53 protein-coding genes and 1 riboswitch (2 of these 54 running past the window's edge) are annotated in these 56,775 nt (G+C 74.1%); of the genes, 26 read left to right on the top strand and 27 right to left on the bottom strand.

Annotated elements, in window-relative coordinates:
* A protein-coding gene (gene tal, locus IF23_RS0112635; protein WP_030282965.1) for a transaldolase crosses the window boundary here: on the bottom strand, positions 1–274 show its 5' portion. It extends 845 nt beyond the left edge of the window; 274 of the gene's 1,119 nt are visible here — the first part of the coding sequence; the start codon lies at positions 272–274; the stop codon falls past the left edge of the window.
* Positions 275–319: 45 nt separating this feature from the next.
* The gene (gene tkt, locus IF23_RS0112640; protein WP_030282967.1) at positions 320–2,407 is read right to left on the bottom strand and encodes a transketolase; all 2,088 of its coding nucleotides are present in this window, start codon (positions 2,405–2,407) and stop codon (positions 320–322) included.
* A 433-nt stretch (positions 2,408–2,840) separates the two neighbouring features.
* Between tkt and IF23_RS0112645 the strand changes: the two genes are divergently transcribed.
* Together IF23_RS0112645 and IF23_RS0112650 are read left to right on the top strand one after the other, a co-directional pair.
* The gene (locus IF23_RS0112645) at positions 2,841–3,797 is read left to right on the top strand and encodes a heme o synthase (protein ID WP_030282969.1); all 957 of its coding nucleotides are present in this window, start codon (positions 2,841–2,843) and stop codon (positions 3,795–3,797) included.
* A 118-nt stretch (positions 3,798–3,915) separates the two neighbouring features.
* On the top strand, positions 3,916–4,293 hold the full coding sequence (locus IF23_RS0112650) for a hypothetical protein (protein WP_030282971.1): 378 nt from the start codon (positions 3,916–3,918) through the stop codon (positions 4,291–4,293).
* Positions 4,294–4,387: 94 nt separating this feature from the next.
* Here IF23_RS0112650 and IF23_RS0112655 read toward each other — a convergent pair whose 3' ends face one another.
* From IF23_RS0112655 to IF23_RS0112665, 3 genes are all read right to left on the bottom strand, one after another.
* Positions 4,388–5,380 (bottom strand): COX15/CtaA family protein, encoded by a 993-nt coding sequence (locus IF23_RS0112655; RefSeq protein WP_037678059.1) that lies wholly within the window; start codon positions 5,378–5,380, stop codon positions 4,388–4,390.
* A gap of 133 nt (positions 5,381–5,513) precedes the next feature.
* Positions 5,514–6,284, bottom strand: a complete 771-nt coding sequence (locus IF23_RS0112660; protein ID WP_030282974.1) for an ABC transporter permease — start codon at positions 6,282–6,284, stop codon at positions 5,514–5,516.
* Complete coding sequence (locus IF23_RS0112665; RefSeq protein ID WP_030282976.1) at positions 6,281–7,249, bottom strand: ABC transporter ATP-binding protein; 969 nt, start codon at positions 7,247–7,249, stop codon at positions 6,281–6,283. Before IF23_RS0112665 ends, IF23_RS0112660 begins: the two co-directional genes overlap by 4 nt.
* A gap of 289 nt (positions 7,250–7,538) precedes the next feature.
* Between IF23_RS0112665 and IF23_RS0112670 the strand changes: the two genes are divergently transcribed.
* From IF23_RS0112670 to IF23_RS0112725, 12 genes are all read left to right on the top strand, one after another.
* Complete coding sequence (locus IF23_RS0112670; protein WP_030282978.1) at positions 7,539–8,375, top strand: helix-turn-helix transcriptional regulator; 837 nt, start codon at positions 7,539–7,541, stop codon at positions 8,373–8,375.
* On the top strand, positions 8,372–9,793 hold the full coding sequence (gene sufB, locus IF23_RS0112675) for a Fe-S cluster assembly protein SufB (protein ID WP_030282980.1): 1,422 nt from the start codon (positions 8,372–8,374) through the stop codon (positions 9,791–9,793). The genes IF23_RS0112670 and sufB overlap by 4 nt, the downstream gene beginning before the upstream one ends.
* An 86-nt stretch (positions 9,794–9,879) precedes the next feature.
* Positions 9,880–11,061 carry a Fe-S cluster assembly protein SufD gene (sufD, locus tag IF23_RS0112680; protein WP_030282982.1) on the top strand — a complete coding sequence of 394 codons (1,182 nt, stop codon included), beginning with the start codon at positions 9,880–9,882 and terminating at the stop codon, positions 11,059–11,061.
* On the top strand, positions 11,058–11,387 hold the full coding sequence (locus tag IF23_RS0112685) for a non-heme iron oxygenase ferredoxin subunit (protein WP_030282983.1): 330 nt from the start codon (positions 11,058–11,060) through the stop codon (positions 11,385–11,387). Before sufD ends, IF23_RS0112685 begins: the two co-directional genes overlap by 4 nt.
* 7 nt (positions 11,388–11,394) lie before the next feature.
* Positions 11,395–12,159 (top strand): Fe-S cluster assembly ATPase SufC, encoded by a 765-nt coding sequence (gene sufC / locus IF23_RS0112690; RefSeq protein ID WP_030282985.1) that lies wholly within the window; start codon positions 11,395–11,397, stop codon positions 12,157–12,159.
* Complete coding sequence (locus IF23_RS0112695) at positions 12,156–13,412, top strand: cysteine desulfurase (RefSeq protein ID WP_030282987.1); 1,257 nt, start codon at positions 12,156–12,158, stop codon at positions 13,410–13,412. Before sufC ends, IF23_RS0112695 begins: the two co-directional genes overlap by 4 nt.
* A 54-nt stretch (positions 13,413–13,466) precedes the next feature.
* The gene (sufU, locus tag IF23_RS0112700) at positions 13,467–13,925 is read left to right on the top strand and encodes a Fe-S cluster assembly sulfur transfer protein SufU (protein ID WP_030282989.1); all 459 of its coding nucleotides are present in this window, start codon (positions 13,467–13,469) and stop codon (positions 13,923–13,925) included.
* A complete protein-coding gene (locus IF23_RS0112705) occupies positions 13,922–14,263 on the top strand; it encodes a metal-sulfur cluster assembly factor (protein WP_030282991.1) in 342 nt (113 codons plus the stop codon). The genes sufU and IF23_RS0112705 overlap by 4 nt, the downstream gene beginning before the upstream one ends.
* 116 nt (positions 14,264–14,379) lie before the next feature.
* Positions 14,380–14,700, top strand: a complete 321-nt coding sequence (locus IF23_RS0112710; RefSeq protein WP_030282993.1) for a DMT family transporter — start codon at positions 14,380–14,382, stop codon at positions 14,698–14,700.
* The gene (locus IF23_RS0112715; RefSeq protein ID WP_030282995.1) at positions 14,700–15,239 is read left to right on the top strand and encodes a TetR/AcrR family transcriptional regulator; all 540 of its coding nucleotides are present in this window, start codon (positions 14,700–14,702) and stop codon (positions 15,237–15,239) included. Before IF23_RS0112710 ends, IF23_RS0112715 begins: the two co-directional genes overlap by 1 nt.
* 117 nt (positions 15,240–15,356) lie before the next feature.
* Positions 15,357–16,346: a 2,3,4,5-tetrahydropyridine-2,6-dicarboxylate N-succinyltransferase gene (dapD, locus tag IF23_RS0112720; RefSeq protein ID WP_030282996.1), complete on the top strand. Its 990-nt coding sequence runs from the start codon at positions 15,357–15,359 to the stop codon at positions 16,344–16,346.
* Positions 16,347–16,467: 121 nt separating this feature from the next.
* Positions 16,468–17,343, top strand: coding sequence for an EI24 domain-containing protein (locus IF23_RS0112725; RefSeq protein WP_030282998.1), 876 nt, complete (start codon positions 16,468–16,470; stop codon positions 17,341–17,343).
* 69 nt (positions 17,344–17,412) lie between these two features.
* Here IF23_RS0112725 and IF23_RS0112730 read toward each other — a convergent pair whose 3' ends face one another.
* Positions 17,413–19,260 carry an endonuclease/exonuclease/phosphatase family protein gene (locus IF23_RS0112730; RefSeq protein ID WP_030283000.1) on the bottom strand — a complete coding sequence of 616 codons (1,848 nt, stop codon included), beginning with the start codon at positions 19,258–19,260 and terminating at the stop codon, positions 17,413–17,415.
* A 219-nt stretch (positions 19,261–19,479) separates the two neighbouring features.
* Here IF23_RS0112730 and IF23_RS0112735 point away from each other — a divergent pair, with 219 nt between their 5' ends.
* Together IF23_RS0112735 and IF23_RS0112740 are read left to right on the top strand one after the other, a co-directional pair.
* A complete protein-coding gene (locus IF23_RS0112735; protein ID WP_030283002.1) occupies positions 19,480–20,964 on the top strand; it encodes a hypothetical protein in 1,485 nt (494 codons plus the stop codon).
* Between the two features lie 465 nt (positions 20,965–21,429).
* Positions 21,430–22,764 carry an alkaline phosphatase PhoX gene (locus IF23_RS0112740; RefSeq protein WP_030283004.1) on the top strand — a complete coding sequence of 445 codons (1,335 nt, stop codon included), beginning with the start codon at positions 21,430–21,432 and terminating at the stop codon, positions 22,762–22,764.
* Positions 22,765–22,833: 69 nt separating this feature from the next.
* On the opposite strand, the gene IF23_RS0112745 is transcribed toward IF23_RS0112740, so the two are convergent.
* From IF23_RS0112745 to IF23_RS0112755, 3 genes are all read right to left on the bottom strand, one after another.
* Positions 22,834–24,162, bottom strand: coding sequence for a TerD family protein (locus IF23_RS0112745; protein WP_030283006.1), 1,329 nt, complete (start codon positions 24,160–24,162; stop codon positions 22,834–22,836).
* A gap of 105 nt (positions 24,163–24,267) precedes the next feature.
* Positions 24,268–24,540 carry a GlsB/YeaQ/YmgE family stress response membrane protein gene (locus IF23_RS0112750; protein ID WP_030283008.1) on the bottom strand — a complete coding sequence of 91 codons (273 nt, stop codon included), beginning with the start codon at positions 24,538–24,540 and terminating at the stop codon, positions 24,268–24,270.
* A gap of 154 nt (positions 24,541–24,694) precedes the next feature.
* On the bottom strand, positions 24,695–25,504 hold the full coding sequence (locus IF23_RS0112755; RefSeq protein WP_030283009.1) for an NAD-dependent epimerase/dehydratase family protein: 810 nt from the start codon (positions 25,502–25,504) through the stop codon (positions 24,695–24,697).
* A 326-nt stretch (positions 25,505–25,830) separates the two neighbouring features.
* Here IF23_RS0112755 and IF23_RS0112765 point away from each other — a divergent pair, with 326 nt between their 5' ends.
* Entirely contained in the window at positions 25,831–26,805 is a 975-nt protein-coding gene (locus IF23_RS0112765; RefSeq protein ID WP_030283011.1) for a 5-dehydro-4-deoxyglucarate dehydratase, read from the top strand.
* Positions 26,805–28,013: a hypothetical protein gene (locus tag IF23_RS0112770; protein WP_030283013.1), complete on the top strand. Its 1,209-nt coding sequence runs from the start codon at positions 26,805–26,807 to the stop codon at positions 28,011–28,013. Before IF23_RS0112765 ends, IF23_RS0112770 begins: the two co-directional genes overlap by 1 nt.
* A 65-nt stretch (positions 28,014–28,078) precedes the next feature.
* Here IF23_RS0112770 and IF23_RS32035 read toward each other — a convergent pair whose 3' ends face one another.
* On the bottom strand, positions 28,079–28,699 hold the full coding sequence (locus tag IF23_RS32035) for a sortase family protein (protein WP_157848009.1): 621 nt from the start codon (positions 28,697–28,699) through the stop codon (positions 28,079–28,081).
* 387 nt (positions 28,700–29,086) lie between these two features.
* Entirely contained in the window at positions 29,087–29,857 is a 771-nt protein-coding gene (locus IF23_RS0112780) for an IclR family transcriptional regulator (RefSeq protein ID WP_030283017.1), read from the bottom strand.
* 120 nt (positions 29,858–29,977) lie between these two features.
* On the opposite strand from IF23_RS0112780, the gene IF23_RS0112785 reads away from it, so the two are divergent.
* From IF23_RS0112785 to IF23_RS0112805, 5 genes are all read left to right on the top strand, one after another.
* Positions 29,978–31,531, top strand: a complete 1,554-nt coding sequence (locus IF23_RS0112785; protein WP_078653943.1) for an aldehyde dehydrogenase (NADP(+)) — start codon at positions 29,978–29,980, stop codon at positions 31,529–31,531.
* 12 nt (positions 31,532–31,543) lie between these two features.
* On the top strand, positions 31,544–32,101 hold the full coding sequence (locus IF23_RS0112790) for a GNAT family N-acetyltransferase (RefSeq protein ID WP_245654973.1): 558 nt from the start codon (positions 31,544–31,546) through the stop codon (positions 32,099–32,101).
* A gap of 116 nt (positions 32,102–32,217) precedes the next feature.
* Positions 32,218–32,814 carry a GNAT family N-acetyltransferase gene (locus IF23_RS0112795; protein ID WP_030283022.1) on the top strand — a complete coding sequence of 199 codons (597 nt, stop codon included), beginning with the start codon at positions 32,218–32,220 and terminating at the stop codon, positions 32,812–32,814.
* A gap of 185 nt (positions 32,815–32,999) precedes the next feature.
* Positions 33,000–33,707 carry a DsbA family oxidoreductase gene (locus IF23_RS0112800; RefSeq protein ID WP_030283023.1) on the top strand — a complete coding sequence of 236 codons (708 nt, stop codon included), beginning with the start codon at positions 33,000–33,002 and terminating at the stop codon, positions 33,705–33,707.
* A gap of 112 nt (positions 33,708–33,819) precedes the next feature.
* Positions 33,820–34,887, top strand: coding sequence for an aminotransferase class V-fold PLP-dependent enzyme (locus IF23_RS0112805; RefSeq protein ID WP_107126927.1), 1,068 nt, complete (start codon positions 33,820–33,822; stop codon positions 34,885–34,887).
* 40 nt (positions 34,888–34,927) lie between these two features.
* On the opposite strand, the gene IF23_RS0112810 is transcribed toward IF23_RS0112805, so the two are convergent.
* The 5 genes from IF23_RS0112810 to ectA form a co-directional block, all read right to left on the bottom strand.
* Positions 34,928–36,247: an alpha/beta fold hydrolase gene (locus IF23_RS0112810; protein WP_030283027.1), complete on the bottom strand. Its 1,320-nt coding sequence runs from the start codon at positions 36,245–36,247 to the stop codon at positions 34,928–34,930.
* A gap of 170 nt (positions 36,248–36,417) precedes the next feature.
* Positions 36,418–37,317 (bottom strand): ectoine hydroxylase, encoded by a 900-nt coding sequence (thpD, locus tag IF23_RS0112815; protein ID WP_030283029.1) that lies wholly within the window; start codon positions 37,315–37,317, stop codon positions 36,418–36,420.
* Positions 37,318–37,398: 81 nt separating this feature from the next.
* Positions 37,399–37,815, bottom strand: a complete 417-nt coding sequence (locus tag IF23_RS0112820) for an ectoine synthase (protein ID WP_030283031.1) — start codon at positions 37,813–37,815, stop codon at positions 37,399–37,401.
* Positions 37,816–37,873: 58 nt separating this feature from the next.
* Positions 37,874–39,142 carry a diaminobutyrate--2-oxoglutarate transaminase gene (gene ectB, locus IF23_RS0112825; protein ID WP_030283033.1) on the bottom strand — a complete coding sequence of 423 codons (1,269 nt, stop codon included), beginning with the start codon at positions 39,140–39,142 and terminating at the stop codon, positions 37,874–37,876.
* A gap of 106 nt (positions 39,143–39,248) precedes the next feature.
* Complete coding sequence (gene ectA / locus IF23_RS0112830) at positions 39,249–39,812, bottom strand: diaminobutyrate acetyltransferase (RefSeq protein WP_211266157.1); 564 nt, start codon at positions 39,810–39,812, stop codon at positions 39,249–39,251.
* A gap of 454 nt (positions 39,813–40,266) precedes the next feature.
* On the opposite strand from ectA, the gene IF23_RS0112835 reads away from it, so the two are divergent.
* Entirely contained in the window at positions 40,267–41,367 is a 1,101-nt protein-coding gene (locus IF23_RS0112835) for an amidohydrolase family protein (RefSeq protein ID WP_030283037.1), read from the top strand.
* 119 nt (positions 41,368–41,486) lie between these two features.
* Here the strand turns inward: IF23_RS0112835 and IF23_RS0112840 are convergent, their stop codons facing one another.
* The gene (locus IF23_RS0112840) at positions 41,487–42,431 is read right to left on the bottom strand and encodes a bile acid:sodium symporter family protein (protein ID WP_030283039.1); all 945 of its coding nucleotides are present in this window, start codon (positions 42,429–42,431) and stop codon (positions 41,487–41,489) included.
* Positions 42,432–42,947: 516 nt separating this feature from the next.
* Between IF23_RS0112840 and IF23_RS0112845 the strand changes: the two genes are divergently transcribed.
* On the top strand, positions 42,948–44,072 hold the full coding sequence (locus tag IF23_RS0112845) for an SCO1860 family LAETG-anchored protein (protein ID WP_030283041.1): 1,125 nt from the start codon (positions 42,948–42,950) through the stop codon (positions 44,070–44,072).
* Between the two features lie 256 nt (positions 44,073–44,328).
* Here IF23_RS0112845 and cobC read toward each other — a convergent pair whose 3' ends face one another.
* Both cobC and IF23_RS34915 read right to left on the bottom strand, forming a co-directional pair.
* On the bottom strand, positions 44,329–45,429 hold the full coding sequence (gene cobC, locus IF23_RS0112850; RefSeq protein ID WP_051739540.1) for an Rv2231c family histidinol phosphate aminotransferase CobC: 1,101 nt from the start codon (positions 45,427–45,429) through the stop codon (positions 44,329–44,331).
* Positions 45,413–46,729, bottom strand: coding sequence for a cobalamin biosynthesis protein (locus IF23_RS34915; protein WP_078653945.1), 1,317 nt, complete (start codon positions 46,727–46,729; stop codon positions 45,413–45,415). Before IF23_RS34915 ends, cobC begins: the two co-directional genes overlap by 17 nt.
* Before the next feature lie 131 nt (positions 46,730–46,860).
* Between IF23_RS34915 and IF23_RS0112860 the strand changes: the two genes are divergently transcribed.
* A complete protein-coding gene (locus tag IF23_RS0112860) occupies positions 46,861–47,583 on the top strand; it encodes a ZIP family metal transporter (RefSeq protein ID WP_425423836.1) in 723 nt (240 codons plus the stop codon).
* Positions 47,584–47,603: 20 nt separating this feature from the next.
* Here IF23_RS0112860 and IF23_RS0112865 read toward each other — a convergent pair whose 3' ends face one another.
* From IF23_RS0112865 to IF23_RS0112900, 8 genes are all read right to left on the bottom strand, one after another.
* Positions 47,604–48,278 (bottom strand): VOC family protein, encoded by a 675-nt coding sequence (locus IF23_RS0112865; RefSeq protein ID WP_030283048.1) that lies wholly within the window; start codon positions 48,276–48,278, stop codon positions 47,604–47,606.
* Positions 48,275–49,645 (bottom strand): cobyrinic acid a,c-diamide synthase CobB, encoded by a 1,371-nt coding sequence (locus IF23_RS0112870; RefSeq protein ID WP_030283050.1) that lies wholly within the window; start codon positions 49,643–49,645, stop codon positions 48,275–48,277. Before IF23_RS0112870 ends, IF23_RS0112865 begins: the two co-directional genes overlap by 4 nt.
* Before the next feature lie 7 nt (positions 49,646–49,652).
* A complete protein-coding gene (gene cobO, locus IF23_RS0112875) occupies positions 49,653–50,249 on the bottom strand; it encodes a cob(I)yrinic acid a,c-diamide adenosyltransferase (protein WP_030283052.1) in 597 nt (198 codons plus the stop codon).
* Positions 50,250–52,400 carry a putative cobaltochelatase gene (locus IF23_RS0112880; RefSeq protein ID WP_030283053.1) on the bottom strand — a complete coding sequence of 717 codons (2,151 nt, stop codon included), beginning with the start codon at positions 52,398–52,400 and terminating at the stop codon, positions 50,250–50,252.
* A gap of 103 nt (positions 52,401–52,503) precedes the next feature.
* The gene (locus IF23_RS0112885) at positions 52,504–54,057 is read right to left on the bottom strand and encodes a cobyric acid synthase (protein ID WP_030283055.1); all 1,554 of its coding nucleotides are present in this window, start codon (positions 54,055–54,057) and stop codon (positions 52,504–52,506) included.
* Positions 54,054–55,052, bottom strand: coding sequence for a cobalamin biosynthesis protein (locus tag IF23_RS0112890; protein WP_030283057.1), 999 nt, complete (start codon positions 55,050–55,052; stop codon positions 54,054–54,056). The genes IF23_RS0112885 and IF23_RS0112890 overlap by 4 nt, the downstream gene beginning before the upstream one ends.
* A gap of 121 nt (positions 55,053–55,173) precedes the next feature.
* Positions 55,174–55,324, bottom strand: a riboswitch (cobalamin riboswitch).
* 183 nt (positions 55,325–55,507) lie between these two features.
* Positions 55,508–55,747 (bottom strand): hypothetical protein, encoded by a 240-nt coding sequence (locus IF23_RS0112895; RefSeq protein ID WP_030283059.1) that lies wholly within the window; start codon positions 55,745–55,747, stop codon positions 55,508–55,510.
* A 25-nt stretch (positions 55,748–55,772) separates the two neighbouring features.
* A protein-coding gene (locus IF23_RS0112900; protein ID WP_030283061.1) for an inorganic phosphate transporter crosses the window boundary here: on the bottom strand, positions 55,773–56,775 show its 3' portion. It continues 245 nt past the right edge of the window; 1,003 of the gene's 1,248 nt are visible here — the last part of the coding sequence; its start codon lies beyond the right edge, outside the window; the stop codon is at positions 55,773–55,775.

The raw sequence follows: 56,775 nt of genomic DNA on the forward strand, positions 1-56,775 counted from the left end.
GGATGTCGGCGGCGTCGCGGACGTCCGCCGTCGTGATCATGCGGATGGCTTCCTCGACGGTGACCTTGCGGGCGGCGAGGTCGGCGACCTGCCGGTCGTAGCCGTGGCCGTCCGAGATCGCCTTCTGGAAGATCGACGGGTTGGTGGTGACACCGACGACGTGCTGCTGGTCGATCAGCTCGGCGAGGTTGCCGGACGTGATGCGCTGGCGCGACAGGTCGTCCAGCCAGATCGCGACGCCTTCATCGGAGAGGCGCTTGAGTGCGTCTGTCATGGGGGATTGCATCTCCTACTAGTGCTACTGGTTCGTGTACCGGCGTCAGCGCGCGGTGGCTTCCAGCGATTCCCGGGCGGCGGCGGTCACCGCGTCGGCGGTGAAGCCGAACTCGCGGAAGAGGACCTTCGCGTCGGCCGAGGCGCCGAAGTGCTCCAGCGACACGATCCGCCCGGCGTCCCCGACGTAGCGGTGCCAGGTCAGACCCACGCCCGCCTCGACGGCGACCCGCGCCTTCACGGACGGCGGCAGCACGCTGTCGCGGTAGCTCCGCTCCTGCTCCTCGAACCACTCGACACAGGGCATCGACACGACCCGGGTGGGCACGCCCGCGGCCTGCAGCTGCTCGCGCGCCTCGACGGCGAGCTGTACCTCGGAACCGGTGCCGATCAGCACGACCTGCGGTTCGCCACCTTCGGCGTCGAAGAGGACGTAGCCGCCCTTGGCCGCGTCGTCGTTCGCCTCGTACGTCGGCACGCCCTGGCGGGTCAGCGCGAGGCCGTGCGGGGCGCCCACGCCGAACTCCTTCGTGTAGCGCTTCAGGATCTCGCGCCACGCGATGACGGTCTCGTTGGCGTCGGCCGGGCGCACGACGTTCAGGCCCGGGATGGCGCGCAGCGAGGCCAGGTGCTCGACCGGCTGGTGGGTCGGGCCGTCCTCGCCCAGACCGATGGAGTCGTGCGTCCACACGTACGTCACCGGCAGGTGCATCAGCGCGGAGAGCCGGACGGCGTTGCGCATGTAGTCGGAGAACACCAGGAAGGTGCCGCCGTAGATGCGGGTGTTGCCGTGCAGCGCGATGCCGTTCATCTCCGCGGCCATGGAGTGCTCGCGGATGCCGTAGTGGATCGTGCGGCCGTACGGGTCGGCGCCCGGCAGCGGGTTGCCCACCGGCAGGAACGACGAGGTCTTGTCGATGGTGGTGTTGTTGGACCCGGCGAGGTCGGCGGAGCCGCCCCACAGCTCGGGCAGCACCCCGCCCAGCGCGGCCAGCACCTTGCCGGAGGCGGCGCGGGTGGCGACGGCCTTACCGGTCTCGAACGCCGGGAGGTGCTCCTCCCAGCCGGTCGGCAGCTCTCCCGCGGCGATGCGGTCGAACTCGGCGGCGCGCTCCGGGTTGGCGGTGCGCCAGGCGGCGAACGCCTTGTCCCACTCGGCGCGGGCGTCCCGGCCGCGGTCCAGCGCCTCGCGGGTGTGGGCCAGGACCTCGGGGGTGACCTCGAAGGACTGCTCGGGGTCGAAGCCCAGCACGCGCTTGGTGGCGGCGACCTCGTCGGCGCCCAGCGCCGAACCGTGCGCGGCCTCGGTGTTCTGCGCGTTCGGGGCGGGCCAGGCGATGATCGAACGGGCCGCGATGAACGACGGGCGCCCGGTCTCGGCCTTGGCCGCCTCCAGCGCACGGGCCAGACCGATCGGGTCCAGGTCGCCGTTGGGCAGCTGCTCGACGCGCTGGACGTGCCAGCCGTACGCCTCGTACCGCTTGAGGGTGTCCTCGGAGACCGCGGTCTCGGTGTCGCCCTCGATCGAGATGTGGTTGTCGTCCCAGAGCAGGACGAGGTTGCCGAGCTTCTGGTGGCCCGCGAGGGAGGACGCCTCGGCGGAGATGCCCTCCTGGAGGCAGCCGTCACCGGCGACGACCCAGATGGTGTGGTCGAACGGGGAGGTGCCCGGGGCGGCCTCCGGGTCGAACAGACCGCGCTCGTAGCGGGCGGCCATCGCCATGCCCACGGCGTTGGCGACACCCTGGCCCAGCGGGCCGGTGGTGGTCTCGACGCCGGTGGTGTGGCCGTACTCCGGGTGGCCCGGGGTCTTGGAGCCCCAGGTGCGGAACGCCTTCAGGTCGTCCAGCTCCAGGCCGTACCCGGCGAGGAAGAGCTGGATGTAGAGGGTCAGGCTGGAGTGGCCGGCGGAGAGGACGAACCGGTCGCGGCCGGTCCAGTCCGCGTCGGCCGGGTCGTGCCGCATCAGCTTCTGGAAGAGAAGGTAGGCGGCCGGAGCCAGGCTCATGGCCGTACCAGGATGGCCGTTTCCGACCTTCTGCACGGAATCCATGGCCAGGACGCGGACGGTATCGACGGCCCGCTGGTCCAGTTCGGTCCACTCGATGTCTGTGGTGGTCGGCTTGGTGCTCACCCTGAGTCAGGGCTCCTCTCCACATGTCGAATGCCGCGGACGGTATGTCCGCCAGGCGGTGTCGAGCCTACCCCCGCCGGTGCGTCCGTCTTTTCGACGCGGAGTCGGCCGCGCCGCCCGGCGGAGTACGCGTCACCGCGGGCAACCGGCGCCGTATCTCCGGCAATCCGGACGCGGGGGACGCGCCCCCTGTTCCCCAGACTGACGGGAGGTGTTCGCCTTCGCCTCTTGTAAGAGGGGACGGGGGCCGCGGGGCGGGGCGTCCGGCGACGCCGTAGGGGAAGCCAACACGAGCGGACCCCGGCGAAGATCGCGGTATGGCCAACGTCTAAAGTGGCGTGGTACGCGCAAGCCTCGCGGCCGCCAGGGCCGGATGCGCTTGCTGGCCTTATCTCCGCGGCGGAAGCCGCTGATGTTACTTCCAGGGGTGTGCGTGACGGCCGTCCAATCCCGTCCTGCGGGGACGCTCTCTCAGAGCCCCGGGAGTCCGAACCCCGGCCACCGGCCGTTCGGTGCCCGCGTCAAGGCGTTCATCGCGCTCACCAAGCCGCGCGTCATCGAGCTGCTGCTGATGACGACGGTGCCGGTGATGTTCCTGGCCGCCGGTGGCGTCCCGGACCTGTGGCTGGTGCTGGCCACCTGTATCGGCGGCTACCTCTCGGCGGGCGGCGCGGCGGCGTACAACATGTACATCGACCGCGACATCGACGCGCTGATGGACCGCACCGCCCAGCGTCCGCTGGTGACGGGCATGGTCTCGCCGCGGGAGTGCCTGGTCTTCGCGACCGCGCTCTCCATCGGCTCGACCGCGTGGTTCTGGTACCTCGTCAATCCGCTGTCGGCGATGCTCTCGCTGGGCGCGATCCTCTTCTACGTCGTCGTCTACACGATGATCCTGAAGCGGCGCACCAGCCAGAACATCGTCTGGGGCGGTATCGCGGGCTGTATGCCGGTCTTCATCGGCTGGTCCTCGGTGACCAACTCGGTCTCCTGGGCCGCGGCCATCCTCTTCCTGGTGATCTTCTTCTGGACGCCGCCGCACTACTGGCCGCTGTCGATGAAGGTCAAGGACGACTACGAGCGCGTCGGCGTCCCGATGCTCCCGGCGGTCGCCGGGAACAAGGTCGTCGCCCGGCAGATCGTCACCTACAGCTGGGTGATGGTCGCGGTGTCGCTGCTGCTCCAGCCGCTGGGGTACACCGGCTGGTTCTACACCGTGGTCGCGCTGGCCTGCGGCGCGTTCTGGCTGCGGGAGGCGCACGGCCTCCAGGCCCGCGCCAAGGCGGGGATCACCGGGCCGAAGCTCAAGGAGATGCGGCTCTTCCACTGGTCGATCACGTATGTCTCGCTGCTCTTCGTCGCCGTCGCGGTGGACCCCTTCCTCCGCTGACCCGTAGGTCCTCGCTCCACGGCCCGTCCGGCACGCTCCGGGCGGGCCGTCGCGCTGCCCGGGGCCGGGCGGTGGGCGCCCCTCCCCAAGAGTCCTACCGGTGGGTAGCATCGGGGGCATGGCAGACACCAAGCAGGCGGACGAGCAGCCGGCGGCCGAAGAGCGGACCGACGCGCGGGTGGAGAAGCGGACCGGGCGGCACGCGGCGCGGCTCGCCAAGGAGATGCGGGCCTTCGCGGGCGCGCACGGCGGCAGCACCGAGGGGCAGCTCGCGCACATCGGCCGCGGCAAGATCCGCGTCGCCCTCGTGGGCGCCGACGGCGAGTGGGGCAACCTCGTCGCCGACTCCCGGGAGGAGGCCCGGCGGGGCGCCGAGCAGGCCGGTATCGCCCTCCAGGACGACTTCGACGGCGACCTCGCCGCCAAGGTCCGCACCGGCCGCTACGAGTGGACCCGGATGGCCGGTATCCAGGTCGGCGGCCCGGCCAACGGCTGACCCCGCCGCCGTCGTACGAAGGAGCCCACCGGGCGCGTGACCTGCACGCGCCCGGTGGGCTCCGTTCCGTACGGGGTGCCCCGAGGGGCGGCGGTCAGCCCGCGGCGGCCGGTTCGGCGGGCCGGACGGCCTCGGCGGGGCCGCTCGACTGCTCCGGCAGCTCCACGAGCGGACCGCGGTCGCGCATCGCCAGCACCACCCGCAGCGCCGCGATCCACACCAGCGTCGAGCCGAGCATGTGCAGCCCGACGACCAGCTCCGGCAGTCCGAAGAAGTACTGGATGTAGCCGATGACGCCCTGGAGGAGCAGGCAGAACACCAGGTCGCGGACGGCCCGGCGGGGCGCGGTGGGTGCCTTGACCGCGCGCAGCGTGAACCACAGGGCGATCGTCAGGCCGACGACGATGTAGACGAAGTCGACGTGCAGCTGGGTGACCTCGCGCCAGTCCAGCGGGATGCGGTGCACCTTCCGGGCGTCGCCCGCGTGCGGCCCGGTGCCGGTGACGAGGGTGCCGACCAGCGTCAGCGCGCCGGTCGCGCCCAGCAGCACCCACGCCAGCTGACGGACCGGCCGGGCGACCATGTCGCGGGGCGCGTCATCGCCCTCCCGGGCGCGCCACCAGGTCACCACGGCCACCGTGAGCAGCCCGGTGGTGAGCAGGAAGTGCGCGGCGACGATGTACGGGTTGAGGCCGGTCAGGACCGTGACGCCGCCGACGACGGCGTTGCCCATGACGATCCAGAACTGTGCCCAGCCGAGCCGGGTCAGCGACCGGCGGCGCGGCGAGCGGGCCCGGGCCGCGATGATGAACAGGCCGATCACCGCGCACAGCACATACGTCAGCATGCGGTTGCCGAACTCGATCAGACCGTTGATGCCCATCGCCGCCGTCGGCGTCAGGCTGTCCGGCGTGCAGCGCGGCCAGGTGGAGCAGCCGAGGCCGGACTGGGACAGCCGGACCGCGCCGCCCGTGACGACGATGATGACGGCCATCACGACGGTGGCCAGCGCGGCCCGCCGCACGAAGCGCGCGGACGGCTGGCAGCTGCGGGCGATCAGCTCTAGGGGGTTCAGCGTTTTCGGCACGGGGGACATCGTAGGCGCCGCCTTGTGCAAAGTTTCACGAGGGGTGCACAGCGCTCAAGACGGTGCGTAGTGCGCCGGAACGGCCCGCGCCCCGGCGTGCGCGGGGCACGGTCCGGGGCGCGGCGGCGGTCGGCTACTCCCAGCGGAAGAACCGCGCCGCCGCGCCCAGCCCGAGCACCGCCCAGACGGCGAGGGTGCCGAGGTCGCCCCAGGGGAGCGCGGCGCCGTGCTGGAGGACGGCGCGCAGCCCGTCGGAGAGCGCCGAGATCGGCAGCAGCCCGAGGACGGTCTGCGCCGCGTCCGGGAACTTCGTCAGCGGCACGATGACCCCGCCGCCCACCAGGAGCAGCAGGAAGACGAGGTTGGCGGCGGCCAGCGTCGCCTCGGCCCGCAGCGTGCCGGCCATCAGCAGCCCGAGCCCGGAGAACGCCGCCGTCCCCAGGACGAGCAGCGCGGCGACCGCGAGCGGGTTGCCCTGCGGCGACCAGCCCAGCGCCAGCGCCACCACGGTCAGCAGCGCGACCTGGAACACCTCGGTGACCAGCACCGCGCAGGTCTTCGCGGTCATCAGGCCCCAGCGCGGCAGCGGCGAGGCGGCGAGCCGCTTGAGGACGCCGTAGCGCCGCTCGAAGCCGGTGGCGATGGCCTGCCCGGTGAACGCCGTCGACATCACGGCGAGCGCCAGCACACCGGGCGCCAGGAAGTCGACGGCGCGGCCCGCGCCGGTGTCGATGATGTCGACGGCGGAGAAGAGCACCAGCAGCAGCGTCGGGATGACGACCGTCAGCAGCAGCTGCTCGCCGTTGCGCAGCAGCATCCGGGTCTCCAGCGCCGCCTGCGCACGGATCATCCGCCCCAGCGGAGCGGCCCCGGGCCGCGGGGTGAACGTACCTGTCGCGGTCATCCCCGCAGCTCCTTGCCGGTGAGGTCCAAAAAGACGTCCTCCAGGGTGTGGCGTTCGACGGCGATGGCGTCGGGCAGGACGCCGTTCTGGGCGCACCAGGAGGCGACGGTGGCCAGCATCTGGGGGTCGACGGTGCCGGTGACGCGGTAGCTGCCTGGGGACGGCTCGGTGGTGGTGCTGTCCTCGGGGAGCGCCTTGCGCAGCGAGGCCAGGTCGAGTCCGGGCCGCCCGGTGAAGCGCAGGGTGTTCTCCGCGCCGCCCCGGCACAGCTCGTCGGGGGTGCCCTGGGCGATGACCCGGCCGCCGTCGATGATCGCGACATCGTCGGCCAGCTGCTCGGCCTCGTCCATGAAGTGCGTGGTCAGCACCACGGAGACGCCGTCGGTCCGCAGCTCGCGGACGAGGTCCCAGGTGGCGTGGCGGGCCTGCGGGTCGAGTCCGGCGGTCGGCTCGTCCAGGAAGACCAGCTCGGGGCGGCCGACGACGGCCATCGCCAGCGCGAGCCGCTGCTGCTGGCCGCCGGAGAGCCGCCGGTAGGTGGTGCGCCCGCAGCTGCCCAGGCCCAGCCGCTCGATGAGCAGGGGCACGTCGACGGGGTCGGCGTGCAGGGAGGCGGTGTGCCGAAGCATCTCCTCGGCGCGGGCGCCGCTGTAGACGCCGCCGGACTGGAGCATCACGCCGATCCGGGGCCGCAGCCGCGCCGCGTCGGCGACCGGGTCCAGGCCCAGCACCCGGACGGTTCCGGCGTCCGGGCGGCGGTAGCCCTCACAGATCTCGACGGTGGTGGTCTTACCGGCGCCGTTGGGGCCGAGGAGGGCGGTGACGCCGCCGCGCGCGACGGTCAGGTCGAGGCCGTCCACCGCGGTCTTGGGGGACCGGGAGCCGTACCGCTTGACCAGGCCGGTGACCTCTACGGCGGGCGCGCTGCCGGGGGTCCGGGGGCTCCCCGGGGAGGTGCTGGGCATGCCCGGCAGTCTACGGAGCCTCCGGCGGGCGGCCGCCGCCGGGCCGGTTCCGCGGAGCGGGGGCCGGGGTGGGGGTGGCCGTCCCCGGGTGGGCCGGTCCGGTGAAGATTTTTTCCACGGATTTCCGGGCATCCGCGCGGTGATCGCGGTCCGCGTCCGACCCGCTCAACAGAGGGCTTCCGGGCCTCCCGGCACCCCTTCGTTTAGGTAACCCTAAGTGATCGAGGACACCGTTGGGTGGCCCTGTCGAGGGTTGTCGCGGCTCGCGGAATTACGCAACAATGGCGTTGTGAAAAACGCGAGCGAGGAGCGGAAGGGATCCCCGGCCGGTACGGCCGCCGGGGCGCGCCCGGTCGTCTCCGAGCAGCCCACCCGGGGTGGCGCCGCCCCGCAGGACGAGCAGCAGGGCACCCGCAACCGCGTGGCCCGCTCCATCCTCGATCACGGTCCGTCCACCGCCGCCGAGCTGGCGCTGCGCCTGGAGCTGACCCAGGCGGCCGTCCGCCGTCACCTGGACGCACTGGCCGCCGACGGCGTCGTCGAGCCCCGTGAGAAGCGGGTCTACGGCGCCCGGGGCCGCGGCCGCCCCGCCAAGGCGTTCGCCCTGACCGACTGCGGCCGGGACGCCTTCGACCAGTCCTACGACGAGCTGGCCGCCGACGCCCTGCGCTGGATCGCGGAGAGCGCCGGTGGCGGCGAGAAGGGCGAGGCGGCGGTCGCCGCGTTCGCCCGTGCCCGGCTGGCCGCACAGGCCGAGGGGTACCGCCGCGCCGTGGAGGCCGCCGGGCCCGAGGGGCGCACCCAGGCCCTGGCCGAGGCATTGACCGCGGACGGGTACGCTGCTACGGCGCGCAGCGCGCCCAATTCCCAGCTCGGTGAACAGCTCTGCCAGCACCACTGCCCGGTCGCCCATGTCGCCGAGCAGTTCCCGCAGCTGTGCGAGGCGGAGACCGAGGTCTTCTCCCGTCTGCTGGGGACCCATGTACAGCGGCTCGCCACCATCGCCCACGGCGACGGGGTGTGCACGACCTTCGTCCCGAAGGCGGGCGCGCACGGCACCACCGCGCCCGACACCACGAAGACCACCACAGCATCTGCAAGCACGGCCGGGAGGAACCCCGCATGACGCTCCCCACGGAGACTGCCCACCCCGAGCTCGACGGACTGGGCAAGTACGAATACGGCTGGGCCGACTCCGACGTGGCCGGAGCCTCCGCCAAGCGCGGTCTGTCCGAGGCCGTCGTCCGCGACATCTCGGCCAAGAAGAACGAGCCGGAGTGGATGCTCAAGCTCCGTCTCAAGGGTCTGAAGCTGTTCGGCAAGAAGCCCATGCCGAACTGGGGCTCCGACCTCTCGGGCATCGACTTCGACAACATCAAGTACTTCGTCCGCTCCACCGAGGAGCAGGCCGCCTCCTGGGAGGACCTGCCCGAGGACATCAAGAACACCTACGACAAGCTGGGCATCCCCGAGGCGGAGAAGCAGCGTCTGGTCGCCGGTGTCGCCGCGCAGTACGAGTCCGAGGTCGTCTACCACCAGATCCGTGAGGACCTGGAGGAGCAGGGCGTCATCTTCCTGGACACCGACACCGCGCTCAAGGAGCACCCGGAGCTCTTCCAGGAGTACTTCGGCACGGTCATCCCGGTCGGCGACAACAAGTTCGCGTCGCTGAACACCGCGGTCTGGTCCGGCGGCTCCTTCATCTACGTCCCCAAGGGTGTCCACGTCGACATCCCGCTCCAGGCCTACTTCCGGATCAACACCGAGAACATGGGCCAGTTCGAGCGGACGCTGATCATCGTCGACGAGGGTGCCTACGTGCACTACGTCGAGGGCTGCACCGCCCCGATCTACAAGTCCGACTCGCTGCACTCCGCGGTCGTCGAGATCATCGTGAAGAAGGGCGGCCGCTGCCGCTACACGACGATCCAGAACTGGTCGAACAACGTCTACAACCTCGTCACCAAGCGCGCCGTCGCCTACGAGGGCGCGACGATGGAGTGGATCGACGGCAACCTCGGCTCCAAGGTGACCATGAAGTACCCCGCGGTCTACCTCATGGGCGAGCACGCCAAGGGCGAGACGCTCTCCATCGCCTTCGCGGGTGAGGGCCAGCACCAGGACGCCGGTTCCAAGATGGTCCACATGGCGCCGAACACCTCCTCCAACATCGTCTCCAAGTCGGTGGCGCGCGGCGGCGGCCGCACCTCGTACCGCGGTCTGGTCGAGATCGGTGAGGGCGCGGCGGGCTCCAAGTCCAATGTGCTCTGCGACGCCCTGCTCGTCGACACCATCTCCCGCTCGGACACCTACCCCTACGTCGACGTCCGCGAGGACGACGTGTCGATGGGCCACGAGGCGACCGTCTCCAAGGTGAGCGAGGACCAGCTCTTCTACCTGATGGCCCGTGGCCTGACGGAGTTCGAGGCCATGGCGATGATCGTGCGCGGCTTCGTCGAGCCGATCGCCAAGGAGCTCCCGATGGAGTACGCGCTGGAGCTCAACCGGCTGATCGAGCTGCAGATGGAAGGCGCGGTCGGCTGACGGCCACGGAACACCCCTGACCGACGCGGCGGCCTTCCCCCGGGAAGGCCGAGTATCGCAACCAGAAAGCGAGCACGACGACAGCCATGGCTGAGGCTCAGAACATCCCGGCGGGTTCCACGACCACCGGTTCCATCGCGGTGGCCGCGGAGTCCACCGTCGCCACCCGCATGAGTGCGCCGCCCTCCTACGACGTGGCGGACTTCCCGGTGCCGCACGGCCGGGAGGAGGAGTGGCGGTTCACCCCCCTCGCCCGCCTGAAGGGCCTGCACGACGGCACCGCGGTCACCGAAGGCGGCGTCCTCGTCTCCGTCGAGACCCCGGCGGGCGCCACCCAGGAGACCGTGGACCGCGACGACCCGCGGGTCGGCAGGGCCGGTACCCCCGTGGACCGTGTCGCCGCGCAGGCGTACACCTCCTTCGAGAAGGCGTCCGTCGTCACCGTCCCCAAGGACACCCAGCTCACCGAGCCGATCCGGATCGATGTGCAGGGCCAGGGCGGCACCGCCTTCAAGCACCACGTCATCGAGCTGGGCGCGTTCGCCGAGGCGGTCGTCGTCATGGACCACACCGGTGACGCCACCTTCGCGGCCAACGTCGACTACCTCCTCGGTGACGGCGCGAAGCTGACCGTCGTCTCCGTGCAGGACTGGGCCGACACCGCCGTCCACGCCGGTCAGCACAACGCGCTGATCGGCCGCGACGCGAGCTTCAAGTCCGTCGTCGTCACCTTCGGCGGCGACCTCGTCCGGCTGCACCCGCGGGTCACCTACGCGGCGCCCGGCGGCGAGGCCGAGCTGTACGGCCTGTACTTCACCGAGGCCGGTCAGCACCACGAGCACCGCCTCATGGTCGACCACGACACCCCCAACTGCCGCTCGCACGTCACGTACAAGGGCGCCCTGCAGGGCGACGACGCGCACGCGGTGTGGATCGGCGACGTCCTCATCCAGGCCGCCGCCACCGGCACGGACACCTACGAGCTGAACCGCAACCTCGTCCTCACCGACGGCGCGCGGGTCGACTCGGTCCCCAACCTGGAGATCGAGACCGGCGAGATCGTCGGCGCCGGTCACGCCTCGGCGACCGGCCGCTTCGACGACGAGCAGCTCTTCTACCTGATGGCCCGTGGCATCCCGGCCGAGGAGGCCCGCCGCCTGGTCGTGCGCGGCTTCTTCGCCGAGCTGATCCAGCAGATCGGTCTGCCGGACGTCGAAGAGCGTCTGATGGCCAAGATCGAGGCCGAGCTGGAAGCGGCCGCGGCATGAGCTACGTACGTGTGGCGACGCTGGGCGAGCTGGCGGAGGACACCCCCAAGCGGGTGGAAATCGACGGCACGCCGGTCTCCCTCGTCCGTACCGAGGGCGAGGTGTTCGCGATCAACGACATCTGCTCGCACGCGAACGTCTCCCTGTCGGAGGGCGAGGTCGAGGACTGCTCGATCGAGTGCTGGCTGCACGGATCGAGCTTCGACCTGCGCACCGGCAAGCCGTCCGGCCTCCCCGCGACGCGCCCCGTCCCCGTTTACCCCGTCAAGATCGAAGGAGAGGGCCCGGAAGCCTCCGTGCTCGTCTCCGTCACCCAGGAGTCCTGAGTTCCCCATGGCAACGCTTGAGATCCACGACCTGCACGTCTCCGTCGAAGCCGAGAACGGCCCGCGCGAGATCCTGAAGGGCGTCGACCTGACCGTGAAGCAGGGCGAGACGCACGCCATCATGGGCCCCAACGGCTCCGGCAAGTCGACCCTCGCGTACTCCCTCGCCGGTCACCCCAAGTACACGATCACCGGCGGCACCGTCACCCTCGACGGCGAGGACGTCCTGGAGATGTCCGTCGACGAGCGCGCCCGCGCCGGTGTCTTCCTCGCCATGCAGTACCCGGTCGAGGTCCCCGGCGTCTCCGTCTCCAACTTCCTGCGCACCTCCGCCACCGCCGTCCGCGGCGAGGCCCCCAAGCTGCGGCTGTGGGTCAAGGAGGTCAAGGAGGCCATGGAGCGTCTCTCCATGGACCCGGCGTTCGCCGAGCGCAACGTCAACGAGGGCTTCTCCGGCGGCGAGAAGAAGCGCCACGAGATCCTCCAGCTGGAGCTGCTCAAGCCGAAGATCGCGATCCTCGACGAGACCGACTCCGGCCTCGACGTCGACGCGCTGCGCACCGTCTCCGAGGGCGTCAACCGCGTCCGCGAGTCCGGTGAGGTCGGCACCCTGCTGATCACCCACTACACGCGCATCCTGCGCTACATCAAGCCCGACCACGTCCACGTCTTCGCGGCCGGTCGCATCGTCGAATCCGGCGGCGCCGAGCTGGCCGACAAGCTGGAGGCCGAGGGCTACGAGGAGTACACGAAGGGCGGCGCGACCCTGTGACACGGATTCCGGGCCTCCTCGACACCGAGGCGATCCGCAAGGACTTCCCCCTCCTGGACCGCCAGGTCCACGAGGGCAAGAAGGTCGTGTATCTGGACAACGCGGCGACCTCGCAGAAGCCGCGCCAGGTGCTCGATGCGCTGAACGCCTACTACGAGCGCCACAACGCCAATGTTCACCGCGGTGTCCATGTCCTCGCCGAGGAGGCCACGGAGCTGTACGAAGGCGCCCGCGACAAGGTCGCCGCCTTCATCAACGCGCCGAGCCGCGACGAGGTGATCTTCACCAAGAACGCCTCCGAGTCGCTCAACCTCGTGGCCAACATGCTCGGTTGGGCCGATGAGCCGTACCGCGTGGACCACGAGACCGAGATCGTCATCACGGAGATGGAGCACCACTCCAACATCGTCCCGTGGCAGCTGCTCTCGCAGCGCACCGGCGCGAAGCTGAAGTGGTTCGGCCTCACCGACGACGGCCGGCTCGACCTCTCCAACATCGACGAGGTCATCACCGACCGCACCAAGGTCGTCTCCTTCACCCTGGTCTCCAACCTCCTGGGCACCATCAACCCGGTGGAGACGATCATCCGCCGGGCGCAGGAGGTCGGCGCGCTGGTCGTCATCGACGCCTCGCAGGCCGCCCCGCACATGGTGCTGGACGTCCAGGCCCTCCAGGCCGACTTCGTGGCCTTCACCGGCCACAAGATGTGCGGCCCGACCGGCATCGGCGTCCTCTGGGGCCGCCAGGAGCTGCTGGAGGACCTCCCGCCGTTCCTCGGCGGCGGCGAGATGATCGAGACCGTCTCGATGCACTCGTCGACGTACGCCCCCGCGCCGCACAAGTTCGAGGCGGGGACGCCCCCGATCGCGCAGGCCGTCGGCCTCGGCGCGGCCGTGGACTACCTCTCCGCGATCGGCATGGACAAGATCGCCGCGCATGAGCACGCGATCACCGAGTACGCCGTCAAGCGGCTGCTGGAGGTCCCGGACCTGCGCTTCATCGGTCCGTCCACGACCGAGGACCGCGGCGCGACGATCTCCTTCACGCTCGGCGACATCCATCCGCACGACGTCGGCCAGGTGCTCGACGAGCAGGGCATCGCGGTCCGGGTCGGCCACCACTGCGCGCGGCCGGTCTGCCTGCGGTACGGAATTCCTGCGACCACCCGTGCGTCGTTCTATCTGTACTCCACCCCGGCCGAGGTCGACGCCCTGGTCGAGGGCCTGGAGTACGTCCGCAATTTCTTCGGTTAGACAGACAGAGCGGTAGACCACGCACAGCGGATGAGGACGAGGACTGACTGAGCCGTGAAGCTGGATTCGATGTACCAGGACGTCATCCTGGACCACTACAAGCACCCGCACGGGCGCGGTCTTCGGGACGGCGATGCCGAGGTGCACCACACCAACCCCACCTGCGGGGACGAGATCACCCTGCGGGTGCGGTTGGACGGCACGACCGTCGCGGACGTGTCCTACGACGGCCAGGGCTGCTCCATCAGCCAGGCCAGCGCCTCGGTGCTCAACGACCTGCTGGTCGGCAAGGAGCTGGGGGAGGCGCAGCGGATCCAGGAGACCTTCCTGGAGCTGATGCAGTCCAAGGGCAAGCTGGAGCCCGACGACGCGATGGAGGAGGTGCTGGAGGACGCCGTGGCGTTCGCCGGTGTCTCGAAGTACCCGGCACGGGTGAAGTGTGCCCTGCTCAGCTGGATGGCCTGGAAGGACGCCACGGCCAAGGCCCTTTCCGAGGAGGCGACAACCGCATGACCGACACGCCCGAGAACACCCTGACCAAGCCGGCCTCGGAGGAAGAGGTCCGCGAGGCCCTGTACGACGTCGTCGACCCCGAGCTGGGGATCGATGTCGTCAACCTCGGCCTGATCTACGGCATCCACATCGACGACGCCAACATCGCCACCATCGACATGACGCTGACGTCCGCGGCCTGCCCGCTGACCGACGTCATCGAGGACCAGGCGAAGTCCGCGACGGACGGCATCGTCAACGAGCTGAAGATCAACTGGGTCTGGATGCCCCCGTGGGGTCCCGACAAGATCACCGACGACGGCCGCGAGCAGCTGCGCGCCCTGGGCTTCAACGTCTGACCGACGCCCCGTCACCCCGTACGGCCGTGCCCTCCGCCACCGCGGAGGGCACGGCCGTCGGTGTGTGCGGCACCGGGATGTGTACATCTGTACGCATCGCCGGTTAGGCTCCCGCCATGGGCTATCTGACGCTGGCCGGGGCGATCCTCTCGGAGATCCTGGCGACCACCGCGATGAAGTACAGCGACGGCTTCAGCAGGCTGTGGCCCTCGCTCGCCACACTGGTCGGCTATCTCGTCGCCTTCACCCTGCTCGCCCGGACGCTCAAGACGATGAGCGTCGGCACCGCGTACGCGATCTGGGCCGGGGCCGGTACGGCGGTGATCGCGGCGATCGGCATGATCTTCCTCGGCGAGAGCACCGGCCCGCTGAAGATCCTCGGGGTGCTGCTGGTCATCGCGGGCGTCGTGGTGCTGCACGTGGGCGGTGCGCACTGATGGCGCGGCGGCACGACCCAGAGCGGCGGCAGCGGATCATCGACGCGGCGATCGGCGTGGTCGCGGATCGCGGCATCGCCGGGCTCAGCCACCGCGCGGTCGCCGCGGCCGCCGATGTGCCGCTCGGCTCGACGACGTACCACTTCGCCACTCTCGACGATCTTCTCGTCGCCGCGTTGGAGCAGGTCAACGCCGGGTGGCTGGCGGACTTCGGCCGCTGGGCGGACGGGCTGGACGGCGCCGCCCCGGCCGCCGACGACGTGCTGCGGCTGGTCGCCGACACGCTCGCCGGGGACCGTACCCGGGTGACGCTGGAGTACGAGTTGTATCTGGCGGCGCTGCGCCACCCCCGGCTGCGGCCGCTGGCCGCCGACTGCCTCGACGAGATGGCCCGGGTGCTCGCCCGCCGCACCGGCGATCTGCCCACCGCCCGCGCCCTGGTGGCCTTCTCCGACGGGCTGATGCTCCAGCACCTGCTGACCGGCCGGCCCTTCGAACCGGAGGCGCTGCGGGACGGGTTGACGGCGGCGCTGGTCTGAGGGCGGGCGTCCGGGCGTTCGCGGTCGGCGGGCGCCGGGCCGGGCGGGCACCGGTCGCCGGGCCCGAGCGATGAGACCGGTTCGCCTCGGCGGGGGCCCTCCGGTTAGGTTTTCGGCATGACCGATGCTGCTACCTCCCGTACGACCGGCGCCGTCGCCGCCGGGCTCGCCACCGTCACGCCCGACGGCACCGTCCTCGACACCTGGTTCCCCGCGCCCGCCCTGGACGCCGCGCCCGGCCCGGCCGGTACCGAGCGGCTGACCGCCGAGCAGGCGGCCGAACTGCTGGGCGAGGCCGCGCCGCAGGCCGTCGGGGTGGACCCGGTCCGCGGTGTCGAGGTCGTGGCCGTCCGCACGGTCATCGCCTCGCTCGACGACAAGCCGCTCGACGCGCACGACGTCTACCTCCGCCTCCACCTGCTCAGCCACCGGCTCGTGGCGCCGCACGGCCTGAGCCTGGAGGGCCAGTTCGGGCTGCTGGCGAACGTCGCCTGGACCTCGCTCGGCCCGGTCGCCGTCGACCAGGTGGAGACGGTCCGCCTCCACGCCCGCGCCGCGGGCAAGCACCTCCAGGTCACCAGCGTCGACAAGTTCCCGCGGATGACCGACTACGTCGCGCCCGCCGGGGTGCGGATCGCCGACGCCGACCGGGTGCGCCTGGGCGCCCACCTCGCGGCCGGCACCACCGTCATGCACGAGGGCTTCGTCAACTTCAACGCCGGTACGCTCGGCACCTCCATGGTCGAGGGCCGGATCAGCGCGGGCGTCGTCATCGGTGACGGCTCCGACATCGGCGGCGGCGCCTCCACCATGGGCACCCTCTCCGGCGGCGGCAAGCAGATCATCGCCATCGGCGAGCGCTGCCTGCTCGGCGCCGAGTCCGGCATCGGCATCGCCCTCGGCGACGAGTGCGTCGTCGAGGCCGGTCTCTACGTCACCGCCGGGACCCGCGTCACGCTCCCCGACGGCCAGGTCGTCAAGGCACTGGAGCTGTCCGGCGCCGACAACATCCTCTTCCGCCGCAACTCCACCACCGGAGTCGTCGAGGCCCGCCCGAACAAGGCGACGTGGGGCGGCCTCAACGAGGTGCTGCACAGCCACAACTGACCGGCCCCGGCCGTGTGCCGCGGACGCCCCCGTACCGCCTGGTACGGGGGCGTCCGCGTGCCCGCGCGCGGTTGTCCACAGCCCTACCGGCCGGGCGCGGGCCGAACGTAGGGTTTGCGGCATGCGTGATCTTGCGGCGGGGATGCGGTATCTGGTCAGGGGACAGCGGTGGGTCGCCGGGCACGGGCGGTGGTGGGGGTTCGGGATGATCCCGGCGCTCATCGCCCTGGTGCTCTACGGCGCGGCGCTGACCGTGCTCGCGCTCTTCGCCGGGGACCTCGCGGCCTGGGCCACGCCGTTCGCGGACGGCTGGGGCGCGCCGTGGCAGGGGCTGCTGCGCGGCCTGTTCACGGCGCTGCTCGTCGCCGGGGGGCTGCTGCTCTCGGTGCTGACGTTCACGGCCGTGACGCTGCTGATCGGCGACCCGTTCTACGAGTCCCTGTCGGAGCGGGTCGAGGAGTCCGAGGGGCACTGCCCGAGCGCCCCGGACCGGTCGCTGTGGCGGGAGATCTGGATCGCGCTCCGCGACAGCGTCCATGTGCTGCTGCGTGCGGCGCCGTTCGGCATCGCGCTGTTCGTGCTGGGCTTCCTGCCGTTCGTCGGGCAGACCGTCGTCCCGGCCGTCGGGTTCTGCGTCTCCGGTTTCTTCCTCGCCGTCGAGCTGACGTCGGTGGCGATGCAGCGCCGCGACATACCCGTGCGGGAGCGGCTGCGGCTGCTCGGCGGCCGCAAGGCGCTCGCCGTCGGCTTCGGCACCCCCGTCGTCCTGCTGTTCCTCATACCCTTCGCCGCGGTGTTCCTGATGCCGGGCGCGGTGGCCGGGGCGACGCTGCTGGTACGCGATCTGGCGCTCGGGGAGTCGGATCCGGGGGCGGCGGACGGGCCGGGCGCCGAGGTGCCGGTGGGTGCCGGGGTGCCGCCGGTGGCCGGGGCGTCCGCCGCGGGAGGCGGGTTCGGGCCGCCGCCCGCGCCGTTCACCCCGGGCCCGGGGGCCTGACGGGGCCCGGGGCGCGGGCGGCCTCGCGGCGGCCCGCCGACCGGTCACCGGCGCCCCGGGCGGGGTGGCTCAGGGGCGGATCCGCAGTACCTGCGGGTCGTGGTCGCTGGCCTGGTCGGCGTACTCCGCGTTGAGGTGCACCACGTCGTAGTCGGTCTTGCTCAGCTGCGGGCTGGTGAGCATGTGGTCGAGGACCTGGGAGTTGCCGGAGTAGACATAGCCGTAGCGCTCGGCGCGGGGCAGTCCGTTGACCTGGTCGGTGAGGACGCCGCCCGCGGTGAGGGTCTTCAGGGCGGGGGAGAACTGGTAGTCGTTGAGGTCACCGGCGACGACCACCTCGGCCTTGGCATCCTTGGCCAGCAGGCCCTTGACGAAGGTGTTCACCAGACCGGCCTGGGCGGTGCGCTGCTTCTCGGAGCTGCGGGCGGGCTGCTGGAAACGGCTGTCGAGGCCCTGGTCGCCGCCCTTGGAGTTGAAGTGGTTGGCGACGACGAAGAACCGGCGCTCCGGGTGGCCCTTGACGGCGAACTGGCCCACCAGCGGCTTACGGCTGTCCTGCCACGCCGGGTCGGTCGGCGCGATCCGCCCGGGGGAGGCGGAGAGCGTCGCCCGGCCGTGGTCGGCGCGGGGCTCGACGGGGGTGGTGGCGTCGCCGCCGGGGATGTCGGTGAAGCTCACCTTCGCGGGGTTGTAGAGGAAGGCGACGCGGATGTTGCCGCCGGGCTGGCCGCCGTCCTTGTCGTTCTCCGGGTCGATCTGCCGCCACTCGTAGGCGGGGCCGCCCGCCGCTTTCACGGCGGCGGTCAGCTTCTTCAGGGTGGCGTCCGCGGCGACGGTGCCGTCGTCGGTCGGCCCGCTGTTGTCCTGGACCTCCTCCAGGGCCACCACGTCCGGCCCGGCGAGGTTCTTGACCAGGCCCTTCGCCAGCCGGTCGAACTTGGCCTGCGGGGTGGCGGGGGAGAGGTTCTCGACGTTGTACGTCGCGACGGCCACCTCACCGGGCTTCGAGGCGCGGGTGGTCTCGGGCGCCGGAGCCTTGCCGGTGACCTTCCCCAGCGCGGTGGCCTGGAGGGTGTAGCCGCCGAAGTTGTCGTAGTCCAGCGGGCCTTCGGTGGTGCCGCCGAGGGTGGTGCCGACATCGGCCACCGGGAAGGGGTCCGTGTCGAGCGGCAGCAGCGAACCGATCTTGATCCGGGCCGGGTTGGGATCGGCGTACGAACCGTAGAGGACGCCGCCGCGAGCGGTGCGGGAGTGCTTCGGGTCGGCGGTGACCCACAGTTCGTGGTGGGCGTTGGTCGGGCCGACGACGGGGGCGTCGGCGACCGAGACCCGCATGCCCTCCAGGGACTCGTAGCGGTCCAGGGCGTAGGAGCGGGGGCGCAGCGGCAGCGACTCGATGCTGCCGCCGTCCGCGTCGGGGGCGTAGGCGGCAGGTATCGCGGCGGCGTCGAGGCGGACGGCGGCGGGCAGCGGTTGGCCGGACGCGGTGACCTGCCAGGTGGCGCCGGTCAGCTCGGTGACGGACTGGAGCCCGGCGTCCTTGCCGCCCGGGTAGTACTCCTCGACCGTGCCGTCGACGGTGACCGCGTCACCGACGGCGACCTGCGGTGTCGTCTTCCCGGTGAAGACGAAGAGCGCCTCGCTGGTCGCCGGGTCGTCGTCCGGCTTCGGGTCCTGCACCCAGAAGCCGCGGGCGGAGCCGAAGGTGCGCAGCGCGGTGACGACGCCCGGCACCCCGGAGACCTGCTTCCCGGCGAGCGGGGAGAGGCGGGTGGTGCCCTGGATGTCGTGGATGCGGGTACCGGCGGCGTGGGCGGTCTGCGGGAGCACCACCAGTCCGGCGGCGAGGGCGGCGGCCACCGCGGCGGCGACGGTGACCGGTCTGCGGAGCGGACGGCGGGACGGCGAGGACGGCATGGTGGCGCCTCCGGAGGGGGGAAGGAGTGGGTGCGGAGTGGGGGGTGGGCGCGTGATCCGCGCCTTCTACGCGCGTCAATCTCTTGTGTGCCCAGGGGAGTTGTCAAGGTGTTCCGGATGACCGGGAGAGGGCCGCGGGGTGAACCGTCCGGCATGCGGGGAATTCCGTCTACGCTGGGGCGCGCACGAGCCGAAGTCCTCCGAGGAGCTGAGCCCCAGATGTCCGCAGACCGCCCGACCCTGCCGCCGGTGCGGCTGCACTCCGATGCGGAACTGGCCCGGGACGCGCTGAGCGCCCCCTTGATGGCGCGGGCGGCGCAGCTCGCCCGCTGGGCCGAGCGGGGTGTCCCCGTCGGCGTCGGCGGCGAGATCCTTCAGGAGTCGCTCGGCGCCGCCACCGAGCACCTGGGCCTCACCGCCGACGAGGACGGCCCCGGGCTCACCGCCGAGGCGTGGCAGCTCGCCGTCGACACCGGCCTCGTCGAGGTCGAGGAGACCGAGGAGACCGGCGAGGAGGACGCGGAGGACGGCGCCGCCGTCGGTCTGGCCAAGCCCGGTGAGGAGCTGGCGCAGCTCACCGGCGGCAGCCCGCGGGACGTTCTCGACATCTGGCTCGGCGGCATGGAGACGGTCCTCGCCGACGCGGTCGCCCCGGACCTCGCCGACCTCGCCGATCAGCTCGCCGACGGCGGCGAACTGGACCTCGACGCCCTCGACTGGAACCCGGAGGAGGAGGCCGAACTCCTCGACGGGATCCTCGGCAACCTCTACCTGCTCACCGCGCTCGGCGACGAGCCCGGCCAGAGCGTGCCGCTGCCCGCGCTCGCCGCCTCCATGATCGTCCCTGATGACATGGACGAGCCGACCGACGACATCCTCGAAGAGGTCTCCGAGGCGATGATGCGCCTGGACGATCAGTTCCGGGTGCTGGAGCCCATCGGTCTGGTGGCGTACCAGCCGGTCGACGAGGCGCTCATCGAGGAGCTGGACGACGCGGGCGACACCGTCCGCGCCGCCGAGCCGCTGACCGACGAGGACGTCACCCGCTACGGCATGGTCCGGCTGACCCCGCTCGGCGTCTACGCGGTCCGCGCCCGGATGCAGGAGGCGGGCGTGTACGCCCCGGCCGTCGGCGATCTGCGGGACGCCGCCGCCGGGACGCTGCTGGAGGAGCTGCCCGACTACCCCGAGGACCTGGCGCGGGAGGAGTCCGAGCAGTGGCTCGCGCCCCGTACGCCGTCGGCCGCCGCGGGGGAGCTGCTGGTGGCGGCCCGCGGTGACGACGAGCGGGCCCCGCTGCGGCGGCTCGCCGCGCAGCAGACGCTGGCGCTGGTCGGCGCGGAGGCGGAGCCCGCGTTCCGGGAGGTGCTGGACGACCGGCAGCTGGGCGGGCTGGCCCGGGTCTGGCTGGCCGAGCGGGGGCTCGCCGACATCCCCGAGCCGTCCCAGGACATGATCTTCTGGCTCACCGTCGACACCATCGCCGCCCAGCTGGGCACGGACGAGGAGGACACCGAGGAGCTGCGCGACCTGGTCGTGGGGCTGACCGGCCAGCACAGCGGCTTCTTCGACGCGGTCTGGCGGGTGGACCACCCGGCGACCGCCGACGTCCTGGAGGCGATGGGCCGACTGCACCCCGACCGCAAGGCCGCCAAGGAGGCACGCAAGGCCGCCTACAAGGCGCGATCGCGCGCGGCGAACTGAGGCCGCGCGGGGCGGAGACGGCGCGGAGACGCGGACGGCCGGGAGAGTCCGGTACGGCGGGCGGCGTGGGCACGAGGGTGTCGGCGCCGCCCGTTGGCGTTCCCGGGGAGCGGGAGGGGGAGGGGGAGGGGGAGGGGTGGCGCCGGGGTGTGGGCGGGTGGTGGAGGTGCTGCGGGGCCGGTCCGGACGGGGCATGGCCGGTCGCCCGGGGCCGGGGCAGGGCCCGGGCCTCGGGCGAGGTGAGCGGCGGGAGCCCGGAACCCGGCGGCGGCTGAGCCTCGTGCACGCCCCCGGCCGCTCGGCCGCCCGGTCACAGGCGGTTGCCCGGCCGCCCGGCGCTCCGGCTGCATGTGCCGACGCCCCGCTTCCGGCCCGTCGTGCCCCGTTCAACTCCCGTTCGCGGGCGGGCGGGAACGTGTGCCCCGTAGCCGTACGGGACCGAATCGGGCCGTCCAGGAGATGACCATGCCGCTGACCCGGAGAGACCTCGCCACCCGTTCCGCCGCCACCGGCGCGGGGGGCGCCCCGGCCGGGAGCGCGGGGGGCCTGGCCGCCGCACCGGTGGCGGTCGCCGCGGGCGCCGGGCCCGCCACCGGCGCCGCCGCGCACGGCCCGGGCCCCGGGCCGCTCGTCCCCGACCCGGACGGCATCCTCGCGCTGCCCGCCGGGTTCGCGTACCGCCTCGTCACCCGCGCCGACGGCACCACGCCCGACAGCGGCGAGCCCACGCACCACGGCGGCACCGGCGCCTTCGCGGGGCCGCCCGCCGCCACCCCGCTGGTCGACAACCACGCGTCGCAGAGCCCCCGGAACGACCGGCCGCACCCGGTGCCGCCCGCCGAGGAGCCGGTCCACGAACCGGCGGCGGCCGGGGGCCGCACGGCGGTGGAGGTGGCGCCGGACGGTACGCCGATCGGCGAGCGGGTCGGCCTCGCGGGGACGTCCGCCCACCGCGCGGGCGGCGTCACCCCCTGGGGCACCTGGCTGACCTGCGAGAAGACCGAGGGCCGGGCCGGGCGGCGGGGGATGCCCCGGGACCACGGCCATGTCTTCGAGAGCGACCCGCACGACCTCGCCGAGGGCCGCGACCCCCGGCCGCTCAAGGCGCTGGGCCGCTTCACCCACGGAGCCGTCGCCGTCGACCCGCGCCGCGGCCACCTCTACCTCACCGAGGACGCGGACACCCCCGACGGCCTCTTCCACCGCTGGACCCCGCCGCCCGGCTTCCACCACGGACGCGGGCGGCTGCGGACCCTCGCCGCGGACGCGGGCGTGCTCGCCGCGGCCCGCTGCTACGACTCCGGTGGCCGCTTCGTCGCCGCCCTCTCCCGGGTGACCCGCCCCGGCACGGTCTACGGCGTCGACTGGATCGAGGTCCCCGACCGCGACGCCCGCACGGTCCCGGTACGCGAGCAGTTCGACGACGGTGAGATCACCCGCGCCGGGAAGCCGGAGGGCATGTGGTGGGCCGACGGCGGCGCGTACCTCGTCTTCTCCCGCGCCCGCGGGGAGGGCCCCGGGCGGCGCGACGGGCAGGTGTGGTTCCACGACCCGAGTTGCCGGACGCTCACCCTCACCCTGCGGTTCGGCGTCACCCCCGGCCCGGGGCGGAACGGGGCGTCCGACGGCCCCGGCGCCCCGCCGCACGGCGGCCCGGTCATCACCGAGGACGGCGAGTCCACCGGCCGCGCCTTCTCACCCGACGGGCGCACCCTCTTCATCCCCCTCCAGGAACCCGGCCTGATGGCTGCCGTCACCGGCCCCTGGCACCGCCAGAACCGCCCCGGCCACCGGCGGTGACACCCGTATGACCCCGGGGCACGTCGGAATCCTGGGTGCCCCGGGGCCAACCGGTACAACTCGCGCTGATCAGAGCGCCGCTCCGCCCGGCTTGGTCATTCCGCGGACCGTTCGGGCGTCGACGAACTCGCCCAGTGCCGTCATCTCCCACTCGCCGGAGTACTGCCGGATGAGCTTGGCCATCAGGACGCCGGTGCGCGGCTCGGCCGAGGTGAGGTCGAAGCGGACCAGCTCCGCGCCGGTCCGGGCGTCGGTGAGGCGGCAGTACGCCTTGGCCACCTCGGTGAACTTCTGGCCGGAGAAGGAGTTCACGGTGAAGACCAGGCCGGTGACCTGCGGCGGGATGCCGCCGAGATGGACGGTGATGGTCTCGTCGTCACCGGAGCCGTCGCCGGTGAGGTTGTCGCCGGAGTGCTGGATGGCGCCGTCGAGGACGGACAGCTTGCCGAAGAAGCAGTTGTCGACCTTCTTGCGGTCGGGGCCGTAGGCGATGACGGAGGCGTCCAGGTCGATGGACTTGCCGCGGAACGCGGGCTCCCAGCCCAGGCCCATCCGGACCGAACCGAGCAGCGGGCGACCGCCCTTGACCAGCGAGACCGTCTCGTTCTTCCGCAGGCTGACCCGGCCCTTGTCCAGATTGACCTTCCCGGCGACGGGCGGCGCCGCGGGCGGCGGGGGCGTGGCGCCCGGCGGCGGGGCCAGCGGGGCGGGGGAGCCGGTCGGCGGTGCCCACTGCCCGGCGGGCGGCGGCACCGGGGCGCCCTGCGGCGGGGCGGGCGGCGCGCCCCACTGCGCGGCGGACGGCGCCGGAGGGGCGGGAGCGGCCTGCGGGGCCGGAGCGGGCGGGACGGGCGGTGCGGCCGGGGGTGCGGGGGTGGCGGCCGGGGCGGCGGGTGCCGTCGGTTCCTCGACGGTGACGCCGAAGTCGGTGGCGATACCGGCGAGTCCGTTCGCATACCCCTGGCCGACGGCGCGGACCTTCCAGGCGCCGCCCCGGCGGTAGATCTCGACGACGACCAGCGCGGTCTCCGGGCCGAGCCCGGACGGGGTGAAGGAGGCGAGGACGGCGCCGGTGTCGGCGTCGCGCACGGTGCCGGTCGGTTCCGTACCGGCGAAGGTGGCGCCGGGGGCGTCCGGGCTCGCGGTGACGACGATCTTCTCGATCTCCGCGGGGATCGCCGTGGTGTCGACGGTGATGGCGTCGCCGCCACCGGACGCCCCGGCGCCGTGGGTCACCCCGGGGCCGCCGCTGGGCTGGTTGTAGAAGACGAAGTCGTCGTCGGAACGCACCTTGCCTGCGGCGGTGAGCAACAGGCCCGAGACGTCCAGCCGCACGGGGGCGGTGACGTCCACCGCCACCCGCGCGGCGCCGAGCGGGAGATTCGAGCCAGGAGTCATTGCGGTCATGTCAGCAGTAACGAACGGCTCGCTTTTGCGGTTCCATTACCCGGCCCGTCCGGGGGCACGGCTCCGCGGATCCGCCCGGACGGGCCCGGGCGGTCGTCAGTGGCGCTCGCGGGAGTTGCCGAAGAGCAGCCGGTAGAGGATCAGCAGCACGAGGGAGCCGGCGATGGCCGCGACCCAGGTGGACAGGTCGAAGATGTCCTTCGGTATGGGCCGGTCCAGGACCTTGACGGACAGCCAGCCGCCGACGAACGACCCGACGATGCCGGTGAGCGTGGTGCCCACCAGGCCGCCCGGGTCCCGCCCCGGCAGCAGGATCTTGGCGATGACGCCCGCGATCAGCCCCAGGACGATCCAGCTGACGATACCCATGGTGTGTTTCCTCGTTCCTGCGCACCGTGGCGCCGGTGTGACGTGCGGATTCGGTATTTCTGACGTGTCGCCCTCAAGGACGCCGTGGAGGGGGTGCGAGTTCCCTCCGGCGGCGGATCGGAGGACGGACCGCCCGACCGTACGCGGGTCGGGCTCAGTGCGGCCAGCGGGGCGGGTCGGTGCAGAACGCGCCGCCCAGATGGGCATGGGCCGGTTCGTCCGGATCCAGCTCCCCCTGGGCCGCGAGCAGCGCCGCCGCGTACGGCTCGGAGTCGTCCTGGGGTGCGTACCCCAGGGCGCGGGCGGTCGACAGGTCCCACCACAGGCGGGTGTTGGCGGACGAGGCGTAGGCGACGGTGTGGCCGACGTCCTCGGCGGTGAGGGCGGCGTGCAGCAGCCGGGCGCAGTCCGCCGGGCTCAGCCAGATCGACAGCATCCGCACGCTGGTCGGCTCGGGGAAGCAGGAGCCGATGCGCAGTGAGACCGTCTCGATGCCGTGCCGGTCGTGGTAGAGGGAGGCGAGGTCCTCGCCGAACCCCTTGGACAGCCCGTAGAAGGTGTCGGGGCGGCGCGGGGTGTCGATCCCGATGGCGGCCGAACCGTCCGCCGGGCGCGGGGTGAAGCCGACGGCGTGGTTGGAGGAGGCGAAGACGACCCGGCGCACCCCCTCCTCGCGCGCCGCCTCGTAGAGCTGGTGGACGCCCTCGATGTTGGCCCGCAGGATCTGCTCGAACGACGCCTCCAGGGAGATCCCGGCGAGGTGGATGATCGCGTCGGCGCCGCGGACCGCCGCGCGCAGCGCCTCGCGGTCGGCGAGCGGTGCGGTGATCGCGTCGGGGGCGTCCGGCACCGGCCGCTCGTCGAAGAGGCGCAGCCGGTAGCCGTACGGGGGCAGCAGTCCGCGCATCAGGGTGCCGAGGCCGCCTGCGGCGCCGGTGAGCAGGACGGTGCGGGGTGCGGGCATGGGCGATCCTCCGGCGGAACGGCGCGGCCCCGGAACGCCGACACACACGGACGGGGTTCAGAGGTGTGGACACGATCGTCAGCACCGTAGGGAGCGTGCTCAGCGGCGGTCAATACGCCGACGAGGGCGGCGTGTTCGGTGTGCGCGCGGGACCCTTGACCGGCGGCTGGGCGCTGCTCTAGCGTGGCGCCGTTCAGAGATGTGGACACTGGTCAGAGACGTGCACGACGGGTGGTGACCGCCGTGCGTCCGCGGCCGGATCCGCAGTCCGCCGGTGCCGCGGGAGCCTCCGCGCCGCGGTACGCACCGCACGCCAGGGAGAGCCCGTGACCTCAGCCTCGCCGCTCGCCGACCGCCTCGACGGAGTGCTGTTCTTCCCCGTGACCCCCTACGCGCCCGACGGCACGGTGGATCTGGACGCCTACCGCGCCCATGTGCGGCGCGGCGTCGACGCCGGGGCGGGCGCCGTCTTCGCCTGCTGCGGCACCGGGGAGTTCCACGCCCTGACGCCGGAGGAGTTCGCGGCGTGCGTCGGCGTGGCCGTCGAGGAGACCGCGGGGCGGGTGCCGGTGGTCGCCGGGGCGGGCTACGGCACGGCGCTCGCCGCCCACTTCGCCCGCCTCGCCCACGAACGCGGCGCCGACGGACTGCTCGCCATGCCGCCCTACCTCGTCCACGCCGGTCAGCAGGGGCTGCTCCGCCACTACCGGGCGCTGGCCGCCGCCACCGAACTGCCGGTCGTCGTCTACCAGCGGGACAACGCCGTCTTCACCCCGGAGACCGTCGTCGCGCTCGCCCGCACCCCCGGCGTCATCGGCCTCAAGGACGGGCTGGGCGACCTCGATCTGCTCCAGCGCATCATCAGCGCCGTCCGCACCGAGGCCCCCGGCGCCGACTTCCTCTACTTCAACGGGCTGCCCACCGCCGAACTCACCGGCCCCGCCTATCTGGGTCTGGGCGTGCGCCTGTACTCCTCCGCCGTCTTCGCCTTCGCCCCCGAGATCGCCCTCGCCTTCCACCGGGCGCTCACCACCGGCGACCGGGCCACCGTCGACCGGCTGACGGACGGCTTCTACCGCCCCCTCGTCGACCTGCGCAACCAGGGGCACGGCTACGCGGTCTCGCTCATCAAGGCGGGTGTCCGGCTGCGCGGTCTGGACGCGGGCGAGGTCCGGCCGCCGCTCGCCCCGCCGGACCCCCGGCACGTCGAGGAGCTGCGCGCCCTGCTCGACCACGGGCTCACCCTGCTGCCCGGCGGCAGCGACGGCGCGAACGGCGCGGCGGACGGGGCCCGCGCCTGATGCGCGCCGCCGCCTTCCTCTACCCCTGGGACGTGGTCGGCGACCCGGAGGCCGCACCCCGCCTCGCCGACCTGGGCATCCGTCAGGTCACCCTGGCCGCCGCCTACCACTCCACCCGCGCCCTGACCCCGCGCCACCCGCGCCACCGCGTGGTCACCGCCCGCCGCTCCGCCGTCCTCTACCCGCCCGACCCGCGGCGCTGGGCGGGCCGGGCGCTGCGCCCCGCCGTCCAGGACTGGATGCCGGGCCCCGACCCGTACGGGGAGGCCGCGGCGGCGCTGGCGGACGCCGGGATCGAGGTGCACAGCTGGGTGGTCCTCGCCCACAACTCCCGGCTGGGCGAGGAGCATCCGGACACCTCCGTCCGCAACGCCTACGGCGACCGCTACCCCTGGGCGCCGTGCATCGCCCGCCCCGAGGTCCGCGACCACCTCGTCACCCTCGCCGCCGAGGCCGCCGTACGGCCCGGGGCGCACGGCACCGAGCTGGAGTCCTGCGGCTGGTACGGCATGGCCCATCTGCACGCCCACGACAAGGTCGGCGGCGTACCGCTGTCCGGCGCCGCGCAGTACCTGATGTCGCTCTGCTTCTGTACGGAGTGCCGCCGCGGGTACGCCGGACTCGGGGCGGGCGCCGACGAACTGGGCGCGGCGGTGCGGCGGGCGCTGGAGCCGGTGTGGGCCGGGGCGGCGGCGCCCGCCGCGGCGGACCGGGCGGGGGAGTGGGCCGCCGTCGAGACGCTGCTCGGCGCCGACCGGGCGGCCGTGGTGCGGGCCTGGCGGGCGCGGGCGGCCGGGGGGCTGCGGCGCGCCGCGGTCGCCGCCGTCCGGGAGGCCGCCACCCCCGGCTTCCGGGTGCTGCTCCACGCCGACCCGGCCGCCCACCGCTGCGGCGCCAACGTGGGCACCGACCCGGCGGGGGTGTTCGGGTACGCCGACGGTGTGGTGGTGCCGTGCGGCCCGGACCCGGCGCAGCGGGAGGGCGCGCTGACACCGTTCGCCGCGGCGCCGGACGCGGCCGGTGGCGTCCTCGCCGCCAACTTCACCGTCGTCTCCGGCATGGGCGGCAGCCCCGGAACCCTCGCCGCGGACGCCGCCCACGCCGCCGCGCTGGGCGCCGGGGAGCTACGGCTCTACCACGCGGGCCTGGCGAGCGACCGGGATCTGACGGCCGTCGGCACCGCCCTGGCCGCTCTGGGCGCGCGCTGACGAACGGCTGGACCGGGGCGGCTCCCGCGGGCCGCCCCGGCCGTCTGTGGCCCCCCTGGGGGTGGCTATCCGGCGCCGGTGAGACGGTCGGACACGACGCCGCGCTCCGTGTCCCCGCAGGTCAGCAGGGGGAGTTCCGGCCGGGCGGCGTCGTGGGGGAGGTCGCCGAGGACGGTGTCCCGCTCCGGGGACCCGGCCGCGTCGACGGTGAGGAGGGTGGTGCGGCCGTCCGCGCGGCGCACCGCGACGGTGCTGACCGGCGGCAGCGCGGCCGGTCCGCGGAAGGCGGCGGGCCCGGTGGCGGCTGCGCCCGGGCAGCCGGGCGGGACGCCGTCGCGGTACCGGCCCGCCGCTGCGGGCAGGCCGACGGACGGCGTCCGGAGCGCGCCGTGGGTGTCGGGAGCAGGGCCGGTCCCGGACGGCGGGGCGTCGGATCCGGCCGCCGGTATCCGGAGGCGGACCGGCGGGGAGGACCGCGGTGCGGGCGGGGCGGCGTCCCGGGCCGCGGTGCGCGCCGCCGGGCCGCCGGACCCCAGGGCGGCGGGCGGTCGCTGCGGTGCGGTGGCCCGGGCGCCGACGGCTATCAGCCACCCTCCGGCCCCCACCGCGGCCAGCGCCAGCACCACCGCGCCGTTGCCCGTCCCACGTCGTCGTCTGCCCGGTACGGTGCCGGGCGCGCCGGGCATCTCAGGCCCGCCCGGCGGCGCGGCGAAGCGGCCCGCGGGCGCCGGTGGGGCGCCGCGGGGCGACGCCTGGGGACGGGCGGCTGGCGAACACGACGAACCTCCGTGAGGTACGGACGCGGCGCCCGTGCGCCGCCGGAACGTCGGGTTCCGTACCTGCTCACTCCGAGATAAACCGCCCGGCGCGCCGCGAGCCTGCTGACGTCATGTCAGAACGCTCCCGGCCGACCGGCCCGCCGCCCGACCGGATCGCGATCTTCGCAGGTCGGACGGTGTGTCAACGGCGTGTCGGGGTCGTCCGGGCCACGCTGGGGTGAACGGGTGAGCCGCCACGGCCCGCCCGCCGCTCCGCCCGCAGGTGGCACGGCGTGGCGCGGTGCGCGGCGGCGGTCAGAGCCGACGGGTCGCCAGCAGCAGCCGGTCACGGGCGTCGAAGAGGGTGTCCTTGAGCAGCTGCTCGTGATCGGGCGTCAGCCGCGCCACCGGCACCGAGCAGCTGATCGCGTCGCGCGCCGGGGTGCGGTAGGGGATCGCCACGCCGAAGCACCGCAGCCCCAGCGTGTTCTCCTCGCGGTCGACCGCGTACCCCTGCTCGCGGACCGTGTGCAGCTCCTCGATCAGCTGCTCGCGGTCGGTGAGCGTGTGCTCGGTCAGCGCCGCCAGCTTCGCCGGGAGCAGCTCGCGCACCTGCTCGTCCGAGTAGGTGGCCAGCAGCGCCTTGCCGAGCGAGGTGGAGTGCGCGGGCAGCCGCCGCCCCACCCGGGTGAACGGCCGCAGATAGTGCTGGGACTGACGGGTCGCGAGATAGACGACGTTGACGCCGTCCAGCCGGGCGAGGTGGATGGTCTCGGTGGTGTCGTCCGAGAGCCGGTCCAGCGTCGGCCGGGCCGCCGCGACCACGTCGTCACCGTCGATGTACGAGGTCCCGACGAGCAGCGCCCGCACCCCGATGCCGTACCGCGTACCGGTCGCGTCGGTCTCCACCCAGCCCAGCTCGACGAGGGTGCGCAGCAGCATGTACAGACTGGACTTGGGATAGCCGACGGCTTCCTGGACGGCGGCGAGGCTGTGCATACCGGGGCGGCCCGCGAAGTACTCCAGCAGCTCCACCGTCCGTACCGCGGACTTGACCTGCGCTCCACCCGTCTCCGCAGCTGACATCGCCCTTGACCCCTCTGATCGGCCCGCCCTAGAGTCCCAGGGATTCAGCATCCGGGACGCCGTTCACCATATCGAACGGCGTCCGGCCTGCGGCAAGAGCGCGCTCGGGAGGAATGCACGGTGGTCACAGCGGCGGCAGCACCAGTCTGGAGTGTCGACCCCCGAACCGGGAAGCGGCGCGAACAGGTCGCGGTGGAGGCCACCGCCGCCGAGGTGGACGCGGCGGTCCGCGCCGCGCACGCCGCCCGCCCGGCCCTCGCCGACCGCACCGCCCGCGCCGCGCTGCTGCGCCGCGCCGCCGAGCTGCTGGACGCCACCGGCGCCCGCGTCATCGAGGCCGCCGACGCCGAGACCGCGCTCGGCCCCGGCCGCCTCACCGGCGAACTCGCCCGCACCACCTACCAGTTGCGCGCCTGCGCCGACGCCGTCGACGAGGGCGCCTTCCTCGACGTACGGATCGACCACGCCGACCCCTCGCTCACCCCGCCCCGCCCCGATCTGCGCCGCCACAGGATCCCGCTGGGTCCGGTCGCGGTCTACGCGGCGAGCAACTTCCCGCTCGCCTTCTCGGTGCCCGGCGGCGACACCGCCAGCGCCCTGGCCGCCGGGTGCCCGGTCGTCGTCAAGGCCCACCCCGACCACCCGGCCACCTCCGAACTGGTCGCCGCGCTGCTGCGCCGCGCCGCCGCCGACACCGGTCTGCCCGAGGGCGTCGTCGGTCTGGTCCACGGCTTCGACGCCGGGGTGGAGCTGGTCCGCCATCCGCTGATCGCCGCCGCCGGGTTCACCGGCTCGGTCCGCGGCGGTCGCGCCCTCTTCGACGCGGCGGCCGCCCGCCCGCACCCCATCCCCTTCCACGGCGAGCTGGGCAGCCTCAACCCCGTCGTCGTCACCGAGGCGGCGGCCGCCGAACGCGCCGCGGAGATCGGCGCCGGGCTCGCCGCGTCGATGACGCTCGGCGTCGGCCAGTTCTGCGTCAAGCCCGGCCTCGTCCTCGTCCCCGAGGGGCCGGACGGCGACCGGCTGCTGACCGCGCTCACCGCCGCCGTCAGCGACACCGAGGCGGGCGTCCTCCTCGACCACCGGATGCGCGACGCCTTCGTCGACGGCGTCCGCGCCCGCGCCGGGCTGCCGGGCGTCGAGGCGCCGGTGACGCCCGGCGCGGGCGGTGACCATACCGTCGCCCCCGGCTTCCTGACGCTGCCCGCGGCCCGCCTCCTCGACGATCCGGACGGCTACGCGCTGCTGCTGGAGGAGTGCTTCGGCCCGGTGACGGTCGTCCTGCGGCACTCCGGTGACGGCGCGGTCGGCGCGGTCCTCGCCCACCTGCCCGGCAACCTCACCGCCACCCTCCAGCTCTCCGCCGAGGAGGGCGCCGGAACGGACCCGGCGGGCCGCGGCGCCCACCTGCTCGCCGAGGTCACCGCGCTCGCCGGACGCGTCGTCGTCAACGGCTGGCCCACCGGCGTCGCGGTCGCCCCCGCCCAGCACCACGGCGGCCCCTACCCGGCCACCACCTCCACCGCCACCTCGGTCGGCGCCACCGCGATCGAACGCTGGCTGCGCCCGGTGGCGTACCAGGACACCCCGCCCGCCCTCCTCCCGCCCGAACTGCGCGAGGAGAACCCGCTCGGCCTGCCCCGCCGGGTGGACGGGCGGCCCGAACCGGCGTGAGGGGACGTCCGCGTGAGCGTTGACGGAGCACACCCCGGGCCGATCCGGCCGACGGAACTCGCCGGGCCCCGCGCCGTGACCATCCGCCCGGGCGGCGCCGCGGATCTGGCGCCCGCCGCCGCGCTGCACGCCCGGGCCCGCGCCGCCTACGACCGGGCCCGCCACCCCGGCGCCGACCCCGACCCGGACGCCCACCGCGCCGCCGCCCGGCGGGCCTGGGACCGGGCGCTGGCCGGGCCGGACGCCCGGATGCTCTGCGCCGAGCGGGACGGCACGGTCGTCGGCGCCGCCTGCCACGGCCCGGCCGCCGCGCCCGGCACCGTCACCCTCCACCAGCTCCAGGTCGACCCCGCCCACTGGGGCACCGGCGTCGGCCACGCGCTGCACGCCGCCTGTCTGCGGGCCTGGCGGGCGGCCGGGCACACCGCCGCCACCCTCGACGTCCTGTGGCACAACCGCCGCGCCCGCACCTTCTACACCGCCCGCGGCTGGCACCCCGACCCGTCCCGGGCACCCGCCCCGGACGCCACCCACCTCACGCTGACGCTGCGGCTCGGGGGCGGCCTCTAGGGCGTGCGCGGAGCCGCGCCGTCCGCCCGGACGCCCGCCCGCCGCGCGGGAGTTCGCGGACCACGGGCCGGGGGCCCGCCGCCCCTTCCAAGATCAACCGGTGCAGAATGGCCCGTATGCCGATATCGAACGTGCCGTTGGCGGCCACCCTCGACGATGCCCCGCTGGTCGGCCGGACGCTGGTCCGCGCCTTCGACGACGACCCGATGATGTGCTGGTTCTTCCCCGACGCCGCCACCCGCGAGGCAGCGCTCGGCCGGTACTTCACCACCCTCTTCACCCGGCAGTACGCCCATGCCGGGATGTGTGAGCGGACCGGCGCGGCGGTGTCGTTCTGGGTGCCGCCGGAGGCACAGGACCGGGCGGTGCCCGACGCGGAGACCATCAAGGAGCTGACGGAGATCCTCGGCGACCGGGCGGGCCTCTTCGGCGAGGCGGTCGAGGCCGCCGCCGCGCACACCCCCGCCGAGCCGCACTGGTCCCTGGCGCTCCTCGGCGCCGACCCGGCCGTCCAGGGGCAGGGCCACGGCGCCGCCCTGCTCCGCTCCGGCCTCGCCAAGGCCGACGCCGCAGGTCAGCCCGCCTACCTGGAGTCCTCCAAACCGGCCAACCTCCCCGTCTACGAGCACTTCGGCTTCACCGTCCGCGACGAACTGCACCTCCCGGGCGGCGGCCCGACACTCTGGACGATGTGGCGGGAGCCGGTCGCGTAGCGGGACGGGATCCGGCCGCCCGGCGCGGGGCGGCGGTCGGTGCGCGAGCGGCGGCGGCCCCCGTTCCGCCCCGGCCCCCGACCGGTGATCCGGCGCCCCGCCACAGGACCCCGACCCCCGCGGAATAACCGACCGTTCCTCCCGGTTGTGCCGAGTCCGATCCCCGTACGAGGAAAGTCACCCCCATGCGCGTCGAAATCTGGTCCGACATCGCCTGCCCCTGGTGCTACATAGGCAAGGCCCGCTTCGAGGCGGGGCTCGCCGGGTTCGCGCACCGGGACGGGGTCGAAGTGGTGCACCGCTCCTTCGAGCTGGACCCGGCCGCGCCCGCGCCCACCGACGTCCCGGTGCTGGAGATGCTGGCCACCAAGTACGGCGTCAGCCGCGAGCAGGCCGAGGCGATGGAGGCGCGGGTCGCCGACGCGGCGCGCGGCGAGGGCCTCGGGTACCGCTCGGACCGGATCCACGGCAACACCTTCGACCTGCACCGGCTGCTCCACCTCGCCAAGGCGCACGGTGTGCAGGACGCGCTGCTCGGCGTGTTCTACCGGGCCAACTTCGCCGAGGCGCGGCCGCTCGGCGACCGGGACACCCTGGTGGCCCTCGCCGCCGAGGCCGGGGTGCCCGCCGAGGAGGCCGCCCGGGTGCTCGCCGATCCGGACGCCTACGCCGACGCGGTGCGCGCCGACGAGCGCGAGGCGGCCGAACTGGGCGCCACCGGCGTCCCCTTCTTCGTCATCGACCGCCGCTACGGCATCTCCGGCGGCCAGCCCGCCGAGGTCTTCCGGCAGGCCCTGGACCGTGCCCACCAGGAGGGCGCGCTCCAGCAGCTGCCGACCGGCGACGCCGAGGTCTGCGGCGACGACGGCTGCGCGGTGCCGCCGACGGCGTAGCCGCCCGGCCGGGCCCGCCGCCCGGGACGCCGTACCGGGTACGGCACCGGGCGGGCCCGCGCCGCCCGGAGGTGCCATGGACGCGGTGACCCGGGCGGCGCACAGTGGTGTCATGCAGCGACTCACGTCACTCGCCGGAGCCGAGTTCGCGCCCGGGACCCCGTATCTCAACACCGCCTCCGGCGGGCTGCTCCCGGCCCGCTCGCGCACCGCCGTCTGCGAGGCCGTCGCGGACGCCGCCACGTACGGCACGATGGGGCGCGACTACTTCGGCCCGGCGGAGGAGGCCAGGCGGGGCTTCGCCCGGTTGCTGGGGGTACCGGCCGAACGGGTCGCCGTGGGCAGCTCGGTGGCGGTGCACTCCGCATTTGTCGCCACCACCCTGGAGCCCGGCGCGGAGGTCCTGGTCCCCGAGGGCGACTTCAGCTCGCTGGTCAACCCGCTCGCCGCCGCCCCCGGCGTCACCCTCCGCACCGCCCCGCTCGACGCGCTCGCCGACGCCGTACGGCCCACCACCTCGCTGGTCGCGTGCAGCGCGGTGCAGTCGCTCGACGGGCGGATCGCCGACCTCGACGCGGTCCGCGCGGCCGCCCGGGCGCACGGCGCCCGCACCTTCGTCGACGTCACCCAGGCCGCCGGCTGGCTGCCGCTGCGCGTCACCGGCTTCGACTACCTCTCCTGCGGCGCCTTCAAATGGCTGCTCTGCCCGCGCGGCGCCACCTTCCTGGCGTTCGGCGAGGCCGCCCTCGCCGACGACGGGCCGCGGCCCCGGCACGCCGGATGGGTCACCGGCGAGGACCCGGGCGCGTCCTGCTACGGCCCGGTCGCCCGGCCCGCCGCCACCGCCCGCCGCTACGACGAACCGCACGCCCTGCTCTCCTACGCGGGCGCCGCCGCCTCCCTCGCGCTGCTCGACGAGATCGGCGTGCCCGCGGTGCACGCCCACAACACCGCGCTCGCCGACCGCTTCCGCACCGGGCTCACCGCCCGGGGGCTCGACCCCCGCCCGGCGCCCGGCTCCGCGATCGTCTCCGTGGCGGCGCCGCCCGGCGCCGCGGAGCGGCTGGCCGCCGCGGGCATCCGGGTCGCGGTCCGCGGCGGTCTGCTCCGTACCGCCTTCCACCTCTACAACGACGCCGACGAGGTCGACCGCGCCCTGGAGATCATCGGCGGTGCCTGAGCGGACGGGGCGGGACCGGGCCGGGCCGCTCCCGACCGCCTCACACCTCCCCGCGCACCATCCGCAACAGCCGGTCCAGCACCGCGCCGTCGCTCACCCGCAGCCCGTCGTGCTCCCACTCGTTGGTCACCCACACCCGCATCCCGCGGATACGTTCGGCGGTGGCCAGGGAGTGCGCGGTGTCGACGTACATGTCGTCGAAGTAGACCGCCGCGGCGGCGGGCACCTCGTTGGCCGCCAGCGCCCCGGCGTCGTACAGATCCGGCCAGTCGCCCCGCGCGGCCAACTCCTGCGCGGTCTCCTTGAGCGGGCGCAGCGCCGGGTCGGTGTCGAAGAGCCAGGGGTACATCATCTCGCCGGTGAGGTAGAGCGGCCCCGCGCCGTCCAGCACGGTGTCCACGTCGAACTGCGGATACGCCGTCAGACCGTCCCGCACCCGCTGCGCCGCCCACGCCGTCGGCCCCGGATCCACCGACCGCTGCCCGTAGATCGCCTCGTGCACCACCGCGAACAGCGGCGCCGCCGCGTGCGACAGCTGCGCCCGGACGCCCTCCAGGAACGCATCGCCCAACTCCCGCCCGGCCGGACCGGTGACCCAGGCGTCGGCCAGCAGATGGTGCAGGACGTGCGAGCCGTTGCCGGTGCCCAGCAGCATCCCCAGCGCCTGGAACGCCCGAGGCGTCAGCGTCCCGCCGCCGGGCAGCCGCACCTCCCGCTCGCGCAGATGCGCCGCGATCTCCCGTACCGCCGCCACGTCCCGCGGATACCGGGCGTAGTGCGCGGCGTTCTTCCGGGCGACCCGGGGGTACGCCGCCCGGTAGACGTCCTCGGCGCTCGCGTCGAGCCCCGGCAGCCCGCCGGTCACCAGCGCCTCGCGCAGCCCCTCGGGTGCCTGCGAGAGATAGGCGACGGTGCAGAAGCCGCCGAAGCTCTGCCCCAGCACGCTCCACGGGGTGTCCGCCCCCACCAGCCGACGGCGGAAGAGTTCGGCGTCCCGCACGATCGCGTCGGCGCGGAAATGTGCCAGGTACCCGGCCTGTTCCCGGGGCCCGCCGCGCAGCGGCAGCGTCTGCCGGTTGGCGGGCGTGGAGCGGCCGGTGCCGCGCTGGTCGAGGAGGAGCACCCGGTAGTCCTCCAGCGCCCGGCCCAGCCACGACTCCCGGCCCAGCGGACGCGGCGCGGCGTTGCCGGGACCGCCCTGGAGGAACACCAGCCACGGCAGCGCGGCGTCCTCACGGCCCGCGGCCACCACCTCCCGGCCGTACACGGCGATCCGTTCGCCGCCCGGGTCGCCGTGGTCCAGCGGTACGTCCAGCACATGGTCGGTCAGGGTCACCCCGGGCAGCCGGTCGATGGTCATGAACCGTCCTCACTTCCCTCTCGGCGGTGCGCCCGGGCCAAACGGGCCCGGACACCCCGGTCAGGCTAGGAGGTGACGGCCCGGCGGCGGAGAGGCACCCCGCGGACACGACGGCGCGGCCGTCGCACAGCCCGGGCTGTGCGACGGCCGCGCGCGGCGGGCGTGGTGCGTCACCGCACCGGTGTGAACTCCCGCGCCCCGATGTAGTCCGGGCGCGGCACCGGCGCCGCGAACGGGTCGACGGCGGCGTTCTCCACGCTGTTGAAGACGATGAAGACGTTGCTGCGCGGGTACGGCGTGATGTTGTCACCGCTGCCGTGCATCGCGTTGCAGTCGAACCACGTCGCGGAGCCCGCCCGGCCGGTGAACAGCCGGATGCCGTGCTCGTCCGCCATGTCCGTCAGCACCTGGTCCGACGGGATGCCGGCGTCCTGCATCTGGAGCGACCGCTTGTAGTTGTCCTTCGGCGTCTCTCCCTCGCACCCCACGAAATGCCGGTGCGAACCGGGCATGATCATGAGACCGCCGTTGGTGTCGAAGTTCTCGGTGAGCGCGATCGACACCGAGACGGTCCGCATGTTCGGCAGCCCGTCCTCGGCGTGCCAGGTCTCGAAGTCCGAGTGCCAGTAGAAACCGGACGCGCCGAAGCCGGGCTTGACGTTGATCCGCGACTGGTGGACGTAGACGTCGGAGCCGAGGATCTGACGGGCCCGGCCCACCACACGCGGATCGGAGACCAGCCGGGCGAACACCTCGCTGATCTTGTGCACCTCGAACACGGACCGGATGCTCTGGGACTTCGGCTCGACGATGGAGCGCGGGTTCGCGCGCATCGCCGGGTCGCCGACCAGCCGGTCCAGTTCGGTGCGGTACACCGCGACTTCTTCCGCCGTCAGCAGTTCCCCGATGGCGAAGAAACCGTCGCGTTCGAAGTCGCTCAGCTCGGACGGACGGAACGGGCCCGCCGTGCCGGGCTGCGACCACACCACCGGGTCCTTCCGCGGGGTGATCACCTCGGAGGTGCCGCGGGTCGGGTACAGGTCGGCGGTGCGCTCGGGTGCGATGGTCATGGTGTTGCCTTCCTCTCCTCTCGTACGTGCTCCGTGGATGCCGGGATACCGTCCGTCAACTGCCGGACGCGGAGTCGACGTTCAGACCTGGGGCGCGTCGGCGTCGTCCTCGGTGAGCAGGGGGTAGACGCCGTTCTCGTCGTGGTCCTCGCGGCCGGTGACCGGCGGGTTGAAGACACAGACGCAGCGGAAGTCCGTCTTGGGCCGCATGGTGTGCTTCTCGTGGCCGTTGAGCAGGTACATCGTGCCCGGCGAGATCCAGTGCTTCTCACCGGTCTCGTCGTTGGTCAGCTCGGCCTCGCCCTCCACGCACAGGACCGCCTCGATGTGGTTGGCGTACCACATCGACGTCTCGGTACCGGCGTAGAGCGTGGTCTCGTGGAGGGAGAAGCCGACGCGCTCCTTGGCGAGCACGATGCGCTTGCTCTCCCAGGTGCCGGAAGCCGCCTTGACGTGGCGGTCGGTGCCCTCGATGTCCTTGAACGAGCGAACGATCACGGTGAGTCGGTGCCTTTCTGTGGAACGGTGACGAAGGGGTGCCGGACGCGGCGCGTGCTCAGACGCGGTCGCGGACGGCGCGGGCGAGGATCCGCAGACCCTCGTCCAGCTCTTCGGGGGTGGTCGTCAGCGCCGGGAGCAGCTTGACGACCTCGCTCTCCGGCCCGGAGGTCTCGATCAGCAGACCCAGGTCGAAGGCGCGCTTGGCGATCTTGTTGGCGAGGCTCTTGTCGCGGAACTCCATGCCCCACACGAGTCCGCGCCCGCGGTACTCGACGACGGCGTCCGGGTGCTCCTCGGCGATGGCCTTCAGGTGCGACTCGACGATCTCACCGCGGGCCAGCGTCTGCTTCTCCATCTGCCCGTCGGCCCAGTACGTGTCGAGCGTCGCGGCGGCGGTGACGAACGCCGGGTTGTTGCCGCGGAAGGTGCCGTTGTGCTCGCCCGGCTCCCACACGTCCAGCTCCGGCTTGAAGAGCGTGAGGGCGAGCGGCAGCCCGTAGCCGCTGATGGACTTCGAGACGGTGACGATGTCCGGCACGATGCCCGACTCCTCGAAGGAGAAGAACGCGCCGGTACGGCCGCAGCCCATCTGGATGTCGTCGACGATCAGCAGCATGTCCTGCCGGTCGCACAGCGCGCGCAGCGCCTGGAGCCACTCCGGGCGGGCGACGTTGATGCCGCCCTCGCCCTGGACCGTCTCGACGATGACCGCGGCGGGCTTGTTCAGCCCCGAGCCGGAGTCCTCCAGCAGCCGCTCGAACCAGAGGAAGTCCGGGGTGGCGCCGTCGAGGTAGTGGTCGAACGGCATCGGGGTGCCGTGCACCAGCGGGATACCGGCGCCCGCCCGCTTGAAGGCGTTGCCGGTCACCGCGAGCGAGCCGAGGGACATGCCGTGGAAGGCGTTGGTGAACGAGACGATCGACTCGCGGCCCTTGACCTTACGGGCGAGCTTCAGCGCCGCCTCGACGGCGTTGGTGCCCGTCGGGCCCGGGAACATGACCTTGTAGGGCAGGTCGCGCGGGCGCAGGATGATGTTCTGGAACGACTCCAGGAACGCCCGCTTCGCGGTCGTCGACATGTCCAGGCCGTGGGTGACGCCGTCCCGCTCGATGTAGTCGATCAGGGCGCGTTTGAGGACGGGGTTGTTGTGGCCGTAGTTGAGCGAACCGGCTCCGGCGAAGAAGTCCAGGTAGGTGTGGCCGTCCTCGTCGGTCATACGGCTGCCCTGCGCGCGGTCGAACACGGTCGGCCAGCTGCGGCAGTAGCTCCGCACCTCCGACTCGACGGTCTCGAAGACGCTGAGGTCGGGCTGGGTGATGGTCACAGCATGCTCCTGGGAGATGAGTGGCGTGGGGTCTTGCGAAGTCCGGGGTGCGGGCGCCTCCGGGCGGTGGCACCGGGTGCCGCCGCGGGGCCCGCGGGTGGTGCGGTCAGAGACAGGGGGCGGGTGCGGTGAACGGGCCTATGAGGTGCAGGACCTCCGGCTCGTGGCCCTGCTCCGGGAAGAGCGCCGCGTCGAAGAGCACCTCGCGGCGGTGGGGTGCGCCGTGGCGCTCGGCGAACGAGGAGAAGAGCCGGTTGGACGCGGCGTTCTCCGCCGTGATCGTCGTCTCCAGGCGGCTCACGCCCAACTCCCGCGCGGTACGGGTGGTCAGCCCGTCCAGCAGGGCGGCGGCGAGGCCGCGCCCGCGGTGCGCGTCGTCGACGGCCACCTGCCACACGAGCAGGGTGTCCGGACGGTCGGGGCGGATGTAGCCGGTGACGAAGGCGGCCGGCTCACCCTCGGTGTCGCGGGCGACAACGGAGGTGGCGGCGAAGTCACGGCACCACAGCAGGTAGCTGTAGGAGGAGTTCAGGTCCAGTGTCCGGGAGTCGCGGGCGATTCGCCAGATCGCGGCTCCGTCCTCCACCCGTGGGGTGTCGAGCTTGAAACCCTCCGGCAATTCCTTGATTTCGCTTCGGGCACGTGCATGGTCTGCTTGTGCGGCGGTCATGGAAATTAAATTTACCGAGGGAAAAAGCAAATTGCATCGCGGGCAGGGGTTACGCAGTCGGGGGCTTTCATGTTATCGCGCGGGGGCGCCCGAGCGCGCGGAAGTGCAAAGAGATGTATGCTTTTGTACCGGAAATCTCGGGCGAAGCGGACAGCGTGTGGAGTCGGTCACAGGTCCGTAACGTCCCTGAGATCGCTCCGAATTCTGGCTTCCGGCGCTAGCGAAATCTTGGCGTTTGAGGTCAGGAAAAGCGGGAAGGAGAATACGGGCAGCTGACATCCAATGAATTGGAAATGTGCCTGCGGAAGGTTCTCCGCAAAGTTGCCTCGGGCATCACGCGAGAGTCTGCCGGGAAAACCCCCGGCGCACTTCCGTTTACGGAAATCCACCGGCGTGCGCCGTTTCACGCGGGCGCGCGGCGGAGGGAACGTATGCCTGCGCATAAAGTGCCGTCATGACGTCGAAGAGCGAAGGTGCGGCGCTGCACCTCACAGGACGGATTCTGGTCGGGCCGGACGACGTGCGCGACGAGATGTGGGTCGTCGGCGGCCGCATCACCTATGAACGCCCGCGCACGAACGGTGAGTTCACCACCGTCCAGGGCTGGGTGCTGCCCGGTCTCGTCGACGCCCACTGCCACGTCGGGCTCGACGCCCACGGTCCCGTCGACGCGGCCACCGCCGAGAAGCAGGCGCTCACCGACCGCGACGGCGGCGCGCTGCTGCTGCGCGACGCGGGCTCCCCGTCCGACACCCGCTGGATCGACGACCGCGCCGACCTGCCCCGGATCATCCGCGCCGGACGCCATATCGCCCGCACTCGCCGCTACATCCGCAACTACGCCCACGAGATCGAACCGGCGGACCTGGTGGCCTATGTGGCGCAGGAGGCGCGGCGCGGCGACGGCTGGGTCAAGCTCGTCGGCGACTGGATCGACCGCTCCACCGGCGACCTGGAGTCCTGCTGGCCGCCGGGCGAGGTCGCCGCCGCCATCGCCGAGGCGCACCGGCTCGGCGCCCGCGTCACCGCGCACTGCTTCGCCGAGGACAGCCTCGCGCCGCTGGTCGAGGCGGGTATCGACTGCATCGAGCACGCCACCGGGCTGACCGAGGAGACCATCCCGCTCTTCGCCGAACGGGGCGTGGCGATCGTCCCCACCCTCGTCAACATCGCCACCTTCCCGGACCTGGCGGCGGGCGGCGAGAAGAAGTTCCCGCGCTGGGCCGACCACATGCGCCGCCTGCACGCCCGCCGCTACGACACCGTCCGCGCCGCCTACGACGCCGGGGTGCCGGTCTTCGCCGGGACGGACGCGGGCGGCTCACTGGCACACGGGCTGGTCGCGCAGGAGGTCGCCGAGTTGCGCAAGGCCGGAATCCCGGCGGTGGCCGCGCTCTCCGCCACCACCTGGGGCGCCCGCGACTGGCTGGGCCGCCCCGGACTCACCGAGGGTGCCTCCGCCGACCTGGTGGTCTACCCCGAGGACCCGCGCGCGGACGTCCGGGTGCTGGCGGCGCCGCGCCGGGTGGTGCTGCGCGGGCAGATCATCGGCTGAGGATGGCACCGGGTGCCGCGCACGGCCGTGGCGGGCGCCGGGCGTGCGCGGCGGCGGACGGCGCGGGGCCGGGCGCGCTGTGCGTCGCCCGGCCCCGCGGTCGTCCTCGTCCCGGGCGGCTACGCCCGCGGTGCGTCGCGGCGCCCGGTACGCGCCATCCAGGCGGCGACCAGCGCGCCCGAGATGTTGTGCCACACGGAGAACACCGCGGCGGGCAGCGCAGCCGCCGGGCTGAAGTGCGCGGTGGCCAGCGACGCGGCCAGACCGGAGTTCTGCATACCGACCTCGAAGGCCATCGCCCGGCTCGCCGGACGGCCCAGCCGGGCCAGCTTGCCCGCGCCGTAACCGAGCGCCAGCCCGAGACCGTTGTGGAGCAGTACGGCGACGATCACCAGGAACGCGGCGTCCTTGATCGCGGCGGCGCTGCCGGAGACCACGGCGAGCACGATGGCGGCGATGGTCACCGCGGAGATCCAGGGCAGCGCCCGCAGCACCCGGTCGACGTAACGCCCGGCGACCAGCCGCACCACGAGTCCGGCCACCACCGGCAGCAGCACCGTCTTCAGGATGTCGGTGACCATCACCCCGGCGTCGACGTGCAGGAACTGCCCGGCCAGCAGCAGCGTCAGCGGCGGGGTGACCAGCGGCGCCAGGACGGTGGAGACGGTGGCGACGGAGACCGACAGCGCGACGTCGCCGCGGGCGAGGAACGTCACGACGTTGGACGCGGTGCCGCTGGGCGCGCAGCCGACCAGGATCACCCCGGCCGCCAGCTGCGGCGGCAGATCCAGCACCGTGGCGATCAGCCAGCCGAGCCCCGGCATGATCACGTAGTGCGCCACCAGACCGAGACCGACCGCCCAGGGGCGCCTGGCGACGGCGGTGAAGTCCGGCAGCGTCAGCGTCAGCCCCATCGAGAACATCACCACGCCGAGCAGCCACGGCACCGCGGGCGCCCAGCCGGTGAAGTGCGACGGCCACAGCAGCCCCAGCGCACCGGCGGCGATCACCAGCAGCGGAAAGACCGTGACGGCGCGCCGGGCCGCACGGTCGGACGCGGGCAGATCGCCGTGGACCGGCGCGGGGCCACCGTCCGGTGACGCGGCGGCGGCGTCCACGGTGGGTCGCTCGCCCGGCGCGCCGGAGGGATCTTTCGGGGGATTCGTCTGCTCGTTCGACACGGCGGCACTGTAGCCGTCACCTGCATGTATCGGACAGCAAATCCGGATGGTGGACGCCGGGGCGCCGCCGCGCCCGTGACGCCCGCGCACGCGGGGCGCGACGGCGGCGCGCCGCGACCGCGGACGTCTGCGGGGTGGCCGAGGCCAACGGGCCCCTTGCGTCAGGGGATTCGAATGGAGATCCGGAAACCACTCATAAGCGTGAACTCACCATTCGTGGCTGACTGTTCACCCTCCGTGCGTACAGTATGGACGGGTCGAGGTCACCGGCCGTCGCGATGTCCCCCATTGGCACGGGCGGTGGCTCCATTCCTCCGTGGGGGTTCCACACACGTGTCCACCAGCTCCATCAGTCCGTCCGGCCTGCCCGCGTCCCCGCGGACCGGCCCCGAGACCCCGGTGCGCCGTCCCGCGCGCCGCCTCGCCGCCGTCGCGGCCGCCACCGCGCTCGCCGCCGGTCCCGCGCTCCTCCTCGGCGCCGCCCCGGCGCACGCCGCCGATCACGGCACCGCCGGTGCCGCCGTGCTCCGCACCGGTCTGGACGTCAGCCTGCTCAACAAGGCCGTCACGCTGCCGCTCAACGTCACCCTCAACGACGTACACGCCCCGGCCGACGCGAAGAAGACCGCGCTCACCGTCGACCTGGACGGCGTCGACGGCGGCAAGCCCTTCTCGGTGCTCCGTGCCGACGTCGCCACCGCACGGGCCACCGCCGACGCGGCGAAGGCCGAGGGGTACAGCAACCTCGCGCACGCCAAGGTCAACGTCCCCGGGCTGCCGCTGCTCTCCCTCATCGAGGTCGAGAAGGTCACCTCCCGCGCCGTCTGCACCGCGGGGGAGCGGCCCACCGCCGCCTCCCACGTCCTCGGCACCGTCAAGATCCTCGGCAAGGCCGTCACGCTCACCGCGGGCGGCACCACCGAGGTCAAGGTCCCGGGCGTCGGAGAGGTCCGTCTCGACCTCTCCAAGACGCAGACCACCTCCAAGAGCGCCGCGGCCACCGCGCTCGACCTCCAGGTCTCCGTCAACCCGCTGAAGCTCAACGTCGCCGAGGTCAACGGCCGCGTCCGGCTCGCCGAGGCCAGCTGCACCACCCCCGGCGCCCCCGACCCGGGCCAGGGCGCCGCGGGCGGCTCGACGACCGGCGGTTCCACGACGGGCGGTGCGACAGACGGCGGCGCCTCGGACGGCGGGGCGACGACCGGCGGTTCGGGCTCCGGCGGCCAGACCGGCGGAGGCCAGACCGGCGGTTCCACCACCGGCGGCAACGGCGGCCACGACGGCGGTACCTCCGGCTCGGGCGGTCACGACGGCGGCGCCTCGGGCTCCGGCGGTCACGACGGTGGCGCCTCCGGCTCCGGTGGTTCCGACCCGCGGCCGCAGGGCGGCGGCGACGGCAACCTCGCCGAGACGGGCAGCAGTTCCGCCACCCCGTACCTCGCGGGCGGCGCCGCGGTGCTGGTCGCCGCGGGCGCCGGTTCGGTGCTCTACTCCCGCCGTCGCAAGGCCGCGGTGAGCGGCTGATCCGGCCCCGTGTGCCGGGCCGGTGCCGTGGGGGCGCCGTCCCGGTGTGCGGTCCGGGCGCGGTCCGGAACCCCGTGCCCGCCTCGGCCCGTCCGCCGTCTCCCGCCCGCAGCCCGGGCGGGAGACCGGGACGGTGACCGGGCGGGACGGACGGCGCCCCGTGCGGGACCGGCCAGGTGGCGGCCGGTCCCGCACCCTTTTCCCGGCGGCGCCTCCGGCCGCCCCGGCTCCGTACGCGCCCCGTGGCGGCGCGCCGTCACCCCGCGGCGTCCGGCTCCCGCCCGCAGCCCGGGGCGCGCTCCGCCGCCACCTTGCCCATGGCTTCCGTCAGGGCGGCCGTGAAGCGGTCCGTGGTCTCCCGGTCGCGGACCGCCAGCCGGAGCCAGTCGGGGCCCAGCCCCGGGAACGTGTCGCCGCGGCGCACCGCGAAACCGCTCGCCCGCAGCGCCTCCCGCACCGCCGCCGCGTCCGCCAGCCGGATCAGCACGAACGGCGCCTCGGCCGGGCCGACGACACGCACGCCCGGGACGGCGGACAGCCGCGCCACCAGATGGGCCCGGTCCACCGCCGTCCGCTCGGCGGCGACCGCCGCCTCCGCCAGCGCCGCGGGGCCCGAGCACGCCGTGGCCGCCGCCAGCGCGGGCGACGACACCGGCCACAGCGGCTGCGCCCGCTCCAGCTCCGCCACCGTCCCCGGCTCCGCCAGCAGATAGCCGATCCGCAGCCCGGCCAGCCCCCAGGTCTTCGTCAGACTGCGCAGCACCACCAGACCGGGCAGATCCGTCCGCCCGGCCAGCGACTCCCGCTCCCCGGGCACCGCGTCCATGAACGCCTCGTCCACCACCAGCGTCCGCCCCGGCCGCGCCAACCGCGCCAGGACGTCCGCCGGGTGCAGCACCGACGTCGGGTTCGTCGGATTGCCGACGACGACCAGATCGGCGTCGTCCGGCACCGCCGCGGGGTCCAGCCGGAAGCCGTCCCGCGCGTCGAGGAGCACCCGCTCCACCGGGTGCCCGGCGTCCCGCAGCGCCGCCTCCGGCTCGGTGAACTGCGGATGCACCACCACCGGACGGCGCGCCCGTACCGCCCGCGCCAGCAGCACGAACGCCTCCGCCGCGCCCGATGTCAGCAACGTCCGCGCCACCGGCAGCCCGTGGCGCGCCGCGACCGCGCGCCGCGCCGCCGTCCCGTCCGGGTACGCGGCGAGCCCGTCCAACGACGCGACCAGCTCCGCCTTCAGCCACGCCGGGGGCGTCCCCGTACGGACGTTGACCGCCAGGTCCGTCAACGCGGCGGCGTCGCCCCGGACTTCGGCGTCGCCGTGGTGGCGCAGATCGGGTTCAGCGGACGGCGACACGGTGGTCCTCCGCCGCCCGGACGGCCTCCCGGTAGCGCGCCACCACCGCGTCGGCCACCTCCGGTGCCGCGCCGACCGGCTCGGCGCACGCCACCTCGGACTCCGGGTGCGCCGCGCTCCAGCCCTCGGTCTGCAGCCGCAGCCGCTCGTGCTCCTCGCCGGGCAGCGGGAAGCAGGGGAGCACCACGATCCGCCCCGGCGCGTCCGGCCCGGGCACCGCGGCGCCCAGCACCCGGCAGCGCTCCAGACCCGCCGGGACGTCCGGCGCCGCGTACGACAGGAACGCGGTCTCCACCCCGGCCAGACCCCGGCCCTCCCACAGCAGCCGGGCGGCCCGCGCCACCTCGGCGTTGGCGTACGGATCGCCGGACCCGCCGCCCACCAGCAACACCGTCGTACGGGCCCGGTCGCGGGGGCGGCGCGCCCCGCCGCCGCCCAACGCCGCGTCCAACTGCCGCTCCCACGCGCCGAGAAGCAGCGGATGGCCGTCCGGGGCCTGCCCGCGGACGAAGGACAGCCCGGCGTGGCGCGCGGTGGCCGCGGTCAGCTCGGCGGCCGGTCCGCGCCGCGCCGGGCCCTCCGATATCAGCGGCACCGTGACGATCTCCGTGGCGCCCCGGGCGGCGAGGTCGTCGACCGCCTCGGCGAGCGGCAGCGCCGACGGCGCCCGCCCGGTGAAACCGGCCGCCGCCGGTACCTCGGGACAGCACTCGGCGACCGCGGCCAGCAGCGCGCGCAGGGCCTGCGCCCCGCCGTCGTCGCGGTCGCCGTGACCGGCGATGAGCAGGGCGGGAGGGGTGGTCACAAGATCTCCTTGAGGGGCCGTGCAGCGGCGTGGCCGGGCCGTGGCCGGGCCGGATGGGGGAGGGACGACGATAACCGAGGGGCGGGCCCGCGCCGTGCCGTGGTGGCCGGTCGCCGACGCCACCGCGCAGGTGGCCCGCGAGGGCCTGCCGGGCGGCGCCGACTTCCGTTTCCCGACGAGCAGTTGGGCGCCCGGCCCGGCCGCCAGCAGCGCCGCCGCCTCCGCCACACTCGGCGTCCCGACGGCCTCCCGTACGACCGCCGAACCGCCGCCCGGCACCCGTACCGCCGCCAGCTCCCTGGCCGAAAACGTATGCAGTGCCACGCCCAGCCGCCGGGCCGCGCCGACCAGACCCGGTTCGGCCGCCTTCGCCTCGACGGTCGCCAGCGCCACCACCGTCCCGCCCGACTCCGCCAGCGTGGCCCGGACCAGCGCCACCACCTCGTCCGCGGGGACGCCCCGGCGCGCCCCGACGCCCACGTGCACGGCGGTCACCGGGCGCCCGCCGGGCGCCGTGCGAAGGTGCGGGCGCGGCGGCCCGTCAGTAGGAAGGGGGCAGAGCCGGCGGTGGACCGGCGGGAAGGGGTGCGGCGGTGCCGGTCCTCATCGCGTGCGGCGCGGTCCTGATGACGCTGCTGGGCGGCTGGGTCGCCCAGCGCGTCACCGACCGCCGCCACCTCGTGCTGGGACTGGCCGGTGGGCTGATGCTCGGCGTCGTCGGGCTCGATCTGCTGCCCGAGGCGCTGGACGCCGCCGGACGCCCGGTCTTCGGCGTCCCGCTCGCGCTGCTCACCTTCGTCCTCGGCTTCCTCGCCGCACACGCCCTGGAACGGCTCCTCGCGGTGCGCCGCGCCGCCCGCGGCAGCGGACCGCCGGGCGCCGCCGGAGCCGTCGCGCCCAACGGCGGCCGCATCCCGCAGGTGGGGCTGACCGCCGCCACCGCGATGGTGCTGCACAGCGTCATGGACGGCTTCGCCATCGGCGTCGCCTTCCAGACCGGGCACGGCATGGCCACCGCGGTGGCGATCGCCGTCATCGCCCACGACTTCGCCGACGGCTTCAACACGTACACGATCACCAGCCTGTACGGGAACGCGCGGCGCCGGGCGTTGCTGATGCTCGGGGCGGACGCGGTGGCGCCGCTGCTGGGGGCCGCCGCGACGCTGGTGGTCACCCTTCCGGAGCAGTGGCTTGGCGGCTATCTCGGGTTCTTCGGCGGGGTGCTGCTCTACCTGGCGACCTCCGGCATCCTGCCCGAGGCGCACCACGCCCACCCGGCACTGCCCACGCTGGCCTGCACGGTCGCCGGGGCGGGCGCCATCTGGCTGGTCGTCGGCCTCGCGGGCTGACCGGCCCGCCGCCACCGCGCTCATACCGCGACGGCCCCGCGCCCCAGCCGCACCGCACCGCGCGGGCCCCGCACCACGGCGGTCAGCCCGGCCTCTCCGGCGGTCACCGGGGCGTCCGGCCACCGTCCGCCGAGCGCCGTCAGCCGCGCGGTGGCCGCCGCCGGATCGGGGTCGAACGCCGCGAACGCCTCCAGCGTCAGCGCGGGCAGCCCCGCCGCCGTCGTCGGATGCGGGGTGGCGCCCCAGTCGAGGAGGAACGGGGTGGTGCCGCCGCCCGCGCACGGCGGCGTCAGCTCCCAGGAGATCCGGCGGCCGTCCGGGGTGTTCCGGCCCATCGCCGCCGCGTCGCCCGGGTCGTACCCGGCCGCCCGCGCCCGCGCCACCCGCGCCGCCAGGCCCGTCGCCCGTACCGCCCAGGTGACCAGCCGCGGACCGGTCAGCGCGTCGATGCCGAACCAGCGGGGGCCGTCCGGCTCCGGCTGCTCCGGGTCCGGGCCGACCAGTTCCAGATAGGCCCCGGCACCGAGCGGACCGGCCAGCCCCAGCAGCCAGTTGCAGGTACCGCGGCCCGGATGGCTGCCGCCGGTCCGCGGCCGCACCCCGGTCAGCTCCGCCAACTCCGCGGCGGCGGCCACCGGATCGGGCGCCGCGTACACCAGGTGGTCGAGGACGGCCGGTGCCGTGGCGGCGCTCATCGCCCACCCGCCGCTGCGGCCACCAGCCGGGTGGCCGCAGCGGGCGTCGCCGCCCAGTGGACGTGCAGGTACGAGGCGTGCACCCGGTCCGCGGTGAACCCCTCGACCCGGCGCGCGGGACGGATGACGCCCCACGCCGGGGCGGCGCCCGCGCCCGGCTCCACGGTGGTGCGGTGGAACTCGTGGCCGCGCACCCGGGTGCCCGCCGCGGCCAGCGCGTTGTCCTTCAGCGCCACCGCCTCCCGGTAGCCGAGCGTCAGCCGGTCCGTCATCCGGGCGTCGGCGGGCAGCACCCCGCACATCGGCCGCCCGTCCAGCGACCGGGACAGATACAGCAGCCCGGCGCACTCCGCGGCGACCGGCGCGCCCGCCGCCGCCAGCCCGGCGACCGCCGCCCGCAGCGGCGCGTTGGCCGACAGGTCCGGGGCGTGCACCTCCGGGAAGCCGCCGCCGATCACCAGGCCCGTCGCGCCCTCCGGCAGCCGTTCGTCGCGCAGCGGGTCGAACGGCACGACCTCGGCGCCCGCCGCCCGCAGCAGTTCGGTGTGTTCCGCGTACGAGAAGGTGAAGGCGGCGCCCCCGGCCACCGCGATCACCGGGCGCCCGTCGGACGCCCCGCCCGCCGCGGCGACCTCCGCGGCCGGGTCCCAGACCTCGTCCGGCAGCTCGCCCGCGCTGCGGGCCAGCGCCAACAGCGCCTCCAGGTCGCACCCCTCGCGCACCCGCGCCGCCAGCTCCCGTACCGACTCCACCGCCTCGGTGCGGCGTTCGGCGACCGGTATCAGGCCCAGGTGGCGGGAGGGCGCGTGGACGGTGCCGGTGCGGCGCAGCGCGCCCAGCACCGGGACGCCGGACGACTCCATCGCCTCCCGCAGCAGCGCCTCGTGCCGGTCCGAGCCGACCTTGTTGAGGATCACCCCGGCCAGCCGCACCTCGGGATCCCAGGAGGCGAAGCCGTGCACCAGCGCCGCCACCGACCGGGACTGCGAGGACGCGTCGACCACCAGCACCACCGGCGCCCGCAGCACCTTGGCGATCTGCGCCGTCGACGCCAGCTCACCCTGCCCGGACGCGCCGTCGAAGAGCCCCATCACGCCCTCGACCACGGCGAGGTCGCAGCCGCGCGCCCCGTGCCGGAACAGCGGCACGATCCGCTCCGTCCCGCACAGATAGGCGTCGAGGTTGCGGCCCGGGCGGCCGGTGGCCAGCGCGTGGTAGCCGGGGTCGATGTAGTCCGGGCCGACCTTGTGCGGCGAGACCGCGAGACCCGCCTCGGCGAACGCGGCCATCAGCCCCGTCGCCACCGTCGTCTTGCCCGCCCCGGAGGAGGGCGCCGCGATCACCAGCCGGGGGATCGTCCCGCTCATGCCGGGCTCACCATTCGATGCCCCGCTGGCCCTTCTGGCCGGTGTCCATCGGGTGCTTCACCTTCGACATGTCGGTGACCAGATCCGCGAAGTCCACCAGCGCCTGCGGCGCGTTCCGCCCGGTGATCACCACATGCTGGGTGCCGGGCCGCTCCCGCAGCGCCGTGATCACGTCCTCGGTGTCGATCCACCCCCAGTGCAGCGGGTAGGCGAACTCGTCCAGCACCAGCAGCTGGTACGTCTCGGCGGCCAGATCCCGCTTGACCTGCTCCCAGCCCTCGCGCGCCGCCTCCTCGCTGGAGGCCAGGTCACGCTGGACCCAGGACCAGCCCTCGCCCATCTTGTGCCAGGCGACGGTGCCGCCCTCGCCGGTCTCGCCGAGCACCTTCAGCGCCCGCTCCTCGCCGACCTTCCACTTCGCCGACTTCACGAACTGGAACACCCCGACCGGCCAGCCCTGGTTCCAGGCCCGCAGCGCGAGCCCGAACGCCGCCGTCGACTTGCCCTTGCCGACACCGGTGTGGACGAAGACCAGCGGCCGGTTGCGGCGCTGGCGGGTGGTGAGCCCGTCGTTCGGTACGACGGACGGCTGTCCCTGCGGCATTTACGCCACCTTCCTGGAGTCCTGGATGGGGTGTGCGGCGGACGTACCGCGCCCGCCGCGGAGGTTCCGTACGAGCCCCGAGACGCTGTCCGCGCGCAGCTCGTCGAGGGTGACGGCGGGGCCGCCCAACTCCCGGGCGAGCGCCCCGGCGAGCCCCAGCCGCACCGGACCGCTCTCGCAGTCGACGACGACGGAGGCGACGCCCTCGGCGCCCAGCAGCCGCCCGGCGCGCGCCGCCCGCTCCAGCGGCGACGGCGACCCGGCACCGGTCGCCCGGCCGTCCGTGACGACCACCAGCAGCGGCCGCCGCGAGGCGTCCCGCATCCGCTCCACCCGCAGCACCTCGTGCGCCTTGAGCAGCCCCTCGGCGAGCGGGGTGCGGCCACCGGTCGGCAGCGACGCCAGCCGCGCCGCCCCCGCCTCCACCGACGACGTCGGCGGCAGCGCCAGCTCCGCCTCCCGCCCCCGGAACGTGATCATGCCGATCTTGTCGCGCCGCTGGTACGCGTCGAGCAGCAGCGACAGCACCGCGCCCTTGACCGCGCTCATCCGCTTACGCGCCGCCATCGACCCGGAGGCGTCCACCACGAACAGCACGAGGTTGCCCTCCCGCCCCTCGCGGACCGCCTCCCGCAGATCGTCCCGGCGCACCACCAGCCCCGGCCCGCGCCGCCCGCGCGCCCGCTGGTGCGGCGCGGCCGCCTGCAGCGTCGCGGCCAGATGCAGCTTGCCGAGCGCCCCGCGCGGCCGCCGCGACCCGGTGGTCCGGCCGTGCGCGGTCCGCGCCCGTGAGCGGCGGCCGTCGGCGCCCTCGCCCAACCCCGGCACGTCCAGACGCCGGGTGACGAACGGGTCGCCCGCGGCCACCGCCGCCTGCTGCGCCGCCGGGGCCCCGGCCGGACGCTCCTCGGGCGCCCCGCCCGGCTCCGCGCCGTCGCCGTCCCGGCCCGGCGCGGGCTCGCGCTCCTGCTCCCGCGGCCCGGGCACGCTCTCCTCCCGGGGCGGCGGCGTACCGCCCCCGTCGGGACCGCCGCCGTCCGGACCCCCGCCGTCCGGACCGCCCTCGGGGCCGCCCTCCGGACCCTCGGGACCGCCCTCCGGGCCGTCGTCCTGCGGACCGTCCGGCTCCGGGTCGTCCTCGGGGGCCGATTCCGCAAGGAGCCGGTCGAGCTTCTCCTCGTCCAGACCCGGCGCGTCGAACGGCGCCCGGCGCCTGCGGTGCGGCAGCGCCAGCAGCGCCGCCTGCCGTACGTCCTCGGTGACCACGTCCGGCCGCCCGGCCCATGCGGCCAGCGCCGTCGCGGTCCGCGCCATGACCAGGTCCGCGCGCATCCCGTCGACCTCGAACCCCGCGCAGACCGACGCGATCTGCCGCAGCGCCCCGTCGCCGAGCCGCACCGACGGAAGCAGCGCCCGCGCGGCGGCGATCCGCTCCCGCAGCGCCGTCTCCTCCGCCGCCCAGCGCGCCGCGAACGCCGCCGGGTCGTCGTCGAACGCCAGCCGCCGCCGGACCACCTCAACCCGGCGGTCCGGATCCCGGTCCGCGGCGACCTCCACGGTCAGCCCGAACCGGTCCAGCAGCTGCGGCCGCAGCTCGCCCTCCTCCGGGTTCATCGTCCCGACCAGCAGGAACCGCGCCGCGTGCCGGACCGAGACGCCCTCGCGCTCCACATGGGACGCGCCCATCGCGGCGGCGTCCAGCAGCAGGTCGATCAGGTGGTCGTGGAGGAGGTTGACCTCGTCGACGTAGAGCAGCCCGCGGTGCGCCCGGGCGAGCAGCCCCGGCTCGAAGGACTTCACGCCCTCGGCCAGCGCCCGTTCGATGTCCAACGCGCCGACCAGCCGGTCCTCGGAGGCGCCCACCGGCAGCTCCACCATGCGGGCGGGCCGCCGCGCGTCCTCGGCCGCGCCGTGCGGGCCGTCCGGACAGCCCGGGTCCGGATCGGCCGGGTCGCAGCTGAACCGGCAGCCGCCGACGACCGCCACCTCGGGCAGCAGATCGGCCAGCGCCCGGACGGCGGTGCTCTTGGCGGTGCCCTTCTCGCCGCGGACGAGGACGCCGCCCACCGCCGGGCTGACGGCGTTCAGCAGCAGCGCCAGCCGCAGGTCGTCCATTCCGACGACGGCGGTGAACGGGTAGCGGGCGCTCATGTCGCGATCACTCCTTCGTAACGACCCAGGTCATCAACGTTGCGGTCGGCACCGGCCGACCGGTGGGTGCCCCCGGGCACCCGGGCGGCGGATCCGCGCGCCCTCACGGTGCCCCCGGCGGGACGAACGGCAGCCCCGGCGGGACGCCCTCCTCGATCAGCCGCAGCAGCGCACCGGTGTCGGCGTGCTCCTCGATCAGATCCCCGAGCCGGTCCAACTGCTCCTCGCGCAGCGCGCCGAAGCCGGTGTCCGGCGCCGGGACGAACGCCCGCCCCGCATCGGCGGCCACCCGCGCGAGGAACGCCCGCCGGAACGCGTCGCTCTCCAGCGACCCGTGCCAGTGCGTCCCCCACACCGCGCCCGACCGGCAGCCGTCCAGCGGCTGCCCGCCGTCGTCGGTGAAGAACGGCTCCCCGCCGCCGACCTCGGCCACACCGTGGTGGATCTCGTACCCCTCGGCGGACGCGCCCAGCGCCGTGCCGACCGGCCGGGCCAGCGTCTTCTCCGCCGCGAACCGCACCCGTACGGGCAGCAGCCCCAGCCCCGGCACGGTGCCCGCCCGGGACTCCACCTCGTCGTCGATCACCTCGCCGAGCATCTGGTAGCCGCCGCAGATGCCCAGCACCGGACGGCCCTCGGCGGCGCGCCGGGCCACCGCCTCGGCCAGCCCCCGCTCCCGCAGCCAGGCCAGCGCCCGCACCGTGCCGCGGGTGCCCGGCAGCACCACCAGATCCGCGTCGGCCAACTCCTCGGCGCGGTCCACGAACCGCACCACCACGCCCGGTTCGGCGGCCAGCGCGTCCACATCGGTGAAGTTCGACATCAGCGGCACCGCCGCGACCGCCACCCGCAGCACATCCGCGCCGTACGGCGGCGCCACCACGCTCTCGCGGACCGCGCCGCGCAGCGACACCCGCAGTCCGTCCTCCTCGTCGATGCCCAGCCCGTGCGCGAACGGCAGCACCCCCAGCGCCGGACGCCCCGTCAGCTCCCGCAGCATGTCGAGCCCCGGCTCCAGCAGCGCCACATCGCCGCGGAACTTGTTGACGAGATACCCGGCGATCAGCGCCTGGTCCTCCTTGGACAGCAGCGCCGTCGTCCCGAAGAACGAGGCGAACACCCCGCCGCGGTCGATGTCGCCGACCACCACCACCGGCAGCCGCCCGGCCCGTGCGATGCCCATGTTGACGATGTCGGTGCGCCGCAGATTGATCTCCGCCGGGGAGCCCGCGCCCTCACAGATCACCACGTCGTGGGCGCGCCGCAACTCGGCCAGACACTCGGTGACGGTGCCCAGCAACTCCTCGCGGCCACCGGGCCGCGCGCCGCCGGGGCGCCCGAAGTACCCCTGCGCGCTCATCTCGCCGACCGGCCTGCCGAGCAGCACCACCTGGCTGCTGCGGTCCCCGCCGGGCTTGAGCAGCACCGGGTTCATCAGCGCCGACGGCTCCACCCGGGCGGCCGCCGCCTGCATCGCCTGCGCCCGCCCGATCTCCGCGCCGTCCCGCGTCACGAACGAGTTCAGCGACATGTTCTGCGCCTTGAACGGCGCGACATCCACGCCCTGCCGCACCAGCCAGCGGCAGATCCCCGCGGTCACCACGCTCTTGCCCGCGTCGGAGGTGGTCCCCGCGATCAGCAGCCCGCCGCCGGTCACCGCGCCCCGCCCTTCCGCCGGGCGAGGGCCGGACGCACCGCGCCCGCCAGCAGCCGCCCGGCCACCGTCGTCGTCAACGCCAGCACGCCCACCCGGTGCGAGAGCCGCACCGCCCGCGCGATGTCCTCGGTCGCCACGGGACGCCCTGCGCCGTTCAACCGCGGCCGGTGCTCGACCCGTCCGCCGTACGCCAGCGTCCCGCCGAGCCGTACGCCGAGCGCACCTGCGAACGACGCCTCGACCGGGCCCGCGTTGGGGCTCGGGTGCGCACCGCCGTCGCGCCGCCAGGCCCGCACGGCGCCGCGCCGGTCCGGGGCGGCGAGCACGGTGAGCGCGGCGGTCAGCCGGGAGCCGGGCCACCCGGCGACGTCGTCCAGCCGCGCCGAGGCCCAGCCGAACCGGCGGTAGCGGGGCGAGCGGTGACCGACCATCGCGTCCAGGGTGTTCACCGCCCGGAACCCCACCAGGCCCGGGACGCCGCCGACGGCACCCCACACCAGCGCGCCCACCACGGCGTCCGAGGTGTTCTCCGCGACCGACTCGACGACCGCCCGCGCCATCTGCGGCCCGTCCAGCGCCTGCGGATCGCGGCCGCACAGATGCGGCAACCGGCGGCGGGCCCGGTCGAGGTCTCCGGCGGCCAGCGCCTCGCCGACGGCCCGCGCCTCCCGGCCCAGCGAGGTGCCGCCCAGCACCGACCAGACGGTGGCGGCGGTCAGCGCGGCGGTGGCGGCGGTCCGGGCGGGGGAGGCGGCGGGCGCCGGGCCGCGGACCGCGCGCGTCAGCAGCGCGGCACCGGCGGTCGCGCCGCCCGCGCAGAGCAGGGTGTGGAGGGCGCCGCGGCCACGGTGGTCGCGCCAGAGCCGGGCCTCGACGGCCGCCGCACCGCGCCCGAAGGCGGCCACCGGATGGCCGCGCCGCGGATCGGCGGCGAGCAGATCACCGAGAAAGCCCAGGGCCGCACCGCACGCGTAGGTGGCGTGTTCGGCACGCATCGGATCAGACCGCCGTCAGCCCTCGGAGGGCGGCGGACGGGCAGGGTCTGGCGGGGCGGCCGGGCATGGCGGTATGTCCTCACTCAGGGTCCGCGCCCTGGTTCGACGTGACGGCGACAGGAGTCTCCTGGCTCCCCGGATCGGCGCTTCCCCCGGCCTTCCGGCCCTGGCGAGCACCCGTCGGGCGTGCACGAGGCGGACCGTGGCCTCCGTCGGAGGAACGCTCCCCGGTGACAGTGGCGGGACCGCGCCGGATTCACACCGGACTTCCTCTGCTGTCGCCGATTGGCGTGGGAAGTCCACCATGCCCCGCCAACCCCGTCAACTCGCCCGTGACCTGCGACGCCGTGGTATCGCGAGACCTGTGGCAGAGGCCACAGGACCGGTACGACGCACGGCGCCCGGCCCCCGCGGAGTGCGGTGACCGGGCGCCGTACGCGCGGGTGCCGGACGGATCAGGCGGCGACGATCAGATAGATGCCGTACGCCACCGCGGCCGCGCAGACCGCGTACGCGGCGAGGCCGCCGAGCCGCGCGCCGGTGCTCGGGGCACCGGCGTCCGCGGTGGCCGTCGCGCCCTCGGTGCGGGTGCGGGCCGTGCCGACGATGCCGACCGTGAACAGGCCCACGATCCCGACCGTCACCACCAGGGTGACGCCGAAGACCTGGCCGAGAGCTGCCCAGTCGATGCTCATGCTGCGGTTCCTCAGGTTCGGGCGGTCAGCCGGCGGCTGTCGCGGTCGTGGCGCGCGGGGCGCTCGCGGCGGGGGCGGGCTCCTCGCCCTCGGCGGGGTTCAGCGTCCCGGCCGGGGGCGGGGTGACCGTCTGGAGGGCCGCGGTGACCACACCGGGCGGCTCCGTGGCCTCGGCCTCGTTGACGTTGGTGTGGTCGATGGGCTTGCGGCGGGAGGCGGCCCAGATGGCGCCGCAGATGCCGAGCGCGAGGATCGCGACGGCGGCGACGCCCCAGTCACCCTGGTCGGCCAGGAGCGCGGCACCGGCGGAGACCAGGCCCGCGGCCGGCAGCGTCAGACACCAGGCGACGACCATCCGTACCGCCGTCGACCAGCGCACCACGCCGCCCTTGCGGCCCAGACCCGAACCCATCACCGAGCCCGAGCAGACCTGGGTGGTGGAGAGCGCGAAGCCGAGGTGGGAGGAGGCCAGGATGGTGGCCGCGGCGCCGGTCTGGGCGGCGAAGCCCTGCGGCGGCTGGATGTCGGTGATGCCCTTGCCCATCGTGCGGATGATCCGCCAGCCGCCCAGGTAGGTGCCGAGGGCGATGGCCATACCGGCCGAGGCGATGACCCACAGCGGCGGGTCGGCGTGCGGGGCGACCACACCGCCGGTGATCAGCGCGAGCGTGATCACACCCATCGTCTTCTGGGCGTCGTTGGTGCCGTGCGCCAGCGAGACCAGCGCCGCCGAGGCGATCTGCCCGGCGCGGTAGCCCTTGGCCGTCTCCCGCTCGTCGCGCCCCCGGGCCAGCCGGTACGTCAGCCGGGTCGCGGCCATCGACGCGATACCGGCGACCACCGGGGCGGCCACGGCCGGGATCAGGACCTTCATCACGACGGCGCCGCCGTGCACACCGTCGGTGCCCACGGACACCAGCGTGGCGCCGATCAGACCGCCGAACAGGGCGTGGGAGGAGCTGGAGGGGAGGCCGGCGAGCCAGGTGAGGAGGTTCCAGACGATCGCGCCGACCAGACCGGCGAAGATC

The organism is Streptomyces catenulae (assembly GCF_000718015.1).
Classification (GTDB): Bacteria; Actinomycetota; Actinomycetes; order Streptomycetales; family Streptomycetaceae; genus Streptomyces; species Streptomyces catenulae.

Coding starts and splice junctions, on each gene's coding strand:
- IF23_RS0112650 (WP_030282971.1), top strand. CDS start 3,916: ATGGCAGACACCAAGCAGGCGGACGAGCAGCCGGCGGCCGAAGAGCGG.
- IF23_RS0112660 (WP_030282974.1), bottom strand. CDS start 6,284: ATGACCGCGACAGGTACGTTCACCCCGCGGCCCGGGGCCGCTCCGCTG.
- IF23_RS0112665 (WP_030282976.1), bottom strand. CDS start 7,249: ATGCCCAGCACCTCCCCGGGGAGCCCCCGGACCCCCGGCAGCGCGCCC.
- sufB (WP_030282980.1), top strand. CDS start 8,372: ATGACGCTCCCCACGGAGACTGCCCACCCCGAGCTCGACGGACTGGGC.
- sufD (WP_030282982.1), top strand. CDS start 9,880: ATGGCTGAGGCTCAGAACATCCCGGCGGGTTCCACGACCACCGGTTCC.
- IF23_RS0112685 (WP_030282983.1), top strand. CDS start 11,058: ATGAGCTACGTACGTGTGGCGACGCTGGGCGAGCTGGCGGAGGACACC.
- sufC (WP_030282985.1), top strand. CDS start 11,395: ATGGCAACGCTTGAGATCCACGACCTGCACGTCTCCGTCGAAGCCGAG.
- IF23_RS0112705 (WP_030282991.1), top strand. CDS start 13,922: ATGACCGACACGCCCGAGAACACCCTGACCAAGCCGGCCTCGGAGGAA.
- IF23_RS0112710 (WP_030282993.1), top strand. CDS start 14,380: ATGGGCTATCTGACGCTGGCCGGGGCGATCCTCTCGGAGATCCTGGCG.
- IF23_RS0112715 (WP_030282995.1), top strand. CDS start 14,700: ATGGCGCGGCGGCACGACCCAGAGCGGCGGCAGCGGATCATCGACGCG.
- dapD (WP_030282996.1), top strand. CDS start 15,357: ATGACCGATGCTGCTACCTCCCGTACGACCGGCGCCGTCGCCGCCGGG.
- IF23_RS0112725 (WP_030282998.1), top strand. CDS start 16,468: ATGCGTGATCTTGCGGCGGGGATGCGGTATCTGGTCAGGGGACAGCGG.
- IF23_RS0112730 (WP_030283000.1), bottom strand. CDS start 19,260: ATGCCGTCCTCGCCGTCCCGCCGTCCGCTCCGCAGACCGGTCACCGTC.
- IF23_RS0112735 (WP_030283002.1), top strand. CDS start 19,480: ATGTCCGCAGACCGCCCGACCCTGCCGCCGGTGCGGCTGCACTCCGAT.
- IF23_RS0112740 (WP_030283004.1), top strand. CDS start 21,430: ATGCCGCTGACCCGGAGAGACCTCGCCACCCGTTCCGCCGCCACCGGC.
- IF23_RS0112745 (WP_030283006.1), bottom strand. CDS start 24,162: ATGACTCCTGGCTCGAATCTCCCGCTCGGCGCCGCGCGGGTGGCGGTG.
- IF23_RS0112750 (WP_030283008.1), bottom strand. CDS start 24,540: ATGGGTATCGTCAGCTGGATCGTCCTGGGGCTGATCGCGGGCGTCATC.
- IF23_RS0112755 (WP_030283009.1), bottom strand. CDS start 25,504: ATGCCCGCACCCCGCACCGTCCTGCTCACCGGCGCCGCAGGCGGCCTC.
- IF23_RS0112770 (WP_030283013.1), top strand. CDS start 26,805: ATGCGCGCCGCCGCCTTCCTCTACCCCTGGGACGTGGTCGGCGACCCG.
- IF23_RS32035 (WP_157848009.1), bottom strand. CDS start 28,699: ATGCCCGGCGCGCCCGGCACCGTACCGGGCAGACGACGACGTGGGACG.
- IF23_RS0112780 (WP_030283017.1), bottom strand. CDS start 29,857: ATGTCAGCTGCGGAGACGGGTGGAGCGCAGGTCAAGTCCGCGGTACGG.
- IF23_RS0112795 (WP_030283022.1), top strand. CDS start 32,218: ATGCCGATATCGAACGTGCCGTTGGCGGCCACCCTCGACGATGCCCCG.
- IF23_RS0112800 (WP_030283023.1), top strand. CDS start 33,000: ATGCGCGTCGAAATCTGGTCCGACATCGCCTGCCCCTGGTGCTACATA.
- IF23_RS0112805 (WP_107126927.1), top strand. CDS start 33,820: ATGCAGCGACTCACGTCACTCGCCGGAGCCGAGTTCGCGCCCGGGACC.
- IF23_RS0112810 (WP_030283027.1), bottom strand. CDS start 36,247: ATGACCATCGACCGGCTGCCCGGGGTGACCCTGACCGACCATGTGCTG.
- thpD (WP_030283029.1), bottom strand. CDS start 37,317: ATGACCATCGCACCCGAGCGCACCGCCGACCTGTACCCGACCCGCGGC.
- ectA (WP_211266157.1), bottom strand. CDS start 39,812: ATGACCGCCGCACAAGCAGACCATGCACGTGCCCGAAGCGAAATCAAG.
- IF23_RS0112835 (WP_030283037.1), top strand. CDS start 40,267: ATGACGTCGAAGAGCGAAGGTGCGGCGCTGCACCTCACAGGACGGATT.
- IF23_RS0112860 (WP_425423836.1), top strand. CDS start 46,861: ATGACGCTGCTGGGCGGCTGGGTCGCCCAGCGCGTCACCGACCGCCGC.
- IF23_RS0112865 (WP_030283048.1), bottom strand. CDS start 48,278: ATGAGCGCCGCCACGGCACCGGCCGTCCTCGACCACCTGGTGTACGCG.
- IF23_RS0112870 (WP_030283050.1), bottom strand. CDS start 49,645: ATGAGCGGGACGATCCCCCGGCTGGTGATCGCGGCGCCCTCCTCCGGG.
- cobO (WP_030283052.1), bottom strand. CDS start 50,249: ATGCCGCAGGGACAGCCGTCCGTCGTACCGAACGACGGGCTCACCACC.
- IF23_RS0112880 (WP_030283053.1), bottom strand. CDS start 52,400: ATGAGCGCCCGCTACCCGTTCACCGCCGTCGTCGGAATGGACGACCTG.
- IF23_RS0112890 (WP_030283057.1), bottom strand. CDS start 55,052: ATGCGTGCCGAACACGCCACCTACGCGTGCGGTGCGGCCCTGGGCTTT.
- IF23_RS0112895 (WP_030283059.1), bottom strand. CDS start 55,747: ATGAGCATCGACTGGGCAGCTCTCGGCCAGGTCTTCGGCGTCACCCTG.